Genomic DNA, 56276 nt, shown 5'->3' with positions numbered 1-56276 from the left:
CGTTCCGGAATCGGTGGGTGGAACCACGAGTGAACCGCCCGCAGCGCTCACCCTGTCGGCGATGCTCCCCAGACGCGTGCCCGGCGGCAAGCCGATGCCATTATCGGCCACGACCAGCCTGTGCGGAGTTACGTCGATCTCGCACTCCGTCGCCTGGGAGTGCCGAATCACGTTGGTCACCGCCTCTCGCAGCACCCATCCGAACAGTGACGAGTCGGTGGCGCCGTGAACGTTGATCCGCGGCTCGATTCCAGCCGCCGCCAGTGCCGAGCTCGCCGCTTCCACCTCGGCGGTCAACGACGGCGTGTGGGTTGTCCGCACAGCACGCCGGACGTCCTCAAGTGATTGGCGGGACAGCTCCACGATCTCATCCAGCTCCTTCGCCGCTTCTTGCTTGTCGACGTCCACCAGCCTGCGCGCCAGCGACGTCTTCACATTGATCACGGTCAGCGAATGACCCAATAGATCGTGCACGTCCCGGTAAATCGACTCGCGTTGTCGCGCCAGCTCGAGCTCAGCGGCGAGGTGGACGCGCTCGTCGCTAAGCCTGGTCGCGCTGACCTGCGTTCCTACCGTCACCGCGATGAGCACGGACGCGCCGAAGAAAATCCACGCCGTCAGGTTTCCCGTGAGGAATACGAAGACACCGAACACCGAAATGATGGCGAGATCCACGATCGTGTGCATGCGCACTGGCATGAGTGATCCGGTCACGGCCGTGATGTAGGGGAGCATTGTGGCCCCCCACACCCCCATGATGGCGGTCACCCCGATCATGGGGATCAGGAGGGCGATCACCCACAACGCCGCGTTGACAGTGTCCTTACTGTGCACACGGATCGTGTGCGCGCACAGGTACACCGCGCCGAAGACCACGATCAATCCGGCACCGGCTACGTACTGCCAGGTGGGGAGCTCCATGGTGAACAAGCCGGCGAGCGGGCTGACCAAGAGGATCAGCCAGATGCCGGCCTCAACGAGGTGGTAGTGGCCACCGTTCGTTTTCTGGGTCACGCACGCCCTTTCTCGCGGCTATCCAAGGCCAGACTGATCACAGCGAAAATGACTGTCCAGGCAATGATACTGAGCACGGGTTGCCACAGGGGGTCGGTGACTTGGAAGGGTTCGTCCTGGATCAGCTGGAGCCCTTCGGCCACAGGCCACCGCGACAGCATGGTGGCGCCGTACATCGGGGTGAACCGGGAGAAGTCGATCAAGTTGCTCGTCAGCGGGAACAGGGTGTTTCCAGCGAAGGCCAACAGAGTGACTGAGGTGGCAGCAATCGAGACTGCCGTGAGGGACTTCAGCGATTGCGCCCAGACCAAACCGTAGAAGCCGAAAGGCAAGGACACGCCGACGGTGATGAGGAAACTCCAGAACCATGCGCTGGCGTCCATCTTGGCGTCGACCAATGCGCCGGTGAGGAACACCGCAGCTACGGGCAGCACGACGTTGACGATGATGACGAGCAATCTCGCGACCGCAATCTGCATGTTCGTCAGGGGAGTCAGCGCTAGCTGCCGCCCCCATCCGCTGTTGTGCTCCACGACCACCAGGGACGATTGGGAAACAGCTCCCGAAATTCCCGCGTAGAGGGCCATGCCGAGCATGACGAAGGCGGCGACGTTGCCGTTGCCCAGTTCATCGTCTGAATACTGCTGGGCAGCACCGAAAATGAGGTAGAGAATCACCGGAAGAACGATGTTGAAGAACAGCGAAGAGGCATCGGATTTGAGGCGTTTGAGGTTGTGCAGCGCGAACTTCAGGGTGGTCATGGTTGCTCCTCGCTTTCTGGGTCATCTGAGGTGAGTGCGATGAAGGAGTCCTCTAGGGATGTTCTAGTGACGGTCAGGTCGTGAGCATCGGTCTCGGTGAGTAGTTTCCGGGCGTAGGAGTCGGAGTCCTGGGTGGTGACGTCGATAAGCCCCTGCGATGACTGCGCTGTGACCCGTTTCTTGTCTGCGCCGGCGGTGAGACTGTCTGTCGGGCCGTCCGCGATGAGCTCGCCGCGATCGAGCACGATGATGCGCTCCGCGAGGTTTTCAGCTTCCTCGAGGTAGTGCGTGGAGAAGATGATGGTGCGTCCAGAGTGGGCCTGGGCGCGCATCGTGTCCCAGAACTCGTGGCGGCTGGTGGCGTCCATCCCGGTGGTTGGTTCGTCGAGGATGAGAATGTCCGGCTTGCCCAGCAACGCAATGGCGAAGCGGACCCGCTGCTGTTCGCCGCCAGAGCATTTGCCCACCCGGCGGTTCTGAATCTTGGTGAGATTCGCCTGCTCGATCGCGGCCTCCACGCCGATGGAATCGCGGTGCGTGGAGTTGATCATGGCCAGGGTGTCTTTGACGGTGACAGTGTCGAGGAGACCGCCGGTCTGCATCACCGCACCGATGCGTGCGTCCCGGATCGCCTGCGCCGGGGTCATGTCGGCCACGCGTACTGTGCCGCTCGTCGGCTTGGTCAATCCGAGAATGAGGTCCACCAGGGTGGTTTTGCCTGCTCCGTTGCGCCCAAGCAGGCCGACGATTTCACCGCGGCCAATGCTCAGGCTGACATCTTCAACGGCTTTCACCGATCCGAAATGCTTGCTCACGTTCTGTGTTTCGATCATGCTTCACATTTCACTGCGCGCCGGGGAGCCGAACGTAGTCCTGCTGTCACGATCTCGGCGTGACAGTTGTCATGGGTGTTAGCCTGGGGTCAAGATTGCGAGCCGATCGATAAGGAGCACTAGCTATGTTCACCCGTTCCCGCGACGAAGTGGAAAAAGTCGAGTGGGGCGGCGGCACCTCTGAGCGTGTCGTCACCGCCAAGGACAACATGGGCTTCGCCATCGCCCACACTGTTGTCCGTGCTGGCACTGAGTCCAAGCTGCAGTACCGTAACCACCTCGAGGCTTGCTACTGCATCGGCGGCTCCGGTGAGGTCGAGGACACCGAGGGCAACGTGTACCCGATCACCCCGGGCACGGTGTATGTGCTTGATGAGCACGACGCCCACTACCTCCGCGGCGGCAAGGACGAGGACCTCATCCTAGTCTCTGTGTTCAACCCGGCCATCACCGGCGATGAGAAGCACGAGCTGACCGCCGACGGCTTCAGCTCCTACTAAACACGGTAAAACCCCAGGGACTCCGCAATGCGGAGTCTCTTTTTGTGTGAAAGGCCTGTTGCGAGCACCATGGGCAGTATGAACACTGACCGAATCCGCCGCGCCGTTCTCATTGTGGCGCTGCTGAACCTGCTCTACTTCTTCATCGAGTTCGCCGCGGCCGTGATGATTGGCTCAGCCGCGTTGTTTGCCGACTCCGCAGACTTTCTCGAGGACACGGCGATCAACCTGCTGGTGTTCTTTGCAGTGGCGTGGCCGGCGTCGCGCCGTCGAAAAGCAGGAAGCGTGCTCGCGGCGCTCATCCTGATTCCTGCGATCGCAGCGATCGTGATGGTTGTGACCAAGATTCTCAACCCGGAACCGCCATCTGCGGAAGGGCTGACTGCGGTGGCATTCGGTGCGCTGGTGGTCAACGTCATTTGCGCAGTGATCTTGCTGCAGTTGCGGGAGCAGGGCTCGTCACTCGCGACAGGTGCGTGGCTCGCGGCGCGTAACGACGCCCTTGCCAACATCCTCATCATTCTCGCCGGTCTACTCACCTTCGTATGGCCGACGGCGTGGTTCGACATCGTGGTCGGCGCGATCATCGCCGCGGTGAACCTCTCCGCCGCCAAGGAAGTGTGGGAAGAATCCCGCGAGGAGCACGATTCTGTCGAGGAAGCCTTCGCGGAAATGGAGGACTAGCTTTACGACGTTTTAGTCCGCCGCAAAACCCCAGGGACTCCGCAATGCGGAGTCTTTTTCATCGGTGATATTCGAACAATTGATCGATGGGTGTCCGGGTCGTTGTGTAGAGTCGGGGTAACCGACAACGTGGGGCATTAACAGGGGTGGTGGTCAGCGTGAACATACTGGATGAAGAGCTGGATCTGGAGTGGTTGGCTGAGGAAATCGTGGCGACATACGTTACGGTTGTTCGTTCGAAAGCGCGATTGATGGTGCTGATTGGCGATTTCGATCAGATGGGGTTAGCGAATGAGTGCGGAGCGACGAGTACGGCGGCCTGGCTAATCAGGCGGCTCGGGGTATCGGAGTCGACGGCGCATGAGTACGTGAGTGTTGCACGGCAACTGAACGATTTCCCATACCTGACGGAGATGTTCCTCGATGGTAACCTGAGCTACTCTGCGGTGCGTCTACTGCTCAAGTACCTGACCGCTGACAATGAGTTCGAGCTGGTGAAGATGGGCATGGAGCTGAACTACCACGGCCTGGAAAGCGCTCTCGCCGGAAAGCAGAAACCTAACGAGGCGAAGGAGGAGGGCAGGGAGTATTACCTGCGGTTGAAGCAGGAGGCAGACGGTGGCCTGAAGCTGTGGGGGAGGCTCAACGCCGCAGATGGTGAAGCTTTCAAGGCTGCGCTCAAAATTGGGCATCTCGCGTCCGCTGCCGAGGATGGGGAGCTAGAGAAGCTGCTGGGTGGGGATGGGGTGGTCGACAATGAGAAGGTAGATGAGCTCATCCATGAAAAAGAGAAGGATGAGGAGGCTCGACAGGCAAAGCGGGAGGTGTCTGGCTTCGGCTTGCCGACGCCGCGCGCCTTGGTCTTCTCCCTCATGGGAATAGTGAACATGGCCCGTACAAAACCCATCAGCACTCTTCGGGCGCCGGGCGCGCACGTGAACGTCATGATGACCGTGGACGGGCGAGCCTACTTGCCTAACAACGCTGGAGCGACGACCGAGACGCTGGAGCACCTCGTATCCAACGCCTTAGTCAGGTTGGATACGGTGAGTAATCAGGGCCTCATCCTGAACACCGGTCGGTCAACCCGCCTAGCAACGGACGGACAGGTCAACGCGCTCATGGCCATGTGGGGCGGGCAGTGCGCGACTCCGGGCTGTACGCATCGACGCTTCATGGAAATGCACCACATCCGCGACTGGGCTGAGGGCGGTATGACCGACCTGGATAATTTGCTGCCATTGTGCTCCGGATGCCACTCTCTGGTCACAGAAGGGTACACAACCATCACGCGCAATGGCCATGAGATCGTCTTCGAGTTCCGCGACGGTTCCAAATACGTCTCCTACAACCATTCCCTGCCCGTTCGGAATGACGGTTACGAGACTGCCGATTTGAACGAACCCCTGTGGGCCGACAGTTTCGCCGGATAAAGTAGTTCGGAACATGTCACCAACCGCAGAAGGGAACAGCGATGTCCACTGCAGTAAACGATCGCGACGACTCTGAGGTTACGGCTAAACGACGGTCAGGCTGGCTCGGTCCGGGCCTGCTCATTAGTGCCTCGTTCATTGGCCCGGGCACAGTCACCACGGCGACGGTCACAGGTGCAAGCTTCGGTTTCGCCCTGACATGGGCGATCGTGTTCTCGATCGTGGCCACGATCATCCTGCAAGAAATGTCTGCGCGCCTGGGACTCATGGGCGGGTTGAGCACGGGCGAAGCAATGCGCGAAACGTTCGAGTCGCCGGTGGCGAAGCTGCTGATGATCTCGCTCATTGTCACGGCTATCGGCATCGGCGGCGCCGCATACGCTGGCGGTGACACCACAGGTACAGCCCTCGCGCTTTCCGACGTCACCGGCCTGAGCATCCCCGTCCTGTCCTGCATCATCGTCGCTGTGATCGTTGTCCTTCTGCTGACCGGCAGCTACAAGGTCATCGAGAAATTCATGACCGCGCTGGTGATCATCCTGGCACTGATCTTCCTGATCACCGCAGTGGCAGTGAAGCCGGATCTCGGCGCGATGTTCAAAGGCATCTTCGTGCCGGGCCTTCCAGACGGCTCGGTGCTCACGGCGATCGCGCTGATCGGTACGACAGTGGTGCCCTACAACGTCTTCCTCCACTCCAACCTGGTCCAGGAAAAGTGGGGCGATGAGCCGGGCAAGCTGAGCTTGAAGAAAGCCCGCGTGGACAACATTGTGTCGATCTCCATCGGTGGGTTGATCACGTTGGCGATCGTGGCTACAGCAGCGTCGACGCTCTTTGCCCAGGGCATTGCAGCCGAATCAGCTGCGGAGCTGGCGGAGCCGTTGCGTCCGGTGCTCGGCGACTTCGCGCCGTGGGCGTTGGCGATCGGTCTGTTCGCGGCTGGCCTGACCTCGGCTATCGCCGGCCCGCTTGGCGCTGCCTACGCGATCTCCGGCGTGCTCGGCTGGTCCTCTGACCTGAAAGACAACAGGTTCCGCGCGATCTACCTGGCCGTGGTGCTCATCGGGCTGGTGATCGCGGTGACCGGTGTCAACCCGATCCAAGTGATTGTCCTGGCGCAGGCAGCCAACGGCATCCTGCTGCCAGTGGTGGCGTTCTTCTTGCTCTACACCATGAACAACAAGAAGCTGCTGGGAGACAACGCCAATGGCCTCGCCTCCAACATCCTCGGCGGCTTCATCTTCTTGGTCACCGTGGTGCTCGGCGGGTACTCGCTGTATAGCTTGTTCTAGCGGGATTGCTTGCCCCTGTCGAAGGCGGCGATCACGCGCTCAACGTACGCCTGCGGATCCTCGGCGTTCATGATGCCGCGGACGATAGCTACGCCGTCAACGCCGGCTGCGGCGAGGTCAGCGGCATCGTCGACGGTGACGTCGCCGATGGCGACGACGGGCAGCGAAGATGCAGCGACGAGCGGCGGATAGCCCTCCAGCCCCAGCGGTTCGCGGCCAGAGTCTTTTGTGGGAGTCGCGCGGAAGGGCCCTGCGCCGATGTAGTCGATGACGTCAGCGTACTGGTTGGCATCCTGCACGAGTTCCAGCGTCCCCGTGGTCAGGCCGATGATCGCATCTGGCCCAAGCAATTCGCGCGCGATGCGCGGATCGAGGTCGTCCTGGCCGATGTGCACGCCGGCGACGTTAGGAACGCGGGCCTGGCGTAGGGCGAGGGCGACGTCGGCGCGATCGTCGATAAGCACGTGCGTGGCGGGGTTGACCTCGTAGACAGCCTCCGCGACGGCCTGGCCGAGCTCGAACAGCGAGCGCGCAGAGATGGGTTTGCTGCGCACTTGGATCATTCCGGCGCCACCAGCGGCGGCTGCGCGCGCAGTGCCGACGATGTCAGGCCCCTGGCCGGTGATGAAGTAGCAGCGGAGATCAAGCTCAGTCATTGCGCAGCGCCTCGATGAGCTCGTCCTTGGTCATGTCGGATCGGCCGGGGATGTCCAGCTCCTGCGCGCGGGAGTAGAGCTCCTCGCGCGTCCAGTCATCGTAGGAGCCAGACTCGCCGCCCTTCGCACCGACATCGGAGCGCGAAGAGTTCGCCGCCGCGTTAGCGATGGCCGCCGCCTTCGACTTCGAATTGCCCTCCTGGCGGAGGCGTTGGTAGAGCTCCCCGTCCTTCACCGACGGGCCGCCGGGCGTGTTCTCCGGGTGCTTGTCCTGCGTCATGTGGGCCATTGTAGGCCTCCGCGTAGGGCTCGATCTTGCCGGTCTTGCCGTAGGCGAGACGGCGGTGGACCCACTCGAACGGGCCGGGGGTGTTTGTGGCTTCGAGGATGACCGCAAGCACCAGGGTGATCAACCAGACGCCGGCGGCGATGAGGAGCTTTTCCGAGATGGTGCTGTCCACGCCGAGACCGAAGCCAAAGGGCATGACCAGGATGATGAACAGGAAGGACTGGGCGACGTAGCCGGACATTGAACGCTTACCCAACGCGACAAAGGGGTACAAAATCTTCGGGGCAGCGACTGGATGCCCGGCTGCGGCATCGTCGTACATGCGCTTCTGAATCCCGTTCGTGGCCAACGCGATCAGCGCCAGGATGCCGGGGCCGGTGAATGTGCCCAAGCCCATATTGAGGGCCATGAAGACCTGATCCAATTGGTCGTTAATGACACCCATCGCCGCTAGGCCCCACGGTATGCCGACAGCGAGGCTGATGACTACAGCGAGCGTGGCCCAAAAAGTGAGCGTTCTTCGGTGCGCGTCGACGTTGGCCAGAACCCCCTCCCGCGCCCAGATGAACCCGATGAGCATGACGCATAGGACCGCGAGAACGGCGAACGTCGAGTTCACCATGAAAAATGGTGCTTGTTGGATAGTCGTGATGAAGTAGGTGCCGGCTGTGGTGATTTGCTCAGTTGGGGTGAACTCTGGCACGACGTCCACACCGGCGAGGGCGGTAATCACCGACATCGTCGACAGGAGCAGGGCGATGCAGAAGGACACCGCAGCAAAGATGCGCAGTGTCTTCGAACTGAGCTTGATCATCGTGGCGATGAGCATTCCCGCCAAGCCATAGGTGAACATGATGTCGCCGTTGAACAGCAGGTACATGTGCAGTAAGCCGAAGACGGCGAGGATGCCGTAGCGTTTAACCAGCATGCGTGTGGCTTTGCCCACTGGGTAGTTCTTCCGGTGCAAGCTCGAAGTGAGTAGCCCGATGCCGAAACCGAGCAGGGTAGCGAACATTGGCAGGCCTCGAGTGTGGACGAGCATGCCCGAGAACAGGGCAGCGAAACGGTCTGAAGCACTGTCTGGGTCTACCCAGCCGAGGCTCTTACCAATGGCACCCTCAGGGGAGTTCATAATCCAGAAGGTGGTCAGATTCGCCATGGCGATCCCCCAAAGAGCCAGCCCGCGAGCGAGATCGGGGACAACGAGGCGAGGGGGTTTCTGGGTGGGAGCAGGTGCGGTCATGACAGTCTCCTTAGAACAGCATCATGCAGCAAGTTGTTGGTGGCCACCGCGTCACCGCCGTGCGGGCCATCCTCGCCGGCGCGTGAGGTGAACCTCCCGCCAGCCTCGGTGACCAGAACAGACAGTGCTGCGAGATCCCACAGCGACACTTCGGGCTCCGCAGCGATGTCCACCGCACCTTCTGCCACCAGGCAGTAAGAGAAGAAGTCGCCGTAGCCGCGCAGCCGCCAGACATCGTCGGTCAGGGAGATCAGCTGGTCGCGCAAGTCGCGGTCGCGCCAGCCGCTCAAGGACGAGATGCTTATCGACGCATCCTCCAACCCCTCAACCCCCGACACCCCGAGCCGCTTCACACTGCCGTCGGCGAACGTGCGCCACGCCCCGGAACCCTGGCTGGCGTACCAGCGGCGGGCAAGGGCGGGAGCACTGACGACCCCAACGACAGGCTTGCCGTCTTCGAGCAATGCGATGAGCGTGGCCCACACGGGCACGCCGCGAACGAAGTTCTTGGTGCCGTCGATAGGGTCGATGACCCACTGGCGACCCTCGAACTGCACGTCGCCACCGAACTCCTCACCAAGGACCGCGTCGGAGGGGCGGGCAGATTCCAGCTTGGCGCGCAGCGCAGCCTCCACGGCGATGTCCGCGTCGGAGACGGGAGTCATGTCCGGTTTCGAGTCGACTTTAAGGTCGGCGGATTCGAAACGGTCGAGGGTGATGCCGTCGGCAAGCTCTGCGAGCTCGAGTGCGAGCGCTAGATCATCTGAATAGGTGGTCATGGCGCCCAATCCTAGCGAGATCGGGGCGTTGTTACTCCGCCAAAAGTGCCTCGACCTCGTCCACCAGTTGCTCGTTGCCGGCCACGCACCAGGTCACCCCACCTGCGTCGACTTTGATGGCCTTCCCGCCGACACCTTCGACCAGCGCTTTACCGGGCAGCCAGTCCCAATCGGCGACCGAGTGTTGGATCCAACCGCCAATTCCGCTCGAGGCCACCGTGGCCAAATCGACAGAACCTGCGCCCCACATGCGCACCGTGGCGGCCTGGCTGGCTGCCCGCATCCAGGCGTCGCGGATCTCTGCATTCTCCATATCGCGCGGGTGCAGGTAAGTGGCCAAGGCGAGCTGATTCAACGGCGCGTTCTCCAGGTGGGGGAGACGCTCGCCGTTGCGCTCGGAGGTTCCGCCGTGTGCCACCCAGGTCGTGTCCAGCGCGGGGCGCATGACGGCGCTGGTGAGGATGCTCGCTGGAGCGCTGGGCGCGCCGTCGACAAGCGCGAGCGCGGAGCAGAAATAGTCGGAGCCGCAGGAGAAGTTGTACGTCCCGTCGACGGGGTCAATGACCCACGTGCGGCCCGTGGTGGACTCTTTAGCCGCGCCTTCTTCGCCGAGAATGCCGTCGTCGGGGCGAAGGGCCTCGAGCGTCTCAGCGACGAAGCGCTCGGCGGCCATGTCAGCCTGCGTGACCACATCCGACACGGATGTCTTCTGCGACGTCTCCAAACCTTCGTTGCGCATGCGCAAAGCGAGCTCCCCGGCCGTGCGGGTCAGCGCCGCGGCGAGCTCGTGGTCGGGGGCGTCGGTATGGCTTTCGATGAATGCTGCGGTAGACACAGCAGCCATTATCCCCGAATTACTCCTTCACGTAGACGTTCGAGCCGAGCTCGCGGAACTCCTTGGCCATCTCGCGCTCGCCGCGGCGGAAATCCTCCCCGCCCGCGAAGGTGGGGATGCCCAGGTCGGCGATGAGCTTCTTGTTCTCGTCATCCAGCGCCTCGTCGATGGCATCACCGAACTCGTCGCGGATGTCCTGGCTGATGCGCATGGAGCAGAACTTCGGGCCGCACATGGAGCAGAAGTGCGCCGTCTTCGCAGGTTCAGCCGGCAGCGTCTCATCGTGGTAGGCCTGCGCGGTCTCCGGGTCAAGCGAGAGAGCGAACTGGTCGTTCCAGCGGAACTCGAAGCGCGCCTTGCTCATTGCGTCGTCCCAGTCACGGGCGCCCGGGTGGCCTTTGGCCACGTCGGCTGCGTGCGCGGCGACCTTGTACGTGATCACACCGGTCTTGACATCATCCTTGTTGGGCAGGCCCAGGTGCTCCTTCGGGGTGACGTAGCACAGCATCGCGGTGCCGCCCATGGCGATATTGGCGGCGCCGATTGCAGAGGTGATGTGATCGTAGCCCGGGGCGATGTCGGTCACCAGCGGGCCGAGGGTGTAAAACGGCGCGCCGCCGCACCACTCCTCTTCCTTCTCGTTGTTGACCTGGATCATGTTCAGCGGGACGTGGCCCGGCCCCTCGATCATGACCTGGACATCGTGGTCCCAGGCGCGCTTGCACAGTTCGCCGATGGTTTTCAGCTCAGCGAACTGTGCAGCATCGTTGGCGTCGGCGACGGAGCCGGGACGCAAACCGTCCCCAAGCGAGAAGGCGATGTCGTACTGGGCGAAGATCTCGCACAGCTCGTCGAAGTTCTCGTACAGGAAGGATTCCTTGTGGTGCGCGAGGCACCAGCCGGCCATGATCGAGCCGCCGCGGGAGACAATGCCGGTCACGCGCTTCGAGGTCAGCGGAACGTACGGCAGGCGCACGCCGGCGTGGACAGTCATGTAATCAACGCCCTGCTCAGCCTGCTCGATGACGGTGTCGCGGAAGATCTCCCACGTCAAGTCCTCAGCGACGCCACCCACTTTCTCCAGCGCCTGGTAGATCGGCACCGTGCCGATGGGAACCGGGGAATTGCGCAGGATCCACTCGCGAGTGGTGTGAATGTCGTTTCCGGTGGACAAGTCCATGACCGTGTCCGCGCCCCAGCGGGTGGCCCAGCGCAACTTGTCTACTTCCTCACGGATGGAGGAGGTCACCGCAGAGTTGCCGATATTCGCGTTGATCTTGGTCAAGAACGCATTGCCGATAATCATCGGCTCGCTCTCCGGGTGGTTAACGTTGTTCGGGATGATTGCGCGGCCAGCGGCGACTTCCTCGCGGACTTTCTCCGGAGAGCAGTGTTCGCGCAGTGCCACAAAGCGCATTTCGGAGGTGATCTCGCCGCGGCGGGCGTAGGCCATCTGGGTCACGCGCTTTCCGCTTTTCGCGCGCAGGGGCTCGCGCTTAGCCCCGCGCCACTCTTCGCTAGCGGCACCGCGTTTCATAGCGCGGACACCGTCGTCCTCGAGGTTGCGCTCGCGGCCGGCGTAGCTCTCCACGTCATCACGGGCTTCAATCCACTCGGTGCGCAGATCCGGCAGGCCCTCTTCCGGCTCAGCCCACGGGCCGCGTGTGCGGTAGATCTTGAACGGCGCGTTCGGGCCGGTCGGTGAGTCATCGAGCTGGATTTCCGTCTCCGGGACTTCCAGACCATCTTCCACGATCGGCGCGTACGAGTGCTTCAGGTGAATTTCCTGGGCGTAGATGTCGGCCATTGCCTCTCCTTTACTTCCTTCGCTGGTGCTAACCAGACAGGTTCGAACGGTGCTCGCACGGCCTATCAGTGCGATCTCAGCCCGCTGCCGCGGGCGCCCGTGTGGGGGTGTAGTTCGAGTCTATCGTCTCCTACTACACTGCGCTTACATGAATCCCGACACCAGCAACCGCATCCAGTCGCTCGAGCAGACCCTGACCACCATTGAGAAGGTCATGGACCTCGACGAGATGGATGCCCGGGCGCGCGAGCTGGAGCAGCAGGCCGCCGACCCGAGCCTGTGGGACGACCCCGAGCACGCTCAGAGCGTGACCACTGAACTCTCCAGCGTCCAAGCGCGCGTGCGCAGGGTGCGCAGCCTACGCCAGCGTATCGACGACTTGCCCGTCATGTACGAGCTCGCCGCGGAAGAGGGCGATTACACGCTTGCCGAGGATGAACTCGCTGACCTGACCACGGCCGTCGAAACCCTCGAAGTGACCACAATGTTGTCGGGCGAGTACGACCAGCGCGAAGCGGTGGTGAACATCCGCTCCGGAGCAGGCGGCGTCGACGCGGCGGATTGGGCAGAGATGCTCATGCGCATGTACATCCGTTGGGCGGAGAAGAACGGGCACAAGGTCGATGTCTACGACATTTCCTACGCCGAGGAGGCCGGCATCAAGTCGGCGACGTTCGTCGTGCACGGCGAGTACATGTACGGCCAGTTATCCGTCGAGCAGGGTGCGCACCGGTTGGTGCGCATCTCGCCGTTCGACAACCAGGGGCGCCGTCAAACCTCCTTCGCCGAAGTCGAAGTTCTGCCGGTGGTGGAGAAGACTGACCACATCGACATCCCGGACTCGGAAATCCGCATCGACGTCTATCGCTCGTCCGGTCCTGGTGGCCAATCGGTCAACACCACCGACTCGGCGGTGCGCATCACCCACGAGCCCACCGGCATTGTGGTGACCTGCCAAAACGAAAAGTCGCAGATTCAGAACAAGGCCTCCGCCATGAACGTCCTGCAGTCCAAGCTGCTTGAGCGCAAACGGCAGGAAGAAAAAGCTGAGCTCGACGCCCTCGGTGCTGGCGGCAACGCCAGCTGGGGCAACCAGATGCGCTCCTACGTCCTCCACCCGTACCAAATGGTCAAAGACCTACGCACCAACTACGAAGTAGGCGACCCGCAGAAGGTGCTCGATGGCGACATCGACGGGTTCCTCGAAAGCGGCATTCGTTGGCGCAGCACCGAATCTGCATGATCTGACTATGGCTTAGGTAGGCAATGACTCGTTCGGCGTAAGGAGCCTTTTTATGGGTGAAGCGCGCTCTAGTACGAATCTGGACAAGCCCCTGCGGGATGCGTCTCTGTCGCAAGCGGTGTACAGATTTTTTGCGAAGTTCTTTGTTTTCAAGGGACGAGCCTCGCGGAGCGAGTATTGGTGGGTCTTTCTTGCTATCACTGTGGGCTCAATCCCGGTCAGTATGCTCGAGATTCACTTCGGAATTCCGGTTGGCAAGGTGGTCGGGGTCATTCTTCTGATCCCGTTTCTGGCACTGATCTCGAGGAGGCTGCAAGACGCGGGTTTTTCAGGGCTTCTGACGATTCTCGTCTTTGTGCCTGTACTTGGATCGATAGCCATCATGATCATGACTCTCATGCCATCGGAGATGACCTCAAGCATGGACAGCGAAGGTTCTGAATGAACCGGTCGCCCTGTCGTGGTGTGCGGTGCTTTCCACCGTGCTTGAGCAGCTATTCTCCGTTGTCTTTGCTTCCTGCTGGAGGAACTCTCGCATCGCCATATCGCGCATTGTGGGCTTGTCCACCTTGCCGACGGGATTGCGCGGCAGATCTTCCACGGTAGTGATGTGTACCGGCCACTTGACCTTGGCCAACAGGGGACGGACGTGATCCAATAGTGCGGTTGTGTCGACAGTGGCGGGGTCGGAATTGCTCACGTAGGCGACGGGGACTTCCCCAAGCACTTCGTGCGGCAACCCGACCACAGCGGATTCGACAACGTCAGGGTGGGTGTTCAGCGCGTTCTCAATCTCGGAGGGGTAGAGGTTCTCTCCGCCGCGGATGATCATGTCTTTGATCCGGTCAACGAGGAACAGGAAACCGTTGTCGTCCAAGTAGCCGACGTCGCCAGTGTGGAGCCAGCCGTCGACGACGGTCTTCGCGGTTTCCTCTGGCCGGTTGAGGTAGCCGACCATGACGTTGTCGCCTTTGATCACCACCTCTCCGGCTTCCCCAGTGGGCAGAAAGCCGCCCTCGCCGTCGCTGATGCGCACTTCTTGTCCCGGTAGGGCTCGGCCCACGGTGCCGGCGGGCGGGTCGTCGTCAAGGCGGACAGCGGTCGAGCCGACGGTTCCCTCGGTCAGGCCGTACGCGCCGCGGATCTTCACACCGTACTTCTGCTGGAAGGATTCGATGAGCTGCACGGAGGCCGGTGCGGCGCCGCAGACAGCGAACTCGAGACTGGAGAAGTCGACACCGGAGTCCGGCGGCAGCTGCAGCAGGTAAGCGAAGATTGCCGGCACGGCGGAGAAGTATGTCGGCCGGTACTGTGCCACGGCGGAAATGAACTCCATTGGGTTGAAGCGGTCGAGGATGGTCACCTTGCCACCGCGGCTGTACGGCGCGAGGAAGCTGACCAGAATCGCGTTGGAGTGAAACAGCGGCAACGGCATCAGCGCGTGGATCTCACCGTCCATGTCCAGGGCGCCGGAGATGCTTTCCACCATGGCGTTGAGGTTGCTGTGGCTGAGCATAACGCCTTTCGGGCGGCCAGTAGATCCGGAGGTGTAGACCAGTAGCGCGATGTCATCGGCTGAAGGTGGCTCGGGCAAGGAGCTGGGGGAGCTGGGCACTTCATGTTCGCGGTGCTGGCCGGATACTGCGAGCTCGAAGAGGGGTGCCACGCGAGCGCCGGGGAAGTAGTCCTCTGGTTGACGGGCGGCGAAGTCGTTCGTGGTCACCACGACCTTCGCACCGGAATCCTCGATCTGGTAGGCGGATTCAGGTGCCGCGAAGGTCGGGTTCATGGGTGTGCACGCGGCCCGCAGCCGCCATGCCGCCGCCATGGTGGTCAGCAGTTCAAGGCGGTTGGGCAAGAACGTGGCTACGACGTCGCCGGGGCCGACGCCCATCGCGGCTAGCTGGTGGGCGAGGATGTCTACTTCTTCGGCGAACTCTTGGCCGGTCAGAGAGCGGAAGGAATCCCGGAGGCGTGATCCTTCGATTCCCTGATGAAATTCGTGCCACGGCTGAAAGCGGTAATCGGTCATGATCCCTCCGATATGTGATGTGAGTTACACGGGTAAGGGTCACTATAGAGGTTCGGAGCCAGATGGTGAGTGAGGGGAAAGAATCTGCTGGTCCGCGGTAAGGGGTACCGTGCACGTCTGGGTACCTGCGGTTATGGGGCGCGTGATTTCTAACCGGGCGCGATCTGTCACTAGAGTGACACGGGTGATCACTTTCTCCAACGTGACAAAGGTGTACCCGACGTCCACGCGGCCGGCGCTCGACGACATCTCCGTCGACATCGAAAACGGGGAGTTCGTCTTCCTCATCGGCCCGTCCGGCTCGGGCAAATCGTCCTTCCTGGAATTGCTCATCCGCGAAGAGAACGTCACCTCCGGCGACATTTACTTCGACAAATTCCACGTCAACGCCCTCAAGGGGAGCGAGGTGAACAAGCTGCGTCAGTCCATCGGATATGTCTTCCAGGACTTCCGGTTGCTGCCGAAGCTCAACGTCTACGACAACGTTGCATTCGCCCTCGAGGTGATCGGTAAGTCGAAGACGAAGATCAACAAGCTTGTTCCGGAGGCCCTCGAGATTGTTGGGCTCGATGCCAAAGCGAACCGGATGCCGAATGAGCTTTCCGGCGGTGAGCAGCAGCGTGTGGCGATCGCGCGCGCGTTTGTCGACCGCCCTCGGCTTTTGCTTGCCGACGAGCCTACCGGCAACCTCGACCCCTCCACCGCCGACGACATCATGGCGTTGCTCGCCCGGATCAACCGGATGGGAACGACAGTGGTGATGTCCACGCACAACGCCCGTGCGGTCAACGACATGCGCAAACGCGTCATTGAGCTCCACCTGGGCAAGCTCATCCGCGACGATAAGCACGGTGTCTACGGGAGGGAAAGCTAATGAACTGGAACTTCATCTTCCGTGAGGGCTTCCGCGGTTTGGGCCGCAACCTCACCATGACGGTCGCGCTGATCATCACCACGGCTCTGTCCTTGGCGCTCGTGGGCGCCGGCATCCTCATGTCACAGGTAACCAGCGAGACGAAGGACCTGTATCTCGACCGCGTCGAAGTCATGGTTGAACTCAGTGATGAGGTTTCGGAGACGGACAAGGATTGTTCGTCGCAAAGCTGCACGCAGGTGCGCGATATCTTGCAGGCCGATGAACGCGTCGAGTCAGTGACTTTCCGCAACCGTGATCAGTCCTACGAGCGCTTCGTTGAGCTGTTCAAGGAGTCTGACCCGGTCCTGGTGGAGGAGACATCCCGCGATTCGATGCCAGCGGCACTGCACGTGCGGCTGGAGGATCCGACGGATACGTCGCCGATTGATGCTGTCCGCGACCTGCCCCAGGTTGCCTACGTGGCTGACCAAGCCAGTGATGTGCGTGGTCTCGCTGACTCGATGGATTCGTTCCGCAACGCCACCTTCATCATCGCGGCGGCTCAGGCGCTTGCTGCGATCTTCCTGATTTCCAACATGGTGCAGCTGGCGGCGTATTCGCGCCGCGAGGAAATCAGCATCATGCGCATGGTGGGTGCCAGCCGCTGGTTCACGCAGGCCCCGTTCATTCTCGAGGCAGCTCTCTCGGTGCTCATCGGCGGGATCATCGCTACGGTTGGCGTGTGGCTGATCAAGACACAGATTGTCGACCAGATGCTCGACCCCGTCTACCAGAATCTGCTCATTGCCCGTCTGCCGGATTCCGCGGTGTGGACCGTTATGCCGCTGGTCAGCCTCGCCGCGCTGGTCGTGTCCGGCCTTGTCGCGCAGGTCGCGCTGCGCTCCTACGTCCGGAAGTAGCCTATGGCCAAGAAGAAGAAAACCGACGGCTCCAACGTCATTGCTTCCAACCGCAAGGCGCGCCACGATTACACGATCCTGGATACCTACGAGACAGGCATCGTGCTGCAGGGCACGGAGATCAAGTCGCTTCGCGACGGCAAAGCGTCCCTCGTCGAAGCCTTTGCCACCATCGACAACGGCGAGGTGTGGCTGCGCAATCTGCACATCCCCGAGTATTCGATGGGGTCGTGGACGAACCACTCGCCGCGCCGCACCCGCAAACTGCTGCTGCACCGTCGCGAGATTGACACCCTCGAGGGCAAACTGCGCGACGGCAACCGGACGCTTGTGCCCCTGAAGCTCTACCTCAAAGAGGGCCGGGTCAAAGTCGAGCTCGGTCTGGCCCAGGGTAAGCAGGATTACGACAAGCGTCGCGCCATTAAGCAGCGCACTGAAGATCGCGAGATCACGCGCGATCTGGGGCGGAAACTCAAGGGGATCAAGGCTTAACGCTGATCCTGCCTAGACTGGGTGGCATGAAAACAGCGTTGATTACAGGAGCGTCCCGTGGCATTGGTCGCGCGATCGCGGAAGAGCTGGGTAAGGATCACCACATCATCGCGGGGGCATCGCGCGACGCGTCCGACATTGTCAGTGCGCTGCCCAGCGCCGAGCCGTTTGAGGTTGACCTACGCGACACCGAGGCGCTGCTTGCGGCTGCGTCGCGGATCGAGAACGTCGATGTGGTGGTCCTTGCCGCTGGTGTCCTGCACAAGGATCCCTTCGAGCAGATCTCCGATGAGCAATGGCGTGAAACGATGGATATCAACGTGCTCGCGCCCGTTACGCTCACGCGCGCATTGCTGCCTGCTTTGCGACGATCGGGTGGCCTGCTTGTGACCATCAACTCCGGCGCCGGTTTCCACGGGGTGGAAGAGAACACCGCTTACTGCGCCTCGAAGTTCGCGCTGCGCGGTTTCACCGATTCACTGCGGCTGGAGGAGAAGGGGCGCATCCGTGTGACCTCGATCCACCCGGGCCGGACCGACACCGACATGCTGGCGGACCCGAAGCACGGCGACCGGCCGAAGATGGACGCGGGCAACGTGGCCAACGCCGTGCGCTTGGCGGTCGACGCGGGGCCGGGCGCGACTGTCGAGCACTTGCGTGTGGCCCCGTCAGGGATGTAAAGTAACTGCTCCTGCGGTGTTACTGTACGTTCCCGCCGCAGGAGGGAAGTGAAGTTCACTCCAAGGGGATGACTTGGTTTCGACTTCGCCGACTAAGCCAGGGGAAGCGTGCCGGTGCAGGCTGGAGACCACCGATTGAAGCGTCGCAGCATGTTATAAGCGCAGAGAAGAACTCTCAGCGTGACTACGCCCTCGCTGCCTAAGTAGCGACCGCGTGTCTGTCAGGCCGGGCTCGCTCCCGTCCCGGACCCTGGCATCGACTAGGGAGCTTGCCCTTCCACCGTGTCAGTGCGGTGATTGAAGGGGACACCTCTCACTGACTGGGCCCATCATCCGGACATGTTCGCCTGATCCGGAGGGTCGAGCAGAGATCTGTGCGGACTGCGCACGGAGAAGCCCTGGTGCGGTGGCGAAGGACGCGGGTTCAATTCCCGCCATCTCCACAACAAGCGGCCCCGGTTCTGATCAAGGACCGGGGCCGCTTGCGTTTTACCCCGTCGCGTAGACTTGGGCGCGCTATGACCACCGCGAAGACGATGTCGAAGAAGCTGGGCTGCCTCGCAGCGTGCGCCACGTTGACCGTGGTTCTGGGGGCGTGCGTGCCGGCCGGGGAGGAAGCCACCGCCGGTGCCCCTGAGTCCACTGAAAGTCACGCGGGTGGCGAGTGGGCGGGGGACACAGTGGACGTCGTCGACAACGAGGGCGCGAAAACTGTGCCGTTCAAACCGGAGCGGGTGGTGGTATTCGACCCACGCATGGCGGCGCTGTTGAAAGATCTCGGTATCGACGCAATTGTCGCGACCAGCCCCGAAGAGGCTGCAGATGCCGAACCGGATATGGTTCTGGTCGGCGCAGAAGCGTCCCACAGCGCCTCCGAGCTCCAAGATGTCGCGGGAGCGCCGGTGGTGGATCTCACTCCGCGCCCCGATCCGCCGCTGGATTGGGAAATGGTGCGTCAAGTGCAGGTTCTGGGCGTCATCTTCGACAAAGAAGAAGAAGCGGAGCAGATGGACAGCGACTTCTCCGACGCTCTCGAGCGGGCCCGCAACGCGGTCGGGGAAGACTGGTCGGCGACGGCTGTGGAAGCCAGTGGTGAAGCTGCCGAGCCCCTTCCTGCAGACGGTGGGAAGCTGTGGGGTCCCGTGATGGACATGGTGGGCCTTAAACCAGTGGAGCTGAACGAAGAGCCAGACGTCATTCTCGTCGAGGAGCGTGAACCGGATATGCGCTCGTCCGACTATGTACCGGCGTTGAAGCTGCTTCTGGATGATAAAGAGCTTGCGGAAACTCCGGCGGTTGAGAACGTGAACATCTACGTCGGCCCGTTTGACGTCCCAGAGGTGGCAGGGGCAAGCACGTACATCCTCATCCTCAATGAGTTGGCCGACCACTGGTCAATCAGCGGTTAGGAAGTGTGATGTTGGGGGAGGGGTATTGACCCCTAGGGGTCATGTGATAGGTTAGGCAAAGCTTACCAACTTTCTATGTATGGAGGATCTCCTATGAAACGTGTTTCCCGGCTCGTTGCCATCGTGACTGCTGCCTCACTGACCCTCGCCGGCTGCGCTGGCAACGCGGATGACTCTGCCGGCGATTCGGCTGAAACCACCCAGGCAGACGCCGGTTCCTCCGACAACGGTGCTGAGGGAGACGGTGCCTCCGACACGGTCACCATCGAGGACAACGAGGGATCCAAGGAGGTTCCGGTCAACCCGTCTTCCGTCGTCGCCCTGGACAACCGCAGCTTCGAGATCCTCGACGAGTGGGGCATCCAGCCCGTCGCCGCCGCCCGCGCGCTCGTGCCGGAGACCATTCCGGGCATCGCGGACAACGACGACATCATTGACATTGGTAACCACCGCGAGCCGAATCTGGAGGCGATCGTCGCTGCTGAGCCGCAGGTGATTGTTTCCGGCCAGCGTTTCTCCGAATACAACGAGGAGATTGAGAAGCTGGTTCCGGATGCAGTCCTCATCGACCTCGAGCCGCGCGAGGGCGAGCCGTTGGACAAGGAGCTCCTGCGCCAGGTCGACGCCCTGGGCAAGATCTTCGACCGCGAAGAAGAAGCCAAGAAGATGGCGGATGACTTCACCTCTGCGCTCGACCGCGCGAAGAAGGCTTACAACGATGAGTGGAAGGTCATGGCCGTCAATGTCTCCGGCGGTGAGATCGGCTACGTCGCTCCGAAGGTCGGTCGTACCTGGGGTCCGCTGTTCGACCTGCTCGGGCTGACCCCTGCTCTGGAAATCGAGGACGGCAGTGATGACCACCAGGGCGACGACATCTCCGTGGAGGCTATCGCCCAGGCGAACCCGGACTGGATGCTTGTGCTCGACCGCGACGCCGGCGTGCGCACCGAGGACTCCGCTCCCGCCCAGCAGGTCCTGGATGAGAGCCAGGCTCTGGGCAACGTCACCGCTGTGAAGGAGGGCAACATCTACATTGCTCCTGCGGACACGTACACTAACGAATCGATCCTGACCTACACCGAGATTTTCAACGTTCTTGCCGATCAGTGGGAGGCTGGCGCTTAGTGCCGCATCGCTTATCCGCGAAGACCCGCCCGCCGCTCGCCGAATGGAAGCTGCTGGCGGGTATCGCCGTTGTTGCCGGGTTGCTCGCCGTCTCGTTGGTGGTGGGACAGTACGACATCCTCGGCAACGACGACGGCGCCGACATGTTCTGGACTACCCGCGTCCCACGCACCATCGCACTCGTGCTGTCAGGGATGGCGATGGCCATGAGCGGCATGGTGATGCAGCTGCTTACCCAGAACAGGTTCGTCGAACCCACTACGACCGGTACAACAGAGTGGGCCGGGCTCGGCCTGTTGGTGGCGCTTTACTTCATCCCGAACCCTTCGCTGACTGTGCGCATGGTCGTCGCAGTGGTGTTCGCCTTCGTGGGCACCATGGTGTTCTTTGGATTCCTGCGCCGGGTGGCGCTGAAATCCTCGCTGATTGTGCCGATCATCGGGATCATGCTCGGGGCGGTGGTCAGTTCTATCTCCACGTTTTTCGCCATGCAGACCGACATGCTCCAGTCGCTGGGCATTTGGTTCGCCGGCTCCTACACGTCGGTGATCCGCGGGCAGTATGAAGTGCTGTGGGTCGTTGCCATTGTCGTTGTCCTCGTGTTCGTCTTCGCTGACCGGCTCACTGTGGCTGGCCTGGGTAAAGACATCGCCACGAATGTCGGCTTGAACTACGAGCGGGTTGTGCTGCTCGGCGTCGGTCTGGTCGCCATCGCCTCAGGCGTGGTCACAGTCGTAGTAGGCATGCTGCCGTTTATCGGTTTGATCGTGCCCAATCTGGTGTCCATGTTCCGGGGCGATGATTTGCGCTCCAACCTTCCCTGGGTGTGCCTGCTCGGCATCGCCGTGGTGACGGTGTGCGACATCATCGGCCGGACCATCATCGCGCCGTTCGAGATGCCCGTCTCGGTCATCCTCGGCGTCGTCGGTGCAGTCGTGTTCGTGGTGTTGATCATCAGGCAGGAGCGGTCATGACGGCAGGAACAAAGGAAACAACTGCAGCTCGGGCGAGGCATGTGGGGGCGTTTCAGTCGTCGACAAGCAAACGGCGTTACTGGATCGTCATCGTGTGTCTGCTGGTGCTCGCCGCCAGTCTGACGTGGGGGCTGCTCGCGTACGAGAACCCGATGGACGTGGGCACGCGGGGGTACTGGCTCATTGCGGAGCGCCGCGCGAACTCCGTCCTGGTCATGGCGCTGGTGGCGATATGCCAGGCGATGGCAACAGTGTCGTTTCACACGGTGACCGGCAATCGCATCATCACGCCGTCAATCATGGGTTTTGAGGCCCTCTACGTGGCTATTCACACGTCCACCGTCTACTTCTTCGGCGCGGTGGGTTTGACCAACGCGCGCACGGTAGAGATGTTCGTGCTGCAGCTCGTGGTCATGGTCGGGTTTTCGCTGTTGCTCTATTCATGGTTGCTGACCGGCAAGAACAACATGCACGCAATGCTGCTCGTCGGTGTGGTCATGGGCGGCGGACTCGCGAGCTTGTCCACATTCATGCAGCGCATGCTGACCCCAAGCGAATTCGACGTGCTCACAGCGCGGTTGTTCGGATCCGTGAATAACGCTGACCCGGAGTACTTTCCGGCGGCCATCCCGTTGGCGCTCGGCGGGGCGCTGTTGCTGCTGGTGCACTCGCGAGTTCTCAACGTCTTGGCGCTGGGGTGTGACCCCGCCATCAACCTCGGTGTGAACCACCGTGGCCACGCAATCTATGTGCTGGTGCTCGTCAGCCTGCTCATGGCAGTCTCGACAGCGCTGGTCGGGCCGATGACGTTCCTCGGATTCCTCGTGGCCACTTTGGCGTACCAGTTCGCGGACACCTACGATCACCGGTACATCTTCCCGATGGCTGCGCTCATCGGATTCGTCGTCATGACCGGGGCGTACTTCGTGATGAACCACATTTTCTACGCCCAGGGCATCGTGTCCATCATCATTGAACTCGTCGGCGGCGTCGTGTTCCTCGCTGTGATTCTGAGAAAGGGGTCGCTGTGATCAAGCTGTCCTCGGTCGAGAAAACGTACGGCCAAGAAACAGAGATCGGGCCGATCGACCTAGAAATTCCCGCTGGCGGCATGACCGCCCTCATCGGACCGAACGGCGCGGGCAAGTCCACGTTGCTCACCATCATTGGCCGGCTTCTGGAGCAGGACTCCGGCACCGTCACTGTGGCAGGCCACGACATCTCCGCCGTGAAGAGCAAGGAACTCGCCAAGGAATTGTCGATCCTGCGCCAGGAGAACAACTTTGTCACCAAGCTCACTGTGCGCCAACTCGTCGGATTCGGCCGTTTCCCCTACAGCAAGGGGCGCCTGACCGCCGAAGACGAGGAGATCATCTCGCGCTACATCGACTTCCTTGGTCTGCGCGGGCTCGAGGGGCGGTACCTGGACCAGTTGTCCGGCGGCCAGCGTCAGCGTGCATACGTCGCCATGGTTCTCGCGCAAGAGACGGACTATGTGCTTCTCGACGAACCCCTCAACAACCTCGACATCTCCCACTCGGTGGACATGATGCGCCACCTGCATGATGCCGCAGAGAACCTGGGTAGGACCATCATCGTCGTTCTGCACGACATCAACTTCGCGGCCCGCTACGCCGATTACATCTGCGCGGTCAAAGACGGCCAGATCGTAGAATTCGGCCCTCCCAAGGATGTCGTTCGCTCCGACCTGTTGTCCTCGATCTTCGGCACATCCATCGACGTGATCAACACCTCGCGTGGGCCGGTAGCCGCCTACTTTTAGAAGCTGGAAGCATGTGGCGCGCATTTCAGCGGTTGAGCGCCCAGTTAATACACGGTTTAGGCGCCCGTTTATGCAGGTAAACAACCGGTTCTAACAAATATTTGCGTTCTTCGGAGCTTTGGAGTTATTGTGTTGTTCCGTCGCTGCGAGACGTTACCAACTGGTAAACGGAACGTAGTGACGAAAACAAATCGAACTTACAAAGGAATTGACACGGAGTGTTGGTCTCCAGTAAAGTCGATCAAGCCGCTTCGGACGGAGCAAAGAACAAAAGTTCCCGAAGAGCGTGCGTGTGTTGTGTGAGAACTCGATAGTGTGCCAATGTTTTTTGGTTGGTTGTGTGCGACCTTGATGCCTGCACGTGTTTGTGTGTGGTGTGTGCTGGTCGGTGGTGCTTGAACCTATTGATGGGGTGTCACTGTGCTGGTTGGTCGTGTGTGACTGATTGGAAATATATTTTTTGTTGCTTCTTCTTTTTCCCCGTCAGGGATGAGGGGCAACATGTGGATGAACCTTTTGGTTTGTCTAGTAATTTTAGGATTGCCAGTTCACGTACTGGTGCATGGCTTTTTGTGCTGATGCGCTTTGTGTGTGGGTGGTTTTGTTTTGGTTGGGTTTTGGGCTTTTCACGGCCTGTTTCACTGTGTTTTGTTGAAACTGTTTTTGTGGAGAGTTTGATCCTGGCTCAGGATGAACGCTGGCGGCGTGCTTAACACATGCAAGTCGAACGGAAAGGCCGAAGCTTGCTTCGGTACTCGAGTGGCGAACGGGTGAGTAACACGTGGGTGATCTGCCCTGCACTTTGGGATAAGCCTGGGAAACTGGGTCTAATACCAGATAGGACCACGTCTTGGATGGTGTGGTGGAAAGTTTTTTCGGTGTGGGATGAGCTCGCGGCCTATCAGCTTGTTGGTGGGGTAATGGCCTACCAAGGCGTCGACGGGTAGCCGGCCTGAGAGGGTGTACGGCCACATTGGGACTGAGATACGGCCCAGACTCCTACGGGAGGCAGCAGTGGGGAATATTGCACAATGGGCGCAAGCCTGATGCAGCGACGCCGCGTGGGGGATGACGGCCTTCGGGTTGTAAACTCCTTTCGCCAGGGACGAAGCGTTTTGTGACGGTACCTGGATAAGAAGCACCGGCTAACTACGTGCCAGCAGCCGCGGTAATACGTAGGGTGCGAGCGTTGTCCGGAATTACTGGGCGTAAAGAGCTCGTAGGTGGTTTGTCGCGTCGTTTGTGTAATACCGCAGCTTAACTGCGGGGTTGCAGGCGATACGGGCATAACTTGAGTGCTGTAGGGGAGACTGGAATTCCTGGTGTAGCGGTGGAATGCGCAGATATCAGGAGGAACACCGATGGCGAAGGCAGGTCTCTGGGCAGTAACTGACGCTGAGGAGCGAAAGCATGGGTAGCGAACAGGATTAGATACCCTGGTAGTCCATGCCGTAAACGGTGGGCGCTAGGTGTGAGTCCCTTCCACGGGGTTCGTGCCGTAGCTAACGCATTAAGCGCCCCGCCTGGGGAGTACGGCCGCAAGGCTAAAACTCAAAGGAATTGACGGGGGGCCCGCACAAGCGGCGGAGCATGTGGATTAATTCGATGCAACGCGAAGAACCTTACCTGGGCTTGACATACACCGGATCGCTGCAGAGATGTAGCTTCCCTTGTGGCTGGTGTACAGGTGGTGCATGGTTGTCGTCAGCTCGTGTCGTGAGATGTTGGGTTAAGTCCCGCAACGAGCGCAACCCTTGTCTTATGTTGCCAGCATTTGGTTGGGGACTCATGAGAGACTGCCGGGGTTAACTCGGAGGAAGGTGGGGATGACGTCAAATCATCATGCCCCTTATGTCCAGGGCTTCACACATGCTACAATGGTCGGTACAACGCGCAGCTACTTCGTGAGGAGGCGCTAATCGCTCTAAAGCCGGCCTTAGTTCGGATTGGGGTCTGCAACTCGACCCCATGAAGTCGGAGTCGCTAGTAATCGTAGATCAGCAACGCTGCGGTGAATACGTTCCCGGGCCTTGTACACACCGCCCGTCACGTCATGAAAGTTGGTAACACCCGAAGCCAGTGGCCCAAACTTGTTAGGGAGCTGTCGAAGGTGGGATCGGCGATTGGGACGAAGTCGTAACAAGGTAGCCGTACCGGAAGGTGCGGCTGGATCACCTCCTTTCTAAGGAGCATTACTTTTTATTGGCCCCGCATGGTCAGGTAGTTACCTGTACTGGGTGTGGGGTTGGGCTGTTGAGTATCCGTGTGTGGTGCTGCAGACCCGTATGTTGTGGAAAATTTCCAGGTGGACACGCACCCGGGGGGCATGGATGCCTCCAAGAGAAGCACGCAGGGATGTGTGTGGGTGTCGCATGATTGAGCAATCAACCGGTTTTTGTCAGAAGCATTGGTGCGCTGTTGGGTGTCTGGGGCAGCACATGGTGCCCGCACACTGTGGTGTGACTCGTTTGTGGGTTGCGTGGTGTGTGGGTGGTTGTCCTTGTGGCCCGGATAGATACGAATGTCACTGTGGTGGTGTTTGTGTCTGCTGGGTGTGGTGTGTGAGAACTGTATAGTGGACGCGAGCATCTTTCTTCTTTGAAGAGAAGTGTATTTCTCATCGAGTTGGGGCGAGGATGATTGTTCTTGTTCTGGTTTGGTGTGAGTATTTTTGTGATTGTGAGTATGTGTTTGTGTATCCGGGCACACGCTTAGAGCGCTGATTACGGCTTTTTGTTGTGGTTGGTGTGGGTGTGTGTTTGTGTTTGTTGCTTAAGGGCGCATGGTGGATGCCTTGGCATGCTGGGCCGATGAAGGACGTGTGAGGCTGCGTTATGCCTCGGGGAGTTGTCAACAAAGCGTTGATCCGAGGATGTCCGAATGGGGAAACCCGGCCACGGTTGTGTGTGGTCACCGTATGATGAATTCATAGTTGTGCGGGGGTGATACCGGGAAGTGAAACATCTCAGTACCGGTGGGAGAGGAAAATAATAATGATTCTGTTAGTAGCGGCGAGCGAACGCGGATGAGGCTAAACCGTGTGCGTGTGATACCTGGCAGGGGTTGCGTGTGCGGTGTTGTGGGGTGCGATGGTCAACGGTCTGCCAGTCGTTGCATTTCTAGTGCGTGTTAGCGGAAGTGGCCTGGGATGGTCTGCCGGAGGAGGTGAGAGTCCTGTACGTGAAGGCGTGTGCTGGTTGTGTGTCGTGTTTGCCCCGAGTAGCAGCGGGCTCGTGGAATCTGCTGTGAATCTGCCGGGACCACCCGGTAAGCCTAAATACCTAGTGTGACCGATAGTGGATAGTACCGTGAGGGAATGGTGAAAAGTACCCCGGGAGGGGAGTGAAAGAGTTCCTGAAACTGTGCGCTTACAATCCGTCAGAGCACCTTCTGTGTGTGTGATGGCGTGCCTTTTGAAGAATGAGCCTGCGAGTCAGCGGCATGTCGCGAGGTTAACCCGTTTGGGGTAGTCGTAGCGAAAGCGAATGCTAATTGTGTGTTGTAAGTGGCATGTCCTGGACCCGAAGCGGGGTGATCTACCCATGGCCAGTGTGAAGCAGCTGTAAGAGGTTGTGGAGGCGCGAACCCACGTAGGTTGAAAACTGCGGGGATGAGTTGTGGGTAGGGGTGAAAGGCCAATCAAACTCCGTGATAGCTGGTTCTCCCCGAAATGCATTTAGGTGCAGCGTCGCGTAGGTGTGCCGGAGGTAGAGCTACTGGTTGGTTGAGCGGGACTATCATCTTAGCAATGTCAGCCAAACTCCGAATGCCGGTTTACATTGGTGCGCGGCAGTGAGACTGTGGGGGATAAGCTTCATAGTCGAGAGGGAAACAGCCCAGATCGCCGGTTAAGGCCCCTAAGGGTGTGCTAAGTGGAAAAGGATGTGTAATCGCGAAGACAGCCAGGAGGTTGGCTTAGAAGCAGCCACCCTTGAAAGAGTGCGTAATAGCTCACTGGTCGAGTGGTTGCGCGCCGACAATTCAGTGGGGCTCAAGTACACCGCCGAAGCCGCGGCATATTTTTATATGGGTAGGGGAGCGTCGTGCATGGGGTGAAGCGTTACCGGAAGGGGGCGTGGACTGTGTGCGAGTGAGAATGCAGGCATGAGTAACGAATGATGCGTGAGAATCGTATCCGCCGGATGACTAAGGGTTCCTGGGTCAAGTTCGTCTTCCCAGGGTGAGTCGGGTCCTAAGGCGAGGCCGACAGGCGTAGTCGATGGTCAACGGGTTGATATTCCCGTACCCGTGCATACGCGCCCAAGTGCGAAGCGGTGATACTAACCACCCTGACCACCCGCCATGCATTCCTTTGGTTTGCGGGTGGGTGTGATGCGTGGGGCCTGATCCGTTGTAGTTCAGTGATGGGGTGACGCAGTCAGGTAGCTACGCCACTTAAGTGGATTGTGGTGCAAGCGTGTGGCACATGGACTAGTCAAATGCGGTCCTGTTTGTGTGAGGCGTGATGCGTAGCCCATATGTGGGTGATGGTGGTGATCCTATGCTGTCGAGAAAAGCCTCTAGCGATGTGTGTGTACGGCCCGTACCCGAAACCGACACAGGTAGTCAGGTAGAAAATACTCAGGCGGTCGGGTGAACTGTGGTTAAGGAACTCGGCAAATTGCCCCCGTAACTTCGGGAGAAGGGGGGCCATGACTGGTGAGCGCACCATGCGTGTGTGAGCTGGTTGTGGTCGCAGAGAAGAGAGGGAAGCGACTGTTTATCAAAAACACAGGTCCGTGCGAAGACGGTCAAGTTGATGTATACGGACTGACGCCTGCCCGGTGCTGGAAGGTTAAGAGGACCTGTTAGACCCTTTGTGGTCGAAGCGGAGAATTTAAGCCCCAGTAAACGGCGGTGGTAACTATAACCATCCTAAGGTAGCGAAATTCCTTGTCGGGTAAGTTCCGACCTGCACGAATGGCGTAACGACTTCCCTGCTGTCTCAACCACAGGCCCGGTGAAATTGCACTACGAGTAAAGATGCTCGTTACGCGCGGCAGGACGAAAAGACCCCGGGACCTTCACTATAGCTTGGTATTGGTGTTTACTGCGGTTTGTGTAGCATAGGTGGGAGACTTAGAAGCGTTCACGCTAGTGGGTGTGGAGTCGGCAAGTGAAATACCACTCTGACCGTAGTGGATGTCTTAACCTTGGCCCATGATCTGGGTTGGGGACAGTGCCTGGTGGGTAGTTTAACTGGGGCGGTTGCCTCCCAAAGAGTAACGGAGGCGCCCAAAGGTTCCCTCAGCCTGGTTGGCAATCAGGTGTCTAGAGTGTAAGTGCACAAGGGAGCTTGACTGCGAGACCTACATGTCGAGCAGGGACGAAAGTCGGGACTAGTGATCCGGCACCTACTTGTGGATGTGGTGTCGCTCAACGGATAAAAGGTACCCCGGGGATAACAGGCTGATCTTCCCCAAGAGTCCATATCGACGGGATGGTTTGGCACCTCGATGTCGGCTCGTCGCATCCTGGGGCTGGAGTAGGTCCCAAGGGTTGGGCTGTTCGCCCATTAAAGCGGCACGCGAGCTGGGTTCAGAACGTCGTGAGACAGTTCGGTCTCTATCCGCCGCGCGCGTTGAAACTTGAGAAAGGCTGTCCCCAGTACGAGAGGACCGGGACGGACGTACCTCTGGTGTGCCAGTTGTTCCGCCAGGAGCATCGCTGGTTGGCTACGTACGGAAGGGATAACCGCTGAAAGCATCTAAGCGGGAAGCCTGTTTCAAGATGAGGTTTCATTCGAGGTTCCCCACAGACGATGGGGTTGATAGGCCAGATCTGGAAGCACCGTAATGTGCGAAGGTGACTGGTACTAATACACCAACAACAAAACAAAACACCGTGCACAAACAAACAACACAAACAATTGCACACTGTTCGCGTCCACTATGCAGTATCTGACACACCACACACACATGTGCCACAGATACAGATAACTAAACAACCGACCACACCACACACGCAGACGTGTGGTGGTCACCATGACACAGCCCTATGGGTGTGTCGGTGGTTGATAGCGGTGGGGAAACGCCCGGTCCCATTCCGAACCCGGAAGCTAAGCCCACCCGCGCTGATGGTACTGCACCCGGGAGGGTGTGGGAGAGTAAGTTACCGCCGACCAAAAACACACAAACAACTCAATACACAAGCGCCCTGGACACACACCGTGCCCAGGGCGCTTTTCACATGCCCAAAGACGGTATAGCGCTGCGTTCCGGATGCACCCCAGCCAACGAAACCATGCCGCTCAATTTCGCCGCATCTTCCCTGGTGACGTACGATGCAAGGGCTTAATAGTTTGCCTGCTGGGAGGTTTCCGTGGACGTTCTACCTTCGATTCTGCTGTTCGTCATGGGCATCATGGCGGGCATTATCAACTCCGCTGTGGGTTCGGGCTCGCTGCTCACGCTCCCGGTGCTTCTCGCCATGGGCGTGCCACCCGGTGTGGCGGTACGCACCAACACGATCGGCCTGATGTTCGCGTCTTTCGGCTCGGCGTGGGGCTTCCGCCACGAGACGAAGCGTGAGATGCCGTGGCTGCGCCCGCTGATAATCATGACCATTATTGGCGCGGCGTCGGGCTCGTTGCTGTTATTGTTCACACCGACCCGTGCGCTCGACTTCGTTATTCCGATCCTCATCGTTGTGGCATTGCTGTTGGTGGTGTTCCAGCAGCGGATCGTCGACACGCTTGCGCGTGTGGGCAAGGATTCGGAGACCCGTAATGCCGAGGTGCAGGCGGAAAGCGACGAGCCTGTGGGGGAGGCGTACAAGAAGCCTGGCCTCGTCGGAGCGATGGGTCTAGCATCCGTCTACGGCGGGTTCTTCACCGCGGCTCAGGGCATCATCTACTTGGCTGTCATGGGCGTGGGCACTGGTAGGTCGTTCAAGGACGTCAACCCGGTGAAGAATTTCCTGTCCATGATCGTCAACACCGTCGCGGCACTGGTGTACCTCATCGCCTACCTCTTCTTTGGAGCTGAGGTTCTATGGCTCGGTGTTCTCATCCTCGCGGCCGGCGGTGTCATTGGCGGACTGGTCGGCGCCCGCATTGCTAAGCGGGTCTCCAACCGCTTCCTCAAGGGTGTCATCGTTGTTGTCGCGGTCATTGCGCTCATTCGCCAGTTCATCTAGAAGCGTGAGCAGATAGCAATGCGAAAAGCCGGGCTTATGCCCGGCTTTTCTTGTCTCACGCGGCTGGGTGATCAGCCACCTGCGAGCATTTACTCCTTAGTGATGCCGTAGGAGTTGTACAGCTTGACCTCGCGGTCCTCACCGTTGTGCAGGTCACCCTCGACCTGGTAGAAGTCGATCTTGAATTCCTTCTCGGTGACGGTGTAGACGGCGAAGCTCTGGATCGTCGACTGGCGGTAGTTGTCGTGCTTGTGGTCGAACTTCGGAGTCTTCTCCGGCTGCTCAGCGACATCGAAGAGATCGTTCCAGGTGTCGACGTCCTCCTCGGTCATCCAGTCGAGCTTCTCGCGGACCTTGTGAACGTGGTCAGCGCCCTTCTGGTAGATCGCGTCGTAGGTCTTGGTGCCCGAGGTGTTCGGGATGACGTAGGTGACACCGTCCGGGTTGACGTGGTGCTCAACGCCGTCGATCTCACGCTTTTCGGTGTCCTCGACTTCGCCGTAGGAGAAGTTGTCCGGGCTATACGTCAGGGACTTCGTGCGGGTCAGGTTGTGGTCGTGGCCCTGGAGAACCAGGTCGACGTCAAGCTCGTCAGCCATCTGGACGAACTCCTCACGGGTGACCTGGACGTCCTCGTCCTGCAGGGAGTGGTAGGACGCGGAGTAGACCGGCTTGTGGTAGGCCAGGATGATCCAGTTCGCACCGTTCTCGCGGGCCTTACGGATGTCCTCCTTCGCCCACTCCATCTGCTCGCGGCCGACTGCACCCTCGTCCGGGTTGTCGTCAGACTCCTTGTTGTCGTTGGTGTTCATCACCACGAAGTGTGCGCCGGAGTAGTCGAAGGAGTAGTAGGAGCCGCCATCGATCTTGTCATTGCTGACGGGCACGTTGGTGTGCTCGTTGAAGGCGGTCTCGTGAACGCCCTCTTCCCAACGCAGGTTGTACTCATCGTGGTTACCCGGGGTGTAGGCGTGCGGCAGCTTAATGTTGGCGTCGTGGGAAGCGTTGAGGTTATCGACCCACTCATCCTCGACGGCCGCGGTCTCAACGAAGTCACCGGTGTGGAGCGCGAAGTTGGCGTCCGGAGCGACCTCCATGGCCTTCTCCAAGGTGTTGGCGCCGTACGCCGCCTCGTTGTTCACATGCTCGTTCCAGTAGGCGTTCTGGGTGTCGGTGTAGTGGATGAATTGGAAGCTCTCCTCATCCGGGTTCGAGGTGGTGAACGTACCGGTCTCGGAGTACCCCTCAGACTCGGAACCGACCTGGAAGTAGTAGGTCTTGTTGGGCTCAAGGCCGGTGGCGGTCGCCTTGTTGGAGTGCTCCTTGACGTCGACAAGCGCAAGGTGTGCGAGCTTGGAACCGTCAGCGGTCCACTTCGTGTTCTCGCGGTCGATCTGCTCGTCGGTGAAGTAACCCTCGACCTCTTCGGGGTTGCCTTCATCGTCGACAAGCATGTCGCCCTCTTCGTCGAAGGTCGCGGCGGAGTAGATGAAGTAGCCGTCCTTATCGCGCTCGGCGTAGCGGTTGGTCACCTCTGTAGCCTCGGCCGGGAACTCCATGGCTTCGGACATGTCCTCCTGCTCGGAGACGAGCAGCATGGAGTCATCGAGGTCGTCCTTGGTGTACCAGTTGAAGCCCATCTCAGTGGAGGTGTCCTCCATGAGGTTCATGGCAATACGGTCAGGCTCATTGTCAACCTCGACCTCAGCGACCTCAGGCTTGTCGTCCTGCAGCTCAATCAGGTCCAGGCCGTTCTTTTCGCCGTAGACTGGGTCGACTTCCTCGACATCGGTTTCGGTGGCGGTAGCGGTTTCTTCAGCTACGTTCTCGCCGTTCTCATTCTCCGCGGCGCAAGCGGTGATGAACAGTGCGGAACCGGAAACGATCGCAATGGTTTTGAAATACTTGGATTTGGTGAACACGTGAGAACCTTCGGCATGTTGTTGTCGGAGTGGTCACTATCCACTGTGGGCATGCCGCCCTAACCCGAGGTTTCCCGAGCCTAAATTCAAAATGAACAATCTTGCAGGACTTTGGAGCTTTCCTGAAAGGCGGGGTAGCGCTCTCGCGGGGAAATCAGAGAACAAGCAGGTTGTAGGGGGTCTCTTTGACCTCGCTGTAGCGCTTGCGGGCCTTTTCGAGTTTCTGCCACTGGTCCTGCGGGATCGCTTCGCGCGCCTTATCGACGACATCCGCATCCGGCGTCGCCCACGCGATCGGCATCGGGCTCACCTCTTGGAAGTGCTCCGTGTCGCGTGTCGTGCGCCGTCCGCCGACAGCCACGGCCGGTAGCTTCATGCCTTTTTTGGGGGTATCCATCCCAGGGATCGCGGTCACGGTCCGCAGCGCCGCCGCGTACGTCGGTGGCTGGTTCTCGTCGACGTTGATGTTCACAAGCGCCATGATGACGCTGTCGCGGGGGTTGACCTCAGCGATCACCGCCGGTACGAGCGGATAGCGGTCATACAGGTCCTGGGCCGAGCCGACAGAACGGGGAACCAGAAACGCGACGAGCAGCATCATCAACCCGAAAAAGATCAGGCCGAGTCCGCCGACCCATCGCCACGGCGAAGCCGGATCCACCAAGAACCAGACGAGCAGGCCCGCGATAAGACAGATGACAAACAGTGAAACACCGGAGATGACTGCCTTGCGGGTGTCCCGGAGCATTTCGTTGTGCTGCTTGGCAAAGGCCTCGTCGACGTCGAAGTGGAAGTGCATTCTTCAAGGATAAACGGTCGCGCGATGTGTGCTGGTCAGAGGTCGGCGGCGTCGACAAGCCGGTAGGCGTAGCCCTGTTCCGCGAGGAATCGCTGGCGGCGCGCGGCGTACTCGGCGTCGAGAGTGTCGCGCACGACGATGGTGTAGAACAGCGCCTCTTTGCCGTCTTCTTTCGGCCGGAGCAGCCGCCCCAGCCGCTGCGCCTCTTCTTGGCGCGATCCGAAGGTGCCGGAGACTTGAATGCCCACGGCCGCCTCCGGCAGATCGATGGAGAAGTTCGCCACCTTCGAGACCACCAGCGTGCGCAGCTCGCCGTTCCGGAATGAGTCGAAGGTGGATTCGCGTTTGGTGGTTGAGGTTTTACCGTCGATAAGCGGTGCGCCTGTGCGCGCGGCGATCTCTTCGAGCTGCTCGATGAATGCCCCAATAATGAGGATCTGCTCGCCATCGTGTTGCGCAAGAAGCTTATCGACGACACCCAGCTTCCCCTCACTACACGCCGCCACCCGGTACCTTTCGCGGGTCTCGGCGGTGGCGTACACCATCTTTTCCTCGGAGCTGAGTGCCGTGCGGACCTCGACGCATTCGGCGGTGGCAATGTAGCCGGCCATCTCGAGCTCTTTCCACGGGGCGTCGTACCGCTTCGGGCCGATGAGGGAGAACACGTCGTCCTCGCGGCCGTCCTCACGCACGAGCGTGGCGGTCAGGCCGAGCCTGCGGCGCGACTGGAGATCCGCCGCCATGCGGAAGACAGGGGCGGGGAGGAGGTGGACCTCGTCGTAGATGATCAGGCCCCAGTCGCGAGAGTCGAACAGCTCCAAAGCCTTGTACTCGCCCTGTGTTTTGCGTGTGACCACCTGGTATGTGGCAATGGTGACAGGGCGGATCTCCTTGCGCTCGCCGGAATACTCGCCGATCTCCTCTGGCGTGAGCGTGGTGCGGCGCAACAGTTCATCGCGCCACTGCCGTCCAGCGACCGTGTTGGTGACTAGGATTAACGTGGTTGTCTGCGCCTGCGCCATGGATGCCGCACCGACGATCGTTTTGCCTGCTCCGCAGGGCAGCACCACGACGCCGGAGCCGCCCTCCCAGAATGACTCGGTGGCGTATTGCTGATAATCGCGCAGCTCCCAGCCGTCGTGGTTGAGCTCGATTGGGTGGGATTCGCCGTCGACGTAGCCGGCGCGGTCGTCCACAGGCCAGCCGAGCTTGGTCAACTCCTGCTTGATCCGGCCGCGTTCGGAGGGGTGAACGGGAGCCGTCGTAGCGTCGATCGGAGCGCCCAGCATGGGTTTGATCTTCTTATTGCGCTGGATCTCGGTGAGGATCGTTTCCTCATCGGCTTCGAGGATGAGGCCGTGGGCCGGATGCTTGATCAAGCGGATGCGGCCGTAACGGGCCATGGTCTCGGCGACGTCGATAAGCAATGCCTGCGGAACCGGGAAGCGAGAGAAGCGCTCGAGGACGTCCACGGCCTGCTCCGCGTCGAAACCGGCTGCGCGGGCGTTCCACAACGCCAGTGGGGTGATGCGGTAGGTGTGCACGTGCTCCGGCGCGCGCTCCAGCTCCGCGAACGGCGCAATCGCCGCACGCGCCTGCGCAGCTTCCGGATGCGCGACGTCGAGGAGGACAGTCTTGTCGGACTGAACGATGAGCGGGCCGTCACCTAAAGGCATACGGGACATTATGCCTGCCTGGTACTAGCGTAGTGCTGGCAGGGTTAGGGGTCCCCGGCGGTAGACACGGAGCGGATACCTAAAATTGGTACTATTGGTGCATGGCTAAGAACACGTCCGTAACCCTTGGGCCGCACTATGAGGAATTCATCGCTCAGATGGTGGCAAGTGGACGCTATGCAACGTCCAGTGAAGTGATCCGCGCTGGCCTCCGCATGATTGAGGACTACGAGCAGCGGCTAGAGGTCCTGCGTCGTGAGATCCAGAAGGGGGAGGAGTCTGGTCTCGCAGAGGACTTTGATTTCAATAAGTTCATAGAAAAAATGAAGCGTGGCAATGACATACCGGCTTAAGGAAGAAGCCGTTGAGGACCTGCGGGGAATCTGGTCCTATGCCGAAACTCAATGGGGGCCAGCACAGGCGGAGCGCTATTTGCGAACCTTGGAAAGGCAATTTGCCTGGATTGCCGATCAACCGACTTCGGGGAAGCTAGTGCCGGGGATTTCTGGGTACCGTCAACGGGCCGCAGGCAGTCACATGATCATCTATCGTCTCGATGATCGAGGCGTGATTGTGATTCGCGTGCTCCATCAAAAAATGGACCCGTCCCGGCACCTCTAAGGCGCACGGAACAGATCCAGATAGGAAGCTAGCCCCGCAGTGCCTCCGACCACTTGGTGGTTTGGCCGTTGTTGAGGATGGTGCGGCGGTAAATGCGCGCGGCGATCCAGACGACGACCACGGTCGCTACGGCAGCCAGGGCGAGGGAGCCCGTGAGCTGAAGTGCGGTGAAGTCGCCGGCCGCGTACGACAGTGGTGCGGCGAAGATGGATACCGGCGGGATCCAGCTGGCCACCTGCATCCAGGTGGCGTCTGTGGCCATCCAGCCGAATGCCGGAATGTAGGCGCTGACAATGATCAGCAGCAGGACGGGCATCTGTGTGGACTGGAGGTCTTCAGTGCGCTGGACCATCGCGCCGGCAGCGGCGTAGAGGCCGGCGAAGAAGAGCATGGCCAGTAGGTAGGTCACGAGCATGATGGGCAGGATGGACCATTCGATGCTGATATCTTCCAGCAGACCTGTGAACTGCAGCGCGGCGAAACCAGCGCCGAGCAAGATCGCGGTGGAGATGAAGCCGAAGACGAGGTTGCCCAGGATCTTCCCGGCCAGGAAGTCCAGCGGACGGACGGCAGCGAGGACGAGCTCGACGACGCGGGAGGACTTCTCCTCCGTCACGCGGCTGCCCACCTGCGCGGCGAAGGTGATCACCATGAACACGATGAGCATGAGCAAGATGAATGCGGTGAGCAGGCGTGCGAAGTCCTGTTCGGAAGCAGCATCGTCTTTGCCTTCGTCGATATTGGCAATGTTTACTGCTTCGACGTTGATCTCTGGGGAGGCGGACTGGAAGTCGGTGGGTGAAATGCCCAGCTGTTCCAGCGCGGCGGCTTGTGAATAGGACTCGGCGAGGGCATCCACGGTGGTCATCACGGAAGTGTCGGGAAGACCGTCGGAGATGACCTGCCAAGTGTCGTTTTCAGCGACGAGCGCGGCATCGACATCACCGTCACGCACGAGGTTCTCGGCTTCCGTGCGGTCGGCAACATCGCGGGCCTCAAGGCCGGACCCCTCGAGCGTCTGCTTATCGACGTTGACTACCGCCACCGGCGTGGCTTTGTCCTCTGGGTCCTTATCCTTCTGCCAGGACGCGAAACCGACGGCTGCGAGAATGGCCACGAGCATGATGACCAGGGTGATGATCACGGATTTCTTGCTGAACAGAATCTGGATCTCGCGCTTAGCGGTGGTGAGGACGGTGTGGAGCGGGGAATAGGTGCTCGTGGTCATTACTTCACAACCTCCTTGAACAGGTCGGTCAGGTCGGGGACGACACGGGTGAATTCATGGACATCGCCGGCGGCAAGGGCAGCGTGCAGGATGCGCTGGTCGTCGCCGGTGGAAGAGGTCTCGAGGATGACGTGGTTCGCGGCGTCGTCGATAAGCGTCGTGCCCTCCGGGAACCATCCGCGGGCCGTGGTGCCGACCTTGTAGCGGATCGGGCCGTGGGTGCGCAGCTCGTCGACTGTGCCTTCGGCGACCATGCGGCCGCGGGTGACGATGCCGACGCGGTCGCACAGGCGCTGGACGAGGTCGAGCTGGTGGGATGAGAAAACGACGGGGACACCATTGCGGGCGCGGTCGGTGAGCATGGTGCTCATGACGTCCACAGCGACGGGGTCGAGGCCGGAGAACGGCTCGTCGAGGATGAGGATGTCCGGGCCGTGGATCAAGCTTGCGGCGAGCTGGACGCGCTGCTGGTTGCCCAGCGAGAGATCGTCAAGCTTGTCGTTCACACGCTCGCCCAGGCCGAGCTCGCCTAGCAGGTCCTCGCCGCGCTTTTTCGCGGCGGCTCGGTCGACACCGTGGAGCTGAGCCAAAAAGACCAGCTGGTCGAGGACTTTCTCCTTGCCGTACAGGCCGCGCTCTTCGGGCATGTAGCCAATGCGGCGCCGCGTGGCGTCGTCAAGCGGGGTGCCGTCGAGGAGGACTTCACCGGAATCGGCCTCGAGCACGCCGAGCGCGATGCGCATTGTGGTGGACTTGCCGGCGCCGTTGGAACCAACGAAGCCGTAAATTTCGCCGTCACCGACATTGAAAGTCATGCCGTCGAGCGCAGTGACGTCGCCATAGCTTTTGTGCAAGTCTTTTATCTCTAACGTGGTCATTATTCCTCCACTGGCTGGTCTTCAGGGTGGTCGCGGTTAATGGTGGCAGCGAAGCCGATCATGGGCAGGGTGGCCACGAACAGGTAGGTGAACACCATGTACAGGCCGGCCGTTTCGTAAGCGACGCTATTGCCGGAGTCGGCGATGAACTTGGCATACAAGAGAAACCCAGCTCCGCCTACGAAAGTGAGCGCCGAATATGCCTTGAACGCGCGTTGACGCCATGTGGCGAAGATGTCGCGCTCGTATTCATCGAGCTGCGAATCTGGTAACCGGTCCTTGCTGTCGTTAGCCCCGCGGATATAGGTCCACGCGGCCATGGAGAGGAGCATGGCCACGATGTACGACAGCGAGAACGGCCACGAATCTAGTTCTGCGATCAGTGAGATGCCGAACAGTAGCGCCGCAACGATCAAGCCAGCAAAGTAAACCGCGATGAGAACACGCGTCGCTTTCTGGTTGCGTACTCTTTTAGAGCCTGGAAGTGATGCTCGGTTCTGTCTTGATATGGAAGTCATCGCTTGTAGAGCTCCTTCGACATAGGGGCGAATTCATTGCGCGAAAAAACCGCTTCGACCGGGAGCTCAAAGACCTCGCAGACGCGGAAAGCGAGATCGAGGCTGGGGGAGTGGTCGCCGCGTTCCAAAGCGCCGATGGTCTGCGGGTTCACGTCGATGAGTTCCGCGAGTTGGTTGCGCGACATGTCGCGCTCAGTCCTCAGTACGCGAACCCGATTGTGGATCGGAATCTTCGCTTGTTTTCGTGCTGCCACACAATCAAGTGTTGTATAAACCCAATAATCTGTCAATGGAATGGCCGAAAAATATTTGGCGAACCCGATGGGGATAGCATGAAACTATGACTGCAACAATCACATCCCCTGCTGCGCATCTGGCCCGCGAATTAGGCTCCGATCAGACGATTTCCACCCGCCAGATCGACCGGATCAAGTACGCGCACGATGCATCGCACTTCCTCTACACCCCGCAGGTGGTCGCGGAAGCGCGCAACGCGAACGATGTCGCCGCGGCCTTCCGGGCATCGGCATCGTCCGGCACGCCAGTCGTGCTGCGTGCGGGCGGTACCTCGCTGTCCGGGCAAGCTGGGGGCGGGGGCATGCTTGTCGACGTCCGCAAGCACTTCCGCGGCGTCGAGGTCCTCGATGCCGGTAAACGTGTGCGCGTCCAACCCGGCTCGACGGTGCGGCAGGTCAACGCGCACCTCGCCCCCTACGGCCGGAAACTCGGTCCCGATCCCGCTTCCGAAGGCGCGGCCACGCTCGGCGGCGTGATCTCCAACAACTCCTCCGGCATGGCGTGCGGCACGCAATACAACACCTACAACACGCTCGAATCCTTAACATTCGTGCTGCCGTCCGGCACCGTCATCGACACCGCGCATGCAGATGCGGAGGCGCAGTTTGCACGGGAGGAACCGGAGCTCGCGGAAAAGCTCGAGCAAATGAAGCGTCGCGTTCGCGGCAATGCTGAATCCGTGAAGAAGATCGAGCAGCACTTCGCGCTGAAGAACACGATGGGCTACTCGCTCAACGCGTTCCTGGACTACGAGTCTCCGCTGGAGATCTTCACGCACCTGCTGGTCGCCTCGGAGGGCACCCTGGCGTTCATCGCTGAGGCGGTGCTGCGCACGGTCGAGGTGCCCAAGCTGAAAACCACCACGATCGCGGTGTACCCGACGATCGATGCGGCGACGCGCTCGTTGCCCGCGCTGTTCGATTCCAAGGCCGCGACGCTCGAGCTGATGGATTCGCGCTCCATCGCGGTCGGCCGCGGTTTTGACTCGGTGCCGGAGCAGATCACCGGCTTCGAGCTGGACCAGCATGCCGCGCTGCTCATCGAGTATCACGCGAACGAGGAAGAGCAGCTGCGCGAGTACGAGCGCGCCGGCACGAAGCTCTTGGGCGAGCTGGATCTGGCCACGCCTGCGGAATTCTCCACCGACCCGAAACAAGCTGCGAAGGCGTGGGCTTTCCGCAAGGGCCTCTACGCCCAGGTTGCGGAGGCGCGCCCGTCAGGCACGACGGCGCTGCTGGAGGACATTGCCGTGCCGGTCGAGGATCTGGCCGACACCTGCGGCGGGCTGCAGGGGCTGTTTGACGAATACTCCTACGACGACGCCGTCATCTTCGGCCACGCCAAGGACGGCAATATCCACTTCCTCATCACCGACCGGTTCGAGGGCGATGAGAACTTGGGCCGCTACGACGGGTTCAACGAGGCGATGGTGGATCTCGTGCTCGGCGCGGGAGGAAACCTCAAAGCAGAGCACGGCACCGGCCGTGTCATGGCACCGTATGTGCGCCGTCAGTACGGTGATGAGCTCTACGAAGTCATGGTGGAGCTCAAGCACGCCGCCGATCCGCGTGGAGTGATGAACCCGGGCGTGATCATCACCGACGATGACCGCGAGCACATGAAGAACTTCAAGCTCAACCCGCAGGTTGAAGATGAGATCGACTCGTGCGTGGAATGCGGCTACTGCGAGCCGGTCTGCCCGTCGCGCGATCTCACCATGACCCCGCGCCAGCGCATCGTCGTGCGGCGCGCCCGTGCCAAGGCGATTCAGGAAGGCGATACCGAGCTGGTCAAGCACATTGACGCCGAATACCAGTACGAGGGCATCGATACCTGCGCCGTCGACTCCATGTGTGTGACTGCGTGTCCGGTGGGCATCGACACCGGTAAGTTCATCAAGTCCCTGCGCCGCGGCCAGGCCGGCGCGGTCGAGTCCGCTGGCTGGGCGGCCGCCGCGAAGGCGTGGGGGCCGGGCAATAAGCTCGCCTCCACCGCACTGACCGGCGCGCACTACCTGCCGGCGTCGCTGGTCGAGAAGGTCACTGACGTCGCCCGCGCGCTTGTCGGCGAGGACACCGTGCCGTCGTACCGCCCGGAGCTGACCAAGGGCGGTACTTCCCGCGCCAAGGCGTTCGGCACACGGATCGGCGACCCGAATGCTGAGCCCGTCGGCGTGTTCGTTCCTGCCTGCGTGAACTCCATGTTCGGCCCGCAAGGCGAGGGCATCGGTGCCTCCGCCGCATTCGCCAAACTGGTCGAGCGCGCCGGGCTGTCGCTCGTCGTGCCGGAAGGCATCGACGGCATGTGCTGCGGCACTCCGTGGGCGTCGAAAGGCATGGCCGCCGGACACGACATCATGCAGAGCCGCGTCAACGATGAGCTCATCGCCGCCACCGATGGCGGCCGCCTACCTGTCATCGTCGACGCCACTAGTTGCACACACGGCTTCCAGGACATGGCGGAGACCATCGGCATCACTGTGATCGATGCCGTCGCATTCGTGGGCGACAAGGTGGTGGACAAGCTCGACGTCACTGACAAGATCGATTCGATCACGCTGCACCCGACATGTTCGGCGGCGCACCTTTCGCTTATCGACGACCTCTCCCAGGTCGCCGCTGCCGCCGCCGAGACGGTCAACGTGCCGCCGGAGTGGAACTGCTGCGGCTACGCCGGCGACCGCGGCATGCTCCACCCGGAGTTGACCCAGGCTGCCACGAAGCGTGAGGCGGAGGAAGTCGCCGAATTCGACTCCGAGTGCCACGCCTCCTCCAACCGCACGTGCGAGCTAGGTTTGACCGCCGCGACGGGCAAGGACTACGAGCACGTGCTGGAGGTGCTCGAGCGGGTGAGCCGCTAGGCCATCACGACCTTGGTGATGCGCGGCAACGCGATGCGCACCACCCTGTCAGTGGCGGCGACGTGCACGTCGACCTGCCCGGCAGACACGGACAGCGGTAGGACAGTAAGTGTCTGCCCTCGGCCGTTCTTGTCCACGTAGCCGAGCGTGACCTTGCGCTTGCCGCGCGCCGCCGCGCGGAGCACCTCGATGGTGTCGCCGGCGGGCGCTGGCGCGGGCACTGCACTGGTGCCCTTGGAACGCAGGCGCGCAATGATCTGCTCAGCCTGCTCGTCGGTGACGGTGGCCGGGCGCGGTAGGCGCGACGGGGTGGCCGGAACGAGCGCCGGCTCCGGCGCCATGTTCAGCTGTGCTCCGGTTTCGTCCTCCGCGGTGGGCTGGAGACCGGCCTTGCGCAGGGCGTGCATGAGCTTCGGCAGCGGAAGCTGCGAGACCGCGACGGTGGGCGCGAGCGGGCGGATGATTCCACTGAGCTTCACTGATGCCGTCGTGATCAGTGCAGGGTCCGCGCTGCGGAGATAGCTCATTGCGGCTCCCGCGCGGATGGAGCCGTGGGTCCGAGCGGTGTCGTCGATGAGGAATGTGATGCCCTGGGGGACCTCGCCCATGACATGGTCGTTCAGCCAGGAATGAATCTCGTCGGCGGTCAGCCCACTGTCCAGGCCGCGGCGGACGGATGCATCGGTGATGCGCCAGACGCTGGCTACGCCAGGCGACTCGAGCTGCGCGATGTTCTCCAGGAATGCAACCATCTCCAGTTCCAGCGGGCCGGGGGCGAGCACCGTCATGTCCGCCTGTGCGATAAGCATGTCCACCGGGGCCGGTACGAGCGCGCGGGTGGCGGCGGCGATGTCCGCGTTTTCTAAGAGTGCTTTCAACGGTGTCGATGCGGCAGGCGTTGCATCCAAGGCGCCGACGAAACGGGCTTCTTCGACGGTGGTGTCGATGAATGACGGCGGAAACTGGGAGGCTGCCAGGGGAGCAAAGTAGAAGAGTCGCTGAGGATCGCCGTGGTGGTGCAGGATGGTTAGCCGTGCGCCGCGGGCGTCGGGGGAGTGCATCTCCGGCGAGAGGAGCTTTTCTTCCTTGTCCGTCCGCCACGGGGAAGCAGCCCATCCGGTGAGCAGGATCGCCCACTGGTCGGACAGTGCGGCGTCCAGCCACGTGAGAGCGTCCTTCGTAGCAGCGAGTACATCGGTGTCGTCCACATTTCCGCGGCCGATCAGCCCGGCAGATTCACCGATGGTGATCAATAACGCTGGGTCGAAGCCGAGTTCTTTGCCTACGTTCGTTCGGACGCGCACGCCGACGGAGCCGTCTTTGTTCAGTGGGACGGGCTCAGCGAGTAGTAGCGTGATCAACTGGCGCAATTGGCGCACGGCGTCGAGCCCCTGCGTCGTGGCGGCGGTGTCGACGCTGTCCTGGTCGATGCCCGGGGCAGACGGTTCCGTCATGGGGAAGGTCCGTGGCGGGTGGCCGCGCAGCACATCGCGGACAGGTCGGGGGAGCCGGACGCTGCTTGAATCGACGCGGACGAGGAGGCCCTTGGCGATGAGAGCGCCGATCGGCGTCGTCGGATCCGCGTCTGGGGCGGCGGCCTTGGTGGTGCCCACGCCGCCGTTGGTGGCGAGCCTTTCCAGCACCTTGCGCTCTGGTCCGGAGATTTCCGCCATCAGGTCGTCGAAGTCGTCCGGCGCACGATCGGTCACGCGCCAGCCGGCGGGCACTGCGCTCAACACCCCCGGTGCAATGCGGAGCTCATCGTCCTTACCGAAGACCAGCGCATGCGCGCGGAGATTATCGAGTGCTCCTTCTCCCGCCTCAGCAGTGGCATCGTACGGGTCGAATTCTGCCCCGGCATCGGCGAGGCGTTCCAGGAGTGCCAGGTCGGGGGCGGTCAAGCGTCGTAAAGCTCGTGCAATCGACCCTGGAAGCGCAAGGCGAGTTGCCAGCGAAGCGATCTGCGGTGGCGCGGGGAAGAACGCGTCCGGGCGGGCGGAGATGAGCCGGCGTAGCGCGCCGTCGTCGAGTTCGGTGAGCGAACGGGTGAAGGAAGTCATTGCGGGGGTGATTTTACGTGCGTTTTCCCTTCCGGCGTGAAAGAATGATGTCCATGGCTAAAGACGTTGACAACATCACCCAGATCAACCCGGCTTGGCCCGCCCACACCCCGGGCAACGGTCACCCGGTGACGGAGATTTCCTCCAAGCTCACAGGAGCATCCAGCCCCTACGGCGACGACCTGATCCTGCCCCGCCCGTGGGAGGAGACCGGGTACGTCCACCCGACGACGCGCATCAACACCGCGCAGTAGTCGTTGCTGGCGTAGATCCGCACCGTGCAAAAACGCATGGTGCGGGTCTTTTTTCGCACGTGCGACTATACCGCTTGGTCTAGTTGAATGGGTAGAATTCTAGACTGATTGGTGCAGAACGGCTATTCTTTCACAGGTCAGTACTAGTTCCCTTTTATCGGGAGGTTTTCATGCTTGTGTCCGGATTAGCGGTGGGAGTTGCGCTCGGCGCTGTTATGCAGAGGGGTAGATTCTGCGTGACGGGCATGATGCGCGACGTGTTCCTACAGAAGAAGGGCCGTGGTCTAGTCGCCCTTTTCATCGTCATCGCTGTGCATGCGGTCGGCTTGGCGGCTCTGACATCCTTGGGCGTCATCGCGCCGGAGTACCGCACCTTCGCCCCGCTCGCCGTGATCGTGGGCGGCCTCATCTTCGGCCTATCCATTGTTCTTGCAGGCGGGTGTGCGTCGGGTACGTGGTACCGCTCGGCTGAGGGGCTCGTTGGCTCCTGGTTCGCGTTGGTGTTCTACGGTCTGTCCGCTGCCGCAATGAAGAACGGTGCGTTGTCGGGATTCAACGACTGGATGAAGCAATGGGATACCGGCTGGACCACTCTGCCAGAAACGTTCGGTGTGTCCGCTTGGTGGTTTGCCATCCCACTGGCGCTGGCCACCGCGTATGCCGCTCACTTTTACCTTGAGCAGGATGCCGCTGCCCCGAAGGTGACCCTCGACGCACCGTGGTACCGCAAGGCGTTGCACCCGTACGTTGCTGGAGCCATCATTGGCGTACTCGGTGTTGTCGCGTGGCCGCTGTCAGCCGCGACTGGGCGTAATGACGGCCTGGGGATCACCACCCCCACTTCCCATGTGACCTCCTACATTGTCACTGGCGAAGCGGAGTATGTTAACTGGGGCACCCTGCTGGTGCTTGGCCTTTTCGTCGGAGCGTTCATTGCGGCGAAGGCCTCCGGCGAATTCCGAGTTCGGGTTCCGGACGCAGTCACGAGCGTGCGCGCCATCGTCGGGGGAATCGGCATGGGTGTCGGTGCCTCTCTGGCCGGCGGCTGCACCGTGGGCAACGGCATGGTTCAAACGTCCCTGTTTAGCTACCAGGGCTGGGTCGCACTCATCTTCATTGCGGCTGGTGTCTATATCGGTGCGAAGATCTGGCTAAAGCCCAGCAAGGCGGGAGTGTCCCCCGAGGACGCTGGAGACCTGTACACCACCGATGAGTCTGTCCGTTCCAGTCACGATGCTGTTCACGACAGTCAAGAGGCCACCCCGGCTTTCAGCTTCCCGGTCGCTAACGGCGCATTGGCAGTGCAGACCAAGCCGAAGCAGGCCTGTAAGGCCCTCCCACTTGGCGGCGGTCGCTACAAACTGGACACTCTCGGCGCTGTGTGCCCATTCCCGCTCATCGAAGCGAAGGATGCGATCGCTGAGCTGGACAGCGGTGAGGCATTGGTGATCGATTTCGATTGCACGCAGGCTACAGAATCCATTCCCCAGTGGGCAGCCGACAACGGCCATTCCGTGAAGGACTTTGTGCAGAACCAGAATGCTGGCTGGCAGATCACAGTCGTTAAGGATGGCGCTTCCTAGGCTGAGTGCCGTCGCACAAAGGGCTTGATTCCGATCTCGTCGGAATCAAGCCCTTTGTGCTTGCTGTTTAGCTAGCGGCCTTAACGCGGCAGCCTAGCGTTGACGGCAGCGATGAAAGCCTGTGCATCGCCAGACAGGAGAGCGTCGATCAAGTCCTTGTTGGCCTGGTAGAACGCGTTGTAGTCGTTGCGGTTGGCCTTGTATGTTGCCTCAACCTGCGGCGGGACATTCAGGCCGCGGTTGTTCAGCTCGCGGGTGAGGGACTTGTAGAGCTTGTCCACCTCGAGCTCGTTGTTCTTCTTCGGCTGCGGAGCTGCGGCTGGCTTCGGTGCCGGAGCCGGCTTCGCTGCCGGTGCGGTGCGCGGGGTCGGGGCGGAGTTCAGGCCCAGCTTGCGGGAGCATGCCGGCCATGCGCCCCAGCCCTGGCTTGCGAGGGTGCGCTCCGCGACAGCAATCTGCTGCTCGCGGGTTGCCTGGTGTGCGTACGGTGCGAACTCGCCGCCGCCGTATGCGCGCCAGGTGGAAGCGGAGAACTGCAGACCGCCGTAGTAGCCGTTACCGGTGTTGATGTGCCAGTTGCCGCCAGCCTCGCACTGAGCCAGGCGGTCCCAGTCGGAGTCCGGAGCTGCGGAAGCGGTCGGCGCGACAAGTGCGGTGGTGGCGATGGCTGCGGTAGCGCCAGCCAGTGCCTTAGCGGACACGGCCTTGGAGTTCTGCTTGCGGTGACGTCCCATAGGGGTGTGTTTTCCTCTCTTGTTCTACGTCTGCGGGGTGAGCTGTCGGGTTCAGGCTGAGGGGGTTCAAGCGCCTGGCCGCGGTGCGCGGCTTCACCCCTAGCGGTCTCGAATATGAGGGTCCGCGTTGCGCCGGAAGTTATTCCCGCGCGGGTGGGTCCCCCGCTTCTGTCCTGTTGAGTTATATCGGGCATCGAGCCGGACAAAATTGAACGTGGCTCGTAGCTTGAATTGCACGCCCGTCTGTGGGCATGAGCGTAACTCTAGCGGTTTATAACGATTCAGTCACGTTCCGGAAGCAAGTTGTTGTCAGTGTGACTGATGTGACTCAACTTGCGCACGTTTTGCCGGCGCTGCCTGCGGGAACATAGTAAATGTGACCTATCTAACATCAAGCTGAGTTGGCGTGTTGGCCGGGGTGGCGGGTTCGTCGTAAAGCATAAGCAAACGCGCATTTTCGTGCCGTCGGAGTCGGCTCCGCAAAGGCCCAGTTCGCGTGTGGCTGATGAGGTGTCAGTTACTTGACGTGTGGACGGCACGAAAGTGGGTTTGTCGCGCAGGGAATGTTTTGCCCTGCCGGTGGGTTGTTCTAAGCCAGTAACTAAGATGGATAGCCCTAGTGATTAACGGTGGTGAATGACTAATGCCAGTAGGAAAAGTGAAGTGGTTCGACGCGGAGAAGGGCTTCGGCTTCGTCTCCAACCCGGGGGACGAGGATGTCTACGTGGGCAAGAACGTGCTGCCCGACGGCGTTGAGGACCTGCACCCCGGTCAGCGCATTGAGTTCGATTTCGCAGCCGGTCGCCGTGGGCCGCAAGCACTGCGCGTGAAGCTTCTCGACGCTCCCCGCCGCCGCGCCGTCAACCGCCGCAAGCCCGAGGAACTTGCCAGCATGCTTGCGGATGTCATGTCGATGCTGGAAACCCAAGTTCAACCCGCCCTGGACGCTGGCCGCTACCCGGAGCGCAAGGAAGCCCGCCAGATCGCCGAGATCCTGCGCGCGGTGGCCAAGGAGCTCGACGCCTAGCCAGCCCCGCTATGAGGCTTATGACGCTTCGGTGGAGAAGGCCCAGGTGACCATGACCGGGGTTTCTTCACCTTGCGCATCGGCGCCGACCATGAGGGCGGAAATTTCGATCACCACGAGATTCGCATCCTCGGAGACGACGGGGACATCGACCTCGTCTGCCTCACCGGGGGTGAAGGTGCGCTCAGTGTTAGCGGCGGGGTCGTCGTAAATGCTCAGCAGGGACCACTGCAGTTGGGCCACGTCGTTCGGCACGCTGACGCGGACGTTTTCGGTGCCGGGCTCGACGGGGAGCAGCGCGACATCGCCCTCCGGGCACTCCTGACCGAACTCACAAATGGAGAAGGGCATCGTCGACACCTCGTCACCGGATTCGCCGGCGCTGGCCGTGACTTCGATCTCCTGTGGTGGGGTGCCGGGACGGTTGTTCTGCCAATCCATGTAAAAGTACAGCCCGGCCACAATAGCGACGATGACCACGGCAATGACCGCCAGCATGACGACGGACCGCTGGTTACGTGCAGTGCGTGTTGTGCGAGATTTCGTGCTGCCCATGCCTTTAACTCTACGGTCTACTGCGGGACGAACTTCACGCGGTACAGGTCGGGCCAGCGTTTGCCGGACAGGAGAAACTCCTGGCCGGCGCCAGACGTGTTGGGGAGGTAGGCGATCCCGTTGAGGACGTGATTGGGATCGGGGGTGGCGTTGTTTTGCAGAGGAGAGGCGTCGATAAGCGCTTCGACAGCACCCGTGTCCGCATTGATGCGCACGATGTCCGTAGTCATGAAGATATTGGCGTAGATGTCGTCGCCGACGCACTCGAGCTCGTTGAGTCCCTCGATGGGCTGCTCGTCCATAGTGACAGTGAAGCGTTCACGTTCGGCAAAGGTGTCAGGGTCGATGCGGCGCAGCTGGTCACTGCCGTCGCTGAAGATGACCTCCCCGCCGTCGTCGCGGTGGCAGATGCCCCAGCCATCGCCGTCGTAGTTCACCCGGTCGATCTCATCGAGCGTGTCCGCATCGCGCTTGATGGCAACCTCGTTTTGCCAGGTGAGTTGCCACAGATGATCGTCAACCTGCGTAATGCCCTCACCGAAGAACTCCCGGTCCAAATCCTGGCTTGCTAGTTCCTCGCCCTCGATCGTGGAGCGGTAGATGCGCGACTCGCCCTCCTGGCCGGTAGCCACGTAGAGCGTGCCGTCAGGAGCGACCTCTAGACCTTGGGTGAAACTGCTCTCGTCGAAGTCGTAGCGTTCGAGGACATCAACTGTCAGCTGCTCGACCTGGCTCGAATCCTGCTGCTCGCTAGAGCCCTCCGAGCTCGACGGGGCGCACGCGGTGAGACCGATAATGCTCACTGCTGTCACCGCAGACATAGCGATCTGGGGGAGCCGGACTCGATTCGGGGAGTGGACCATACGGTCTATCTTGCAACACGGTGCGCAATAATGGACATGTGCCACGAAGAAACTCGCGACGTCAACAAACCGGACCGCTGCTGAGCGCCTCCGCCGTGGATACTGCGCGGCGGGCTCTCGAAGAGCTCGACCAGGGGGACATCGGTGACCACATCGGCGTCCACGGCATGAGCGGCAACGTGGCGACGCACCGCTTCGAAGCGTCCGTGCCGGGCTACCCTGGCTGGGAATGGAATGCGGTCGTTGCCTGCGCTGATGGTGCTGACTATGTGACAGTGAACGAGGTCGCCCTCGTGCCCGCCCCCACCGGCGATGCCTTGCAGGCTCCCGACTGGGTGCCCTACAGCGAACGCGTCCGCCCCGGCGACCTGCGCCCGGGTGACCTCATGGAGCCCGCGCCTGACGACGAGCGCCTCACCGACGACTCCTTCGCCCCCGATGCCGTCACCTTCCCCGGCCGCGAAACCAACCAGTATCTGACCACCGCCGGGCTGCGCGCCGCCAAGGAGAGGTGGCGCCGCGGCGACTACGGCCCCAATTCGGCCCACGCCAGCCAAGCCGCTCTACAGTGCCGGACCTGCGCTTTTTACATTCCGGCCGCCGAGCCCCTGGGCAAGAACTTCGGTATCTGCTCCAACGAATACTCCGCTGACGGCCACGTTGTCGCCGCCGTCTACGGGTGCGGCGCCCACTCCGAAACCAAGGTGGCCTCCCACGAGCTCGAGGGTGCCGGGGAGCTTTACGACGACGAAAGCCCCGTCTTCTAGCCGCCGAAAGGGCGCACCCGTTTTGGAAAAATGCCCGTGTAGTGGGACGCTTATCGCGTCATTTTCCGTTTGCTTGTCATGAAAAGGGGACGCGCCCGTGAGCGATCAACCCGCATCGGCTGGATCCACCTCTGGATCGACCAAGGTCACAGCTGACGCAGCCGCCACTGAGACTGCCGACACTACCGGCACGAATACCACCCGCAGCGAACCGCAGTCCGGCCTGGACCGGTTCTTCCACATCTCCGAGCGCGGCTCGAGTGTGGGCACAGAGATTCGTGGCGGTGTGGTCACCTTCTTCGCGATGGCCTACATCGTGCTGCTCAACCCGCTGATCATCGGCACCGGTGAGGACGTCAACGGCACCATCCTTGGCGTGCCGCAGGTCGCGGCGGCGACCGCCCTGGTCGCCGGCGTCATGTGCATCCTCTTCGGTGTCGTGGCGAACTACCCGTTCGGTATCGCGGCCGGTCTCGGCCTGAACACGCTGGTCGCGGTGACCTTGGTCGGTACGGAGGGACTGACCTGGGCGGAAGCGATGGGCCTGGTGGTCATCGACGGTATCGTCATCGTGATCCTGGCCGTATCCGGATTCCGTACTGCAGTCTTCCGCGCGATCCCGGCATCGATGAAGGCGGCAATCGGCGTGGGCATCGGCCTGTTCATCGCCATGATCGGTTTCGTGGACGCCGGCTTCGTCCGCCGCATCCCGGACGCTGCGATGACCACCGTGCCGGTGCAGCTGGGCAACGGCGGTTCGATCGCCACGTGGCCGACGGTCGTGTTCATCCTCGGCCTGTTCATCTGCGGCTTCATGGTGACGCGCAAGATTCCGGGCGGCCTGTTCATCGGTATCGTCCTCAACACCATCATCGCTCTGATCGTCGAGGCGGTTGTCGGTGCAGGTTCCTCTGCAGAGGACCCGTCCGGTTGGTCCCTTGCTGTTCCGTCCCTGCCGGAGTCCCTCGGCGGCGTGCCGGACCTGTCCATCGTGGGCAATATTGACCTCATCGGCGCGTTCGCCCGCGTCGGCGGCATCACCGCGACGCTGCTGGTGTTCACCCTGGTGCTAGCGAACTTCTTCGACGCGATGGGCACCATGACGGCGCTCGGCCGGCAGGCAGGCCTCAACGACGAGCGCGGTGAATTGCCGAACATGAAGAAGGCCCTCGTTGTTGAGGGCTGCGGTGCTATCGCGGGTGGTCTCGGCTCCGCATCGTCGGCGACGGTCTACGTCGATTCGTCGGCAGGCATCGCGGACGGCGCACGCACCGGCCTGGCCAACATCGTCACCGGCCTGCTGTTTTTGGCCGCGATGTTCTTCACCCCGCTCTACGAGATGGTGCCCATTGAAGCCGCCGCTCCGGTGCTGGTCATTGTCGGAGCGCTGATGATGATGCAGATCACCGAAATCGACTGGGACAAGTTCCACATCGCGCTGCCGTCCTTCCTGACCATCGTGGTCATGCCGTTCACGTACTCCATTGCTAACGGCATCGGCGTCGGCTTCATCGCCTTCACCCTCATGTCGCTCTTCGCCGGCAAGGCGCGCGAGATTCACTGGATCATGTGGCTGATCTCGGCCCTGTTCGTGGTCTTCTTCACGGTTGATCCCATTTTGGCGGCGCTCGCTTAAATGGAACGCATCACCGACCCTGCCGACCCGCGTCTAGACGACGTCCGCGACCTCAAAAACACCGATAACTCCAAGCGTTACGTGTTCGGTGAGGGGCCGCTTGTGGCCGGCAGGGTCATTGATTCCCGCTTTCCGCTGCGCTGCGTTGTGGGCTTTGAGAAAAAGCTCGACACGTTCTTCGCCGATCGCGCGGAGCAGGGTCTTGCGCCTATCGACGCACCCGTTTACGTTGTCACCCGCGAACTCCTCGCCGAGGTCGCCGGGTACGACATGCATCGGGGTTTGATTGCGGTGGCGGACAGGGCGGAGGAGACGTCGATAAGCGAGATGCTGAACGCGCGCACGCTGATCGTGCTGGAAGGCGTCGGGGACCACGAGAACATTGGCGCGATCTTCCGCAACGCCGCGGGCATGGATGTCGACGGTGTGCTGCTCGGCGCAGGCACGGCTGATCCGCTGTATCGCCGCAGCGTGCGCGTGTCGATGGGGCATGTGCTGCGCCTGCCGTTCGCGCATTTAGATGGCACGTCGACGACATGGCAGCGCTCGCTGGACCAGCTGCGGGAGCAAGGTTTCCGCTTGGTGTCGCTGACCCCCGACTCGCGCGCGGTGCATCTCGCCGAAGCGCTTGTCGACGACACCGGCCACCCCTATAAGAAAGTCGCCCTCCTCGTCGGTGGCGAGGGACCTGGGCTGACGGAGCACGCAATGCGCGCGACCGATGTCCGTGCGCGCATTCCGATGGCGGCGGGCACTGATTCACTGAACGTGGCCACGTCCGCCGCGATTGCGTTCTACGAACGGCAGCGGTCCTTGCGGTAGCTGGCTGGCTAACCCCGGTCGGAGTGGCGCAGCTTCTCCTGCAGCGTCTCCTTGAGGTTGCGGAACCGGCGGGTCAGGCCGCGGGACACGCGGCGGGCGGCGGCTGCGGAGGCATCGGCGAACTCTGCGAACTCAGTGCCGCCGTCTTCCTCTGGCTCCTCATAGTCGTCGTAGGCATTGGCGGGCTCGGCGAACTTGGCGGCCACCTGATTGACGTTCTTCGGCCCGGGGGAGCGGGGCTCAATTTTCGGCTCCGGGCGGCCGTCGACTGCATAGGCGACAACGTTGACATCCGGGCCACTCGGGGAGATATCCACGCCCAGCAACTCGCGCTGCGCGGTCGCCGCGAGGTCGGCCGGTTCGAACGGCAAGGTAATGCCTCCGAGTTGCTCGGTCGTTTTGCCCGCCCAGAAGTCAGCCTCGAACCACTCGGGGATTCCACTGTCTTCGACGAGCTCCCGGCGCGTTCCACACAGGGAGCGCTTGAGGGTGTCGCCGCTGAAGTGAGCGTAACCGGCGTAACCTGCGCCGTCTGCACCTACGCCTTCGGCGATGACGAATACGTCAGCGGCGGGGACTGCCCGGCGTAGGTGCGCCGGGATCTCCGAAAGCTTCGCACAGTGTGGAAGGAATGTTTGCAGGACGGCCACGCCGGGGTAGCCCGCAATGTAGAACTCGTCGCGTGATGCCTTCGAGGAACGGTTCAGGGGGAACTGGCCGATCGGGGTGATCGGCCACGCCGGGTTGAGCTGTGCCAGAAGCTTACGGCCGAAACCGCGGTCTGCCTTCGGCTCCGAGTTCAATACAGCCGCCGGATCAGCCGCGTTGACATACCAAATAGTGACCGCCGCAGGGTAACTCATCTGCCGTGACCTACTTCGGGCGCTTCGTGTTTGTCCGCACGCCCAACAACACATCTTCCCAGTGCGGGGTCACAGCCTTGCGGCGGCGCTTCTGCGGCTTGTCCCGCGGGTCTGGTTGCTGGAGGACCTCGCCCTCACTGAAAAGGTTGGGCTGGGTGCGGCTGTTCGGGTGGTCAGCCCCTGGGGGCTGCGCGTTGTGCTCGTCGTACTCGTTGTAGACGTTGTACTCGCCGTGCGGTTGTGGGACCGTCTCGGGGCCGAGGTCGGCCTGGTGGGCGTAGTCGTCGTAGTCTCTGTGGTCGCGGTAGCCGCGTGGATCCACCGTCGGCTCTGTGAGGTCGGCCGGGGCGTTGTACACCGGGTGGCCCACAGAGGAAAGGGAACGGACTGGCTGCGCGAAGGATGGGTCGATCAGGTCGGCGGCGACTGCGTCACGCGGTTCCGTCGTCGCGCCGCTGGCCATGGAGCGACGGAAGTACCATTCGGCCTGGTGCTCTTGGAGGCCAGCCTGCCACGCCACACGCACGACCCACGGTTCGCCAGCTTCGCGGACTGCATCCCAGTGAGCTTCGGCCAAAGCGTGGCCACGGGAGGCGAAGGTGAGCGCGAGCACCTCGAAAAGAGTCTCCGACGCCGGGCCGTCCTCACGAACCGGGTGGGACTGGCGGGCAGCCTCGGCGACCTGGGCCCTCTCAAGCAAAACCGGGTGCGCGTAGGGTTCCACGCGGCTGACTGCCACGCCCATTTCCTCAGCGAGTTCCTCCGTTGTAGCGCCTGCCCGAATGCGCGCTTGAATATCTTTCGGCCGTAGCGACAGGGGAGTAGAGAGTGGATCAGGCTCGGCGGGGGTGCGTTGTGACTCTTCTGGTTCCGCCGGCTCGGCCGGTTGAGCAGGTTCGACAGATCCGGCCTGCTTGACCGGATCCGCTGGCTGCGCATCCGCTGGCTCCACGATGGAATCGGCGGAGTACACCGTGAAGGTGGGGCGGGTGAATTCGGGTTCGGGGGAGTCGGCGGGTTCGTCGACAAGCTCTGCCTCGACTACCTCATAGTTCTCGCTGTCGTCGTCGAAACCGCTGTCGAAGCCTTCGGTCACTGGTTGGGAGGGGATAGCTAGCGGGACCAGTTCCTCGCGCGGAATGCAGAACCGTTCCCCCTCGTGGGTGCTCAACACCCACAGGGTCTCAGTCGATTCTTCAGCGACAACGAAAAGCTCGCGCATCAGGTCTCCTTACACCGATGTCAATCGAGACACCAGCTTAACTGACACGCGAGTGAAAATTGTGGTACTAAGCGCCGTCGGAGCGTTGCACAGTCGCCCGACGGCGCTCCCAAAGAGACTACTTGACGCCGACGCCCTGCTCGAGCAAGAAGTCGATGGCGCTGGTCAGCTTCTCCACGTCGGCGGTGTCCACAGCCGGGAACATGCCGATGCGCAGCTGGTTGCGGCCCAGCTTGCGGTATGGCTCCGTGTCGATGACACCGTTGGCGCGCAGAGCCTTGGCCAGCTCGGCAGCATCGATAGAGTCATCAAAGTCGATCGTGCCCACGACGTAGGAGCGCTTCTCGGTTTCGGTGACGAACGGTGTGGCGTGCGCGTGATTCTCAGCCCAGGAGTACAGGGCCTGGGAGTTGGCCTTGGTGCGCTCCACCATGCCGTCCAAGCCGCCGTTGTCATTCATCCACTTGACCTGGTCGGCCATCATCAACAGCGTGGCCACAGCCGGGGTGTTGTACGTCTGGTTCTTCCGCGAATTGTCCACGGCTGTCTGCAGGTCCAGGAAGGCCGGGATGAAGCGGCCGGACTCCTTGATCTTCGCGATGCGCTCAAGTGCTGCGGGACTCATTGCGGCGAACCACAGGCCACCGTCGGACGCGAAGCACTTCTGGGGGGAGAAGTAGTAGGCGTCAGCGTTGGTCATGTCGACGGGGAGGCCGCCGGAGCCGGACGTGGCGTCGATAAGCACCAGCGCGTCAGTGTTGGGGCGGGTGACGGGCACCATGGCGCCTGTCGACGTCTCATTGTGCGCCCACGCAACAACATCTGCGTCGATGCCGTCCAGCGCGGACGGGTCCGGAGCGCTGCCTGGCTCGGCCTCAATGACCGCCGGCTCCTCCAGCCACGGAGCCTGCTTGGAGGCCTTGGCGAACTTCGAGGAGAACTCGCCGTAGCTCAGGTGAGCGGACTTGTTCTCGATCAGACCGAAAGTAGCTGCATCCCAAAAGGCGGTCGCGCCACCGAGCGACAGCACGATCTCGTAGCCCTCCGGCAGGGAAAACAGCTGGGACAGTCCCTCGCGCACCTCACCAACCACGTCCTTCACGCCCGGCTGGCGGTGGGAGGTGCCAATGATGTGGGCGCCGTCCGCAATCGCATCGAGCTGAGTTCGGCGCACCTTCGAAGGGCCGCATCCGAAACGGCCGTCCTCCGGCACAAGGTCCGCGGGAAGTGTTGGGTAATCGGTCATGGGTGCCCCTTTTAAGATTCAAACTGGAAACTGCACTCACAACAATACTGTGGTGCGCTCTATCGAACCGAAACGGTGTCTGCATGGTCACATCTGCTGATAGAGTTAGCTCATGTCAATTTCGGTGTGATCCGATGTGCACCGTCTGTCGGGGAGAACCTGCAGGCCAGCGCGGGGGCACACCGCCCAACGACTCTTTTGAAAGGTTCGACACGTGGCTACTGACAACAACAAGGCAGTGCTTCACTACCCCGGGGGCGAGTATGAGATGGACCTCATGCCCGCAACCGAGGGCAACGACGGCTTCGTCCTAGGCAACCTCCTGGGCGAAACGGGACTAGTGACCTTCGATCCGGGCTACGTCTCCACCGGCTCGACCGAGTCCAAGATCACCTACATCGACGGTGATGCCGGCATTCTGCGTTACCGCGGCTACGACATCGCTGACCTGGCCAATAACGCCACCTTCAACGAGGTGTCTTACCTGCTGATCAACGGTGAGCTGCCGACGCAGGACGAGCTCGACGCATTCAGCGACGACATCCGCCACCATACGCTGCTCGACGAGGACTTCAAGGCCGCGTTCAACGTCTTCCCGCGCAACGCTCACCCGATGGCTGTGCTGGCGTCTTCGGTGAACATTCTCTCCGCTTACTACCAGGACCAGCTCGACCCGCTGAACGAAGAGCAGCTGAACAAGGCCACGGTCCGCCTGATGGCGAAGGTGCCGATGCTGGCTGCATACGCCTACCGCGCATCCCAGGGTAAGCCGTACATGTACCCGAACAACGCCCTGAACCCGCGCGAGAACTTCCTGCGCATGATGTTCGGTTACCCGACCGAGCCATATGAGGTTGACCCGGTCGTCGTCGACGCACTGGACAAGCTGCTCATCCTCCACGCCGACCACGAGCAGAACTGCTCCACCTCCACGGTCCGCATGATCGGTTCTGCGCAGGCCAACATGTTCGTGTCTATCGCCGGCGGCATCAACGCCCTGGCTGGCCCGCTGCACGGCGGCGCTAACCAGGCTGTCCTGGAGATGCTCGAGGACATCGAGAAGAACAA

Annotated in this window: 50 protein-coding genes, 3 rRNA genes, 1 other RNA gene and 1 riboswitch (2 of these 55 only partly in view); of the genes, 30 read left to right on the top strand and 24 right to left on the bottom strand. The window is 61.2% G+C overall.

What is annotated here, in order from left to right:
• The 3 genes in view from HMPREF0291_RS11400 to HMPREF0291_RS11025 are tightly spaced (each overlapping or abutting the next) and all read right to left on the bottom strand, a layout consistent with a single transcriptional unit that may run on beyond the window.
• On the bottom strand, positions 1–1014 hold the 5' portion of the coding sequence (locus HMPREF0291_RS11400) for a sensor histidine kinase (RefSeq protein ID WP_005291543.1). 21 nt of this gene lie to the left of the window's left edge; only the first 1014 of its 1035 coding nucleotides appear in the window; the start codon lies at positions 1012–1014; the stop codon falls past the left edge of the window.
• On the bottom strand, positions 1011–1775 hold the full coding sequence (locus HMPREF0291_RS11030) for an ABC-2 transporter permease (RefSeq protein ID WP_005291542.1): 765 nt from the start codon (positions 1773–1775) through the stop codon (positions 1011–1013). The genes HMPREF0291_RS11400 and HMPREF0291_RS11030 overlap by 4 nt, the downstream gene beginning before the upstream one ends.
• Positions 1772–2608: an ABC transporter ATP-binding protein gene (locus HMPREF0291_RS11025; RefSeq protein WP_005291540.1), complete on the bottom strand. Its 837-nt coding sequence runs from the start codon at positions 2606–2608 to the stop codon at positions 1772–1774. The genes HMPREF0291_RS11030 and HMPREF0291_RS11025 overlap by 4 nt, the downstream gene beginning before the upstream one ends.
• 125 nt (positions 2609–2733) lie before the next feature.
• On the opposite strand from HMPREF0291_RS11025, the gene HMPREF0291_RS11020 reads away from it, so the two are divergent.
• From HMPREF0291_RS11020 to HMPREF0291_RS11005, 4 genes are all read left to right on the top strand, one after another.
• Complete coding sequence (locus tag HMPREF0291_RS11020) at positions 2734–3108, top strand: ectoine synthase (protein WP_005291538.1); 375 nt, start codon at positions 2734–2736, stop codon at positions 3106–3108.
• 78 nt (positions 3109–3186) lie between these two features.
• On the top strand, positions 3187–3792 hold the full coding sequence (locus HMPREF0291_RS11015) for a cation efflux transmembrane domain-containing protein (RefSeq protein ID WP_156774853.1): 606 nt from the start codon (positions 3187–3189) through the stop codon (positions 3790–3792).
• Positions 3793–3950: 158 nt separating this feature from the next.
• Positions 3951–5225, top strand: coding sequence for an HNH endonuclease signature motif containing protein (locus tag HMPREF0291_RS11010; RefSeq protein WP_156774852.1), 1275 nt, complete (start codon positions 3951–3953; stop codon positions 5223–5225).
• 41 nt (positions 5226–5266) lie between these two features.
• The gene (locus HMPREF0291_RS11005) at positions 5267–6517 is read left to right on the top strand and encodes an Nramp family divalent metal transporter (RefSeq protein WP_005291533.1); all 1251 of its coding nucleotides are present in this window, start codon (positions 5267–5269) and stop codon (positions 6515–6517) included.
• On the opposite strand, the gene HMPREF0291_RS11000 is transcribed toward HMPREF0291_RS11005, so the two are convergent.
• The 6 genes from HMPREF0291_RS11000 to thiC are packed head-to-tail and all read right to left on the bottom strand — an operon-like array spanning position 6514 to position 12126.
• The gene (locus tag HMPREF0291_RS11000) at positions 6514–7173 is read right to left on the bottom strand and encodes a thiamine phosphate synthase (RefSeq protein ID WP_005291530.1); all 660 of its coding nucleotides are present in this window, start codon (positions 7171–7173) and stop codon (positions 6514–6516) included. The genes HMPREF0291_RS11005 and HMPREF0291_RS11000 overlap by 4 nt on opposite strands.
• Positions 7166–7453, bottom strand: coding sequence for a DUF7218 family protein (locus HMPREF0291_RS10995; RefSeq protein ID WP_050748835.1), 288 nt, complete (start codon positions 7451–7453; stop codon positions 7166–7168). The genes HMPREF0291_RS11000 and HMPREF0291_RS10995 overlap by 8 nt, the downstream gene beginning before the upstream one ends.
• Positions 7335–8705, bottom strand: coding sequence for a DUF418 domain-containing protein (locus HMPREF0291_RS10990; RefSeq protein WP_005291525.1), 1371 nt, complete (start codon positions 8703–8705; stop codon positions 7335–7337). Before HMPREF0291_RS10990 ends, HMPREF0291_RS10995 begins: the two co-directional genes overlap by 119 nt.
• On the bottom strand, positions 8702–9484 hold the full coding sequence (gene hisN, locus HMPREF0291_RS10985; protein ID WP_005291523.1) for a histidinol-phosphatase: 783 nt from the start codon (positions 9482–9484) through the stop codon (positions 8702–8704). Before hisN ends, HMPREF0291_RS10990 begins: the two co-directional genes overlap by 4 nt.
• Positions 9485–9515: 31 nt before the next feature.
• On the bottom strand, positions 9516–10328 hold the full coding sequence (locus HMPREF0291_RS10980; RefSeq protein ID WP_005291522.1) for an inositol monophosphatase family protein: 813 nt from the start codon (positions 10326–10328) through the stop codon (positions 9516–9518).
• A 10-nt stretch (positions 10329–10338) separates the two neighbouring features.
• Positions 10339–12126: a phosphomethylpyrimidine synthase ThiC gene (gene thiC / locus HMPREF0291_RS10975; RefSeq protein ID WP_005291519.1), complete on the bottom strand. Its 1788-nt coding sequence runs from the start codon at positions 12124–12126 to the stop codon at positions 10339–10341.
• Positions 12127–12274: 148 nt separating this feature from the next.
• Between thiC and prfB the strand changes: the two genes are divergently transcribed.
• Positions 12275–13369: a peptide chain release factor 2 gene (gene prfB, locus HMPREF0291_RS10970; protein ID WP_005291516.1), complete on the top strand. Its 1095-nt coding sequence runs from the start codon at positions 12275–12277 to the stop codon at positions 13367–13369.
• A 52-nt stretch (positions 13370–13421) separates the two neighbouring features.
• Positions 13422–13814: a DUF805 domain-containing protein gene (locus HMPREF0291_RS10965; RefSeq protein WP_005291515.1), complete on the top strand. Its 393-nt coding sequence runs from the start codon at positions 13422–13424 to the stop codon at positions 13812–13814.
• On the opposite strand, the gene HMPREF0291_RS10960 is transcribed toward HMPREF0291_RS10965, so the two are convergent.
• On the bottom strand, positions 13785–15401 hold the full coding sequence (locus HMPREF0291_RS10960) for a class I adenylate-forming enzyme family protein (RefSeq protein WP_005291513.1): 1617 nt from the start codon (positions 15399–15401) through the stop codon (positions 13785–13787). The genes HMPREF0291_RS10965 and HMPREF0291_RS10960 overlap by 30 nt on opposite strands.
• A gap of 184 nt (positions 15402–15585) precedes the next feature.
• Between HMPREF0291_RS10960 and ftsE the strand changes: the two genes are divergently transcribed.
• The 14 genes from ftsE to HMPREF0291_RS10895 all read left to right on the top strand — a co-directional run bounded on the left by ftsE (position 15586) and on the right by HMPREF0291_RS10895 (position 30777).
• Positions 15586–16275, top strand: a complete 690-nt coding sequence (gene ftsE, locus HMPREF0291_RS10955) for a cell division ATP-binding protein FtsE (protein ID WP_005291511.1) — start codon at positions 15586–15588, stop codon at positions 16273–16275.
• On the top strand, positions 16275–17177 hold the full coding sequence (gene ftsX, locus HMPREF0291_RS10950; RefSeq protein WP_005291509.1) for a permease-like cell division protein FtsX: 903 nt from the start codon (positions 16275–16277) through the stop codon (positions 17175–17177). Before ftsE ends, ftsX begins: the two co-directional genes overlap by 1 nt.
• 3 nt (positions 17178–17180) lie before the next feature.
• Positions 17181–17669 (top strand): SsrA-binding protein SmpB, encoded by a 489-nt coding sequence (gene smpB / locus HMPREF0291_RS10945; protein ID WP_005291508.1) that lies wholly within the window; start codon positions 17181–17183, stop codon positions 17667–17669.
• A 26-nt stretch (positions 17670–17695) separates the two neighbouring features.
• On the top strand, positions 17696–18349 hold the full coding sequence (locus HMPREF0291_RS10940) for an SDR family oxidoreductase (protein WP_005291506.1): 654 nt from the start codon (positions 17696–17698) through the stop codon (positions 18347–18349).
• Between the two features lie 64 nt (positions 18350–18413).
• Positions 18414–18795: a transfer-messenger RNA gene (gene ssrA, locus HMPREF0291_RS11690) on the top strand.
• Positions 18796–18867: 72 nt separating this feature from the next.
• Entirely contained in the window at positions 18868–19758 is an 891-nt protein-coding gene (locus HMPREF0291_RS11395; RefSeq protein ID WP_005291503.1) for an ABC transporter substrate-binding protein, read from the top strand.
• 93 nt (positions 19759–19851) lie between these two features.
• Positions 19852–20883 (top strand): siderophore ABC transporter substrate-binding protein, encoded by a 1032-nt coding sequence (locus HMPREF0291_RS10930; protein WP_005291501.1) that lies wholly within the window; start codon positions 19852–19854, stop codon positions 20881–20883.
• Complete coding sequence (locus HMPREF0291_RS10925) at positions 20883–21857, top strand: ABC transporter permease (protein ID WP_005291499.1); 975 nt, start codon at positions 20883–20885, stop codon at positions 21855–21857. Before HMPREF0291_RS10930 ends, HMPREF0291_RS10925 begins: the two co-directional genes overlap by 1 nt.
• The gene (locus HMPREF0291_RS10920; protein WP_005291497.1) at positions 21854–22888 is read left to right on the top strand and encodes an iron chelate uptake ABC transporter family permease subunit; all 1035 of its coding nucleotides are present in this window, start codon (positions 21854–21856) and stop codon (positions 22886–22888) included. The genes HMPREF0291_RS10925 and HMPREF0291_RS10920 overlap by 4 nt, the downstream gene beginning before the upstream one ends.
• Complete coding sequence (locus HMPREF0291_RS10915; RefSeq protein ID WP_005291496.1) at positions 22885–23640, top strand: iron ABC transporter ATP-binding protein; 756 nt, start codon at positions 22885–22887, stop codon at positions 23638–23640. Before HMPREF0291_RS10920 ends, HMPREF0291_RS10915 begins: the two co-directional genes overlap by 4 nt.
• Positions 23641–24302: 662 nt before the next feature.
• Positions 24303–25822: ribosomal RNA gene (locus HMPREF0291_RS10910) — 16S ribosomal RNA — on the top strand.
• A 580-nt stretch (positions 25823–26402) separates the two neighbouring features.
• A 23S ribosomal RNA gene (locus HMPREF0291_RS10905) occupies positions 26403–29479 on the top strand.
• Positions 29480–29645: 166 nt separating this feature from the next.
• A 5S ribosomal RNA gene (gene rrf, locus HMPREF0291_RS10900) occupies positions 29646–29763 on the top strand.
• The 16S, 23S and 5S rRNA genes sit together here, the layout of an rRNA operon.
• Before the next feature lie 198 nt (positions 29764–29961).
• Positions 29962–30777 carry a sulfite exporter TauE/SafE family protein gene (locus HMPREF0291_RS10895; RefSeq protein WP_005291493.1) on the top strand — a complete coding sequence of 272 codons (816 nt, stop codon included), beginning with the start codon at positions 29962–29964 and terminating at the stop codon, positions 30775–30777.
• Positions 30778–30866: 89 nt separating this feature from the next.
• Here the strand turns inward: HMPREF0291_RS10895 and HMPREF0291_RS10890 are convergent, their stop codons facing one another.
• The 3 genes from HMPREF0291_RS10890 to HMPREF0291_RS10880 all read right to left on the bottom strand — a co-directional run bounded on the left by HMPREF0291_RS10890 (position 30867) and on the right by HMPREF0291_RS10880 (position 35174).
• Positions 30867–32699: a purple acid phosphatase family protein gene (locus HMPREF0291_RS10890; protein WP_005291491.1), complete on the bottom strand. Its 1833-nt coding sequence runs from the start codon at positions 32697–32699 to the stop codon at positions 30867–30869.
• A gap of 154 nt (positions 32700–32853) precedes the next feature.
• Positions 32854–33498 carry a DUF3239 domain-containing protein gene (locus HMPREF0291_RS10885; RefSeq protein WP_005291489.1) on the bottom strand — a complete coding sequence of 215 codons (645 nt, stop codon included), beginning with the start codon at positions 33496–33498 and terminating at the stop codon, positions 32854–32856.
• Between the two features lie 35 nt (positions 33499–33533).
• Positions 33534–35174 carry a DNA repair helicase XPB gene (locus HMPREF0291_RS10880; protein ID WP_005291487.1) on the bottom strand — a complete coding sequence of 547 codons (1641 nt, stop codon included), beginning with the start codon at positions 35172–35174 and terminating at the stop codon, positions 33534–33536.
• A gap of 101 nt (positions 35175–35275) precedes the next feature.
• Between HMPREF0291_RS10880 and HMPREF0291_RS10875 the strand changes: the two genes are divergently transcribed.
• Entirely contained in the window at positions 35276–35527 is a 252-nt protein-coding gene (locus tag HMPREF0291_RS10875) for a type II toxin-antitoxin system ParD family antitoxin (protein ID WP_005291485.1), read from the top strand.
• On the top strand, positions 35511–35795 hold the full coding sequence (locus HMPREF0291_RS10870) for a type II toxin-antitoxin system RelE/ParE family toxin (protein ID WP_005291483.1): 285 nt from the start codon (positions 35511–35513) through the stop codon (positions 35793–35795). The genes HMPREF0291_RS10875 and HMPREF0291_RS10870 overlap by 17 nt, the downstream gene beginning before the upstream one ends.
• 28 nt (positions 35796–35823) lie before the next feature.
• On the opposite strand, the gene HMPREF0291_RS10865 is transcribed toward HMPREF0291_RS10870, so the two are convergent.
• The 4 genes from HMPREF0291_RS10865 to HMPREF0291_RS10850 all read right to left on the bottom strand — a co-directional run bounded on the left by HMPREF0291_RS10865 (position 35824) and on the right by HMPREF0291_RS10850 (position 38673).
• Complete coding sequence (locus HMPREF0291_RS10865; protein WP_005291481.1) at positions 35824–37023, bottom strand: ABC transporter permease; 1200 nt, start codon at positions 37021–37023, stop codon at positions 35824–35826.
• Entirely contained in the window at positions 37023–37901 is an 879-nt protein-coding gene (locus HMPREF0291_RS10860; RefSeq protein ID WP_005291479.1) for an ABC transporter ATP-binding protein, read from the bottom strand. Before HMPREF0291_RS10860 ends, HMPREF0291_RS10865 begins: the two co-directional genes overlap by 1 nt.
• Positions 37901–38317, bottom strand: coding sequence for a hypothetical protein (locus HMPREF0291_RS10855; protein ID WP_050748833.1), 417 nt, complete (start codon positions 38315–38317; stop codon positions 37901–37903). Before HMPREF0291_RS10855 ends, HMPREF0291_RS10860 begins: the two co-directional genes overlap by 1 nt.
• 98 nt (positions 38318–38415) lie before the next feature.
• On the bottom strand, positions 38416–38673 hold the full coding sequence (locus HMPREF0291_RS10850) for a helix-turn-helix transcriptional regulator (RefSeq protein WP_040423815.1): 258 nt from the start codon (positions 38671–38673) through the stop codon (positions 38416–38418).
• An 86-nt stretch (positions 38674–38759) separates the two neighbouring features.
• Here HMPREF0291_RS10850 and HMPREF0291_RS10845 point away from each other — a divergent pair, with 86 nt between their 5' ends.
• Positions 38760–41576: an FAD-binding and (Fe-S)-binding domain-containing protein gene (locus HMPREF0291_RS10845; protein ID WP_005291472.1), complete on the top strand. Its 2817-nt coding sequence runs from the start codon at positions 38760–38762 to the stop codon at positions 41574–41576.
• Here HMPREF0291_RS10845 and HMPREF0291_RS10840 read toward each other — a convergent pair.
• Positions 41573–43636, bottom strand: coding sequence for a helicase-associated domain-containing protein (locus HMPREF0291_RS10840; RefSeq protein WP_005291470.1), 2064 nt, complete (start codon positions 43634–43636; stop codon positions 41573–41575). The two genes, HMPREF0291_RS10845 and HMPREF0291_RS10840, sit on opposite strands and share 4 nt — an antisense overlap.
• 53 nt (positions 43637–43689) lie before the next feature.
• Here HMPREF0291_RS10840 and HMPREF0291_RS10835 point away from each other — a divergent pair, with 53 nt between their 5' ends.
• Both HMPREF0291_RS10835 and HMPREF0291_RS10830 read left to right on the top strand, forming a co-directional pair.
• Positions 43690–43890: a hypothetical protein gene (locus tag HMPREF0291_RS10835; RefSeq protein WP_040423814.1), complete on the top strand. Its 201-nt coding sequence runs from the start codon at positions 43690–43692 to the stop codon at positions 43888–43890.
• Between the two features lie 170 nt (positions 43891–44060).
• The gene (locus HMPREF0291_RS10830; RefSeq protein ID WP_005291466.1) at positions 44061–45473 is read left to right on the top strand and encodes a YeeE/YedE thiosulfate transporter family protein; all 1413 of its coding nucleotides are present in this window, start codon (positions 44061–44063) and stop codon (positions 45471–45473) included.
• An 80-nt stretch (positions 45474–45553) separates the two neighbouring features.
• On the opposite strand, the gene HMPREF0291_RS10825 is transcribed toward HMPREF0291_RS10830, so the two are convergent.
• Positions 45554–46207 (bottom strand): resuscitation-promoting factor Rpf1 domain-containing protein, encoded by a 654-nt coding sequence (locus tag HMPREF0291_RS10825; RefSeq protein WP_005291464.1) that lies wholly within the window; start codon positions 46205–46207, stop codon positions 45554–45556.
• Between the two features lie 12 nt (positions 46208–46219).
• A riboswitch (cyclic di-AMP (ydaO/yuaA leader) is annotated at positions 46220–46406 on the bottom strand.
• 444 nt (positions 46407–46850) lie between these two features.
• Between HMPREF0291_RS10825 and HMPREF0291_RS10820 the strand changes: the two genes are divergently transcribed.
• A complete protein-coding gene (locus tag HMPREF0291_RS10820) occupies positions 46851–47234 on the top strand; it encodes a cold-shock protein (RefSeq protein WP_005291463.1) in 384 nt (127 codons plus the stop codon).
• Between the two features lie 18 nt (positions 47235–47252).
• On the opposite strand, the gene HMPREF0291_RS10815 is transcribed toward HMPREF0291_RS10820, so the two are convergent.
• Both HMPREF0291_RS10815 and HMPREF0291_RS10810 read right to left on the bottom strand, forming a co-directional pair.
• Positions 47253–47789 carry a DUF2771 domain-containing protein gene (locus tag HMPREF0291_RS10815; RefSeq protein ID WP_005291461.1) on the bottom strand — a complete coding sequence of 179 codons (537 nt, stop codon included), beginning with the start codon at positions 47787–47789 and terminating at the stop codon, positions 47253–47255.
• Between the two features lie 17 nt (positions 47790–47806).
• Positions 47807–48652, bottom strand: coding sequence for a glutaminyl-peptide cyclotransferase (locus tag HMPREF0291_RS10810; protein WP_005291459.1), 846 nt, complete (start codon positions 48650–48652; stop codon positions 47807–47809).
• A 38-nt stretch (positions 48653–48690) separates the two neighbouring features.
• Here HMPREF0291_RS10810 and HMPREF0291_RS10805 point away from each other — a divergent pair, with 38 nt between their 5' ends.
• The 3 genes from HMPREF0291_RS10805 to HMPREF0291_RS10795 all read left to right on the top strand — a co-directional run bounded on the left by HMPREF0291_RS10805 (position 48691) and on the right by HMPREF0291_RS10795 (position 51877).
• Entirely contained in the window at positions 48691–49419 is a 729-nt protein-coding gene (locus HMPREF0291_RS10805) for a DUF3027 domain-containing protein (protein WP_040423813.1), read from the top strand.
• A 223-nt stretch (positions 49420–49642) separates the two neighbouring features.
• Positions 49643–51055 (top strand): NCS2 family permease, encoded by a 1413-nt coding sequence (locus HMPREF0291_RS10800; RefSeq protein ID WP_040424636.1) that lies wholly within the window; start codon positions 49643–49645, stop codon positions 51053–51055.
• Positions 51056–51877 (top strand): TrmH family RNA methyltransferase, encoded by an 822-nt coding sequence (locus tag HMPREF0291_RS10795; protein ID WP_005291453.1) that lies wholly within the window; start codon positions 51056–51058, stop codon positions 51875–51877.
• Positions 51878–51885: 8 nt separating this feature from the next.
• On the opposite strand, the gene HMPREF0291_RS10790 is transcribed toward HMPREF0291_RS10795, so the two are convergent.
• The 3 genes from HMPREF0291_RS10790 to serC all read right to left on the bottom strand — a co-directional run bounded on the left by HMPREF0291_RS10790 (position 51886) and on the right by serC (position 55208).
• Entirely contained in the window at positions 51886–52740 is an 855-nt protein-coding gene (locus HMPREF0291_RS10790; RefSeq protein WP_005291451.1) for a DUF6928 family protein, read from the bottom strand.
• A gap of 10 nt (positions 52741–52750) precedes the next feature.
• Complete coding sequence (gene sepH / locus HMPREF0291_RS10785; protein ID WP_005291449.1) at positions 52751–53962, bottom strand: septation protein SepH; 1212 nt, start codon at positions 53960–53962, stop codon at positions 52751–52753.
• A 118-nt stretch (positions 53963–54080) separates the two neighbouring features.
• Positions 54081–55208 carry a phosphoserine transaminase gene (gene serC / locus HMPREF0291_RS10780; RefSeq protein WP_005291447.1) on the bottom strand — a complete coding sequence of 376 codons (1128 nt, stop codon included), beginning with the start codon at positions 55206–55208 and terminating at the stop codon, positions 54081–54083.
• A gap of 214 nt (positions 55209–55422) precedes the next feature.
• Between serC and HMPREF0291_RS10775 the strand changes: the two genes are divergently transcribed.
• Positions 55423–56276 carry the 5' portion of a citrate synthase gene (locus HMPREF0291_RS10775; RefSeq protein WP_005291444.1) on the top strand. 439 nt of this gene lie beyond the right edge of the window, so only the first 854 of its 1293 coding nucleotides appear in the window; it begins with the start codon at positions 55423–55425; its stop codon lies beyond the right edge, outside the window.

It is taken from the genome of Corynebacterium genitalium ATCC 33030, from assembly GCF_000143825.1.
GTDB classification, from domain to species: Bacteria; Actinomycetota; Actinomycetes; order Mycobacteriales; family Mycobacteriaceae; genus Corynebacterium; species Corynebacterium genitalium.
The sequence above is the reverse complement of the archived record's forward strand: the minus strand, read 5'-3'. Positions and strand labels throughout refer to the sequence as shown.

Excerpts from the sequence above, each read along its gene's own strand:
- HMPREF0291_RS11030 (WP_005291542.1), bottom strand. The coding sequence starts at position 1,775 with ATGACCACCCTGAAGTTCGCGCTGCACAACCTCAAACGCCTCAAATCC.
- HMPREF0291_RS11025 (WP_005291540.1), bottom strand. The coding sequence starts at position 2,608 with ATGATCGAAACACAGAACGTGAGCAAGCATTTCGGATCGGTGAAAGCC.
- HMPREF0291_RS11020 (WP_005291538.1), top strand. The coding sequence starts at position 2,734 with ATGTTCACCCGTTCCCGCGACGAAGTGGAAAAAGTCGAGTGGGGCGGC.
- HMPREF0291_RS11015 (WP_156774853.1), top strand. The coding sequence starts at position 3,187 with ATGAACACTGACCGAATCCGCCGCGCCGTTCTCATTGTGGCGCTGCTG.
- HMPREF0291_RS11005 (WP_005291533.1), top strand. The coding sequence starts at position 5,267 with ATGTCCACTGCAGTAAACGATCGCGACGACTCTGAGGTTACGGCTAAA.
- HMPREF0291_RS11000 (WP_005291530.1), bottom strand. The coding sequence starts at position 7,173 with ATGACTGAGCTTGATCTCCGCTGCTACTTCATCACCGGCCAGGGGCCT.
- HMPREF0291_RS10995 (WP_050748835.1), bottom strand. The coding sequence starts at position 7,453 with ATGACGCAGGACAAGCACCCGGAGAACACGCCCGGCGGCCCGTCGGTG.
- HMPREF0291_RS10990 (WP_005291525.1), bottom strand. The coding sequence starts at position 8,705 with ATGACCGCACCTGCTCCCACCCAGAAACCCCCTCGCCTCGTTGTCCCC.
- hisN (WP_005291523.1), bottom strand. The coding sequence starts at position 9,484 with ATGACCACCTATTCAGATGATCTAGCGCTCGCACTCGAGCTCGCAGAG.
- HMPREF0291_RS10980 (WP_005291522.1), bottom strand. The coding sequence starts at position 10,328 with ATGGCTGCTGTGTCTACCGCAGCATTCATCGAAAGCCATACCGACGCC.
- thiC (WP_005291519.1), bottom strand. The coding sequence starts at position 12,126 with ATGGCCGACATCTACGCCCAGGAAATTCACCTGAAGCACTCGTACGCG.
- prfB (WP_005291516.1), top strand. The coding sequence starts at position 12,275 with ATGAATCCCGACACCAGCAACCGCATCCAGTCGCTCGAGCAGACCCTG.
- HMPREF0291_RS10965 (WP_005291515.1), top strand. The coding sequence starts at position 13,422 with ATGGGTGAAGCGCGCTCTAGTACGAATCTGGACAAGCCCCTGCGGGAT.
- HMPREF0291_RS10960 (WP_005291513.1), bottom strand. The coding sequence starts at position 15,401 with ATGACCGATTACCGCTTTCAGCCGTGGCACGAATTTCATCAGGGAATC.
- ftsX (WP_005291509.1), top strand. The coding sequence starts at position 16,275 with ATGAACTGGAACTTCATCTTCCGTGAGGGCTTCCGCGGTTTGGGCCGC.
- smpB (WP_005291508.1), top strand. The coding sequence starts at position 17,181 with ATGGCCAAGAAGAAGAAAACCGACGGCTCCAACGTCATTGCTTCCAAC.
- HMPREF0291_RS10940 (WP_005291506.1), top strand. The coding sequence starts at position 17,696 with ATGAAAACAGCGTTGATTACAGGAGCGTCCCGTGGCATTGGTCGCGCG.
- HMPREF0291_RS11395 (WP_005291503.1), top strand. The coding sequence starts at position 18,868 with ATGACCACCGCGAAGACGATGTCGAAGAAGCTGGGCTGCCTCGCAGCG.
- HMPREF0291_RS10930 (WP_005291501.1), top strand. The coding sequence starts at position 19,852 with ATGAAACGTGTTTCCCGGCTCGTTGCCATCGTGACTGCTGCCTCACTG.
- HMPREF0291_RS10920 (WP_005291497.1), top strand. The coding sequence starts at position 21,854 with ATGACGGCAGGAACAAAGGAAACAACTGCAGCTCGGGCGAGGCATGTG.
- HMPREF0291_RS10885 (WP_005291489.1), bottom strand. The coding sequence starts at position 33,498 with ATGCACTTCCACTTCGACGTCGACGAGGCCTTTGCCAAGCAGCACAAC.
- HMPREF0291_RS10880 (WP_005291487.1), bottom strand. The coding sequence starts at position 35,174 with ATGCCTTTAGGTGACGGCCCGCTCATCGTTCAGTCCGACAAGACTGTC.
- HMPREF0291_RS10875 (WP_005291485.1), top strand. The coding sequence starts at position 35,276 with ATGGCTAAGAACACGTCCGTAACCCTTGGGCCGCACTATGAGGAATTC.
- HMPREF0291_RS10870 (WP_005291483.1), top strand. The coding sequence starts at position 35,511 with ATGACATACCGGCTTAAGGAAGAAGCCGTTGAGGACCTGCGGGGAATC.
- HMPREF0291_RS10865 (WP_005291481.1), bottom strand. The coding sequence starts at position 37,023 with ATGACCACGAGCACCTATTCCCCGCTCCACACCGTCCTCACCACCGCT.
- HMPREF0291_RS10860 (WP_005291479.1), bottom strand. The coding sequence starts at position 37,901 with ATGACCACGTTAGAGATAAAAGACTTGCACAAAAGCTATGGCGACGTC.
- HMPREF0291_RS10845 (WP_005291472.1), top strand. The coding sequence starts at position 38,760 with ATGACTGCAACAATCACATCCCCTGCTGCGCATCTGGCCCGCGAATTA.
- HMPREF0291_RS10840 (WP_005291470.1), bottom strand. The coding sequence starts at position 43,636 with ATGACTTCCTTCACCCGTTCGCTCACCGAACTCGACGACGGCGCGCTA.
- HMPREF0291_RS10835 (WP_040423814.1), top strand. The coding sequence starts at position 43,690 with ATGGCTAAAGACGTTGACAACATCACCCAGATCAACCCGGCTTGGCCC.
- HMPREF0291_RS10830 (WP_005291466.1), top strand. The coding sequence starts at position 44,061 with ATGCTTGTGTCCGGATTAGCGGTGGGAGTTGCGCTCGGCGCTGTTATG.
- HMPREF0291_RS10825 (WP_005291464.1), bottom strand. The coding sequence starts at position 46,207 with ATGGGACGTCACCGCAAGCAGAACTCCAAGGCCGTGTCCGCTAAGGCA.
- HMPREF0291_RS10820 (WP_005291463.1), top strand. The coding sequence starts at position 46,851 with ATGCCAGTAGGAAAAGTGAAGTGGTTCGACGCGGAGAAGGGCTTCGGC.
- HMPREF0291_RS10815 (WP_005291461.1), bottom strand. The coding sequence starts at position 47,789 with ATGGGCAGCACGAAATCTCGCACAACACGCACTGCACGTAACCAGCGG.
- HMPREF0291_RS10810 (WP_005291459.1), bottom strand. The coding sequence starts at position 48,652 with ATGGTCCACTCCCCGAATCGAGTCCGGCTCCCCCAGATCGCTATGTCT.
- HMPREF0291_RS10795 (WP_005291453.1), top strand. The coding sequence starts at position 51,056 with ATGGAACGCATCACCGACCCTGCCGACCCGCGTCTAGACGACGTCCGC.
- HMPREF0291_RS10790 (WP_005291451.1), bottom strand. The coding sequence starts at position 52,740 with ATGAGTTACCCTGCGGCGGTCACTATTTGGTATGTCAACGCGGCTGAT.
- sepH (WP_005291449.1), bottom strand. The coding sequence starts at position 53,962 with ATGCGCGAGCTTTTCGTTGTCGCTGAAGAATCGACTGAGACCCTGTGG.
- serC (WP_005291447.1), bottom strand. The coding sequence starts at position 55,208 with ATGACCGATTACCCAACACTTCCCGCGGACCTTGTGCCGGAGGACGGC.